Here is a 41,739-nt window from a genome sequence, read left to right as displayed (position 1 = left end):
GTCTGGGGTGGTAGAGCACATGTTCCTTCTACTCTCTATAGGAGTACCTTGGCAGCGCTTCGTTTCAATCCGGTGATCAAGGCTTTCTATCAAAGGCTGCTGGTAGCGGGAAAAGCTAAAAAGGTGGCCCTTACCGCTTGTATGAGAAAATTGTTGGTCATTCTGAATGCTATGTTGAAACATGGAACCCCGTGGAAAACTAATTTTATAATCTCCCCTTGACTTTTAAGACAGTTGCTTACAAATGAGGGGAGCATAAAAGGTTGGAGGTTAGAGGGGAGTCTTTTTAAAGCATGTGAAAGGTAAGGGGTAAAGGGTTAGGGAAAATAGATAAACCTGGATTCCCGCTTCCACGGGAATGACGGGTTTTAGAGGATCATACCTGCCTTATTGGCTGTTCACCAAGAAAGGGAAGGGATGGAAGGGTTATTTCATTTCTCAAAGCGCCCACCTAAATGTTTGGCCAAGAACTTTTCCGCATGGGCGTAAAACTTAATCCGGTTTTCGGGTTTCGCAAAACCATGGCCTTCATCGGGAAAGAGCATATATTCGTGATCGATTCCTTTTTCCTTCATGGCTTGAACAATCTGCTCCGATTCGGCCTGCTTCACTCTGGGGTCATTGGCCCCCTGGCCTATGAGGATGGGGATTTTGATCTGGTCCACTTTAAACAAGGGGGAACGGGATTTTAAAAACACTTCCTCGGTATCGGGATTTCCCACCCGTTTATGCTCGATGGCCAATAAGGTGGACCAGTAGGGAGGGATGGATTTAATCATCGTTATCAAATTGCTGGGCCCCACAATATCCACCGCACAGGAAAACAGGTCCGGCGTAAACGTTGCCCCCACCAAAGCCGCATACCCGCCGTAGGATCCTCCATAGATCGCAATCCTTTTCGGATCCGCATACCCTTTTTTAATGGCCCAGTGGACCGCATCCACCAGGTCATCATGCATTTTGCCGCCCCATTCTTTAATACTGGCATTGAGGAACTCTTTACCGTAGCCGGTGGAACCGCGGAAGTTCACCTGAAGACAGATGTAGCCGCGGTTGGCAAACCATTGGGCCTCGCCGTCATACCCCCAAGTATCCCGGCTCCATGGCCCTCCATGAACATTCAATACCATGGGCAGCTGTTTTTTCTGATCACCAGGGGGAAAGGTGATATACCCATGGACCGTCAACCCATCCCTCGTTTTAAAAGAAACGGGTTCCATCGGCGCCAGCTCATACTGTTTTAAATCCGGTTTATTGTCGAATAGAAAGGTGGCTTTTTTTGTGGTTCGGTCATAAGCGTAATAAGGAACCGGACCATTGTCCCGGGTAAAACCAATCACCCATTTTTGATCCTCATTGTCCCGGCTCAGGATAAAAAAGTCCCCATGATCCACGGCTTTAATTTTCTCAAAGTCTTCCTTGATCGATTGATCAAAGATCACCCATTCCGTTCGCTCTTTGACAAAGGACACGGCCTGGATTTCATAGGTATCGGGATGAACCATCACCCCTCCCACATCAAAATGGGGGTCCTCCGCCATCACCTCCTGATCTCCAGTTTTTATGTTGAGTTTGATTAAACGGCTGGCATTCACCCCCCTTGAATCCTCCAAATATAAAATATTTCCATCTTTTGAAAGACCCACCGGGCCGCTGCTTAAACTGTCTTCCGAATCCCATGAAATTAATTTGTTCCACTCGTCCTCTTCATGATCACGAAACAATAAATCAAACCCCCCATCCGGTGTGGCCGCCAAAGCACCTCTGACTTTAAAGTGGGGATCGGTCAACCATCCGGCGACATTTCCGGGATTCTTCGCAATCATTTTCAGTTCACCGGTCACTAAATCCAAATGATAAACATCATGGACCTGAGGATCATCTTTATTCATTGCGATCAATAACTCATTGGGGAAATGCTTGTCCCGATCGATGACACGCACCTGGACATCTTTATACGGAGTAAGTTCCCGGATATCGTCCTTTTCAAAATCCACCGCGAAAAGATTCCAGTTTTCATTTCCCCCAACATCTTTGAGATACATGATGTGCTTATTATCATCGGCCCAAAAAAACAGTTGAATCCCACGGTCACGGTCCTTGGTCACCGCCTTAAATTCATCCCCGCCGATGGCCCCCACCCACACATTCAAAACGTCCTCCACCGGGGCCAGGAATGCAATTCTTTTCCCATCAGGAGAAATCTTGGGGCTGGTCTTCACCGGATTTCCAAACAAGACTTTTCTGGGAATCAATTTAGAGGGGGAAGGCTTTTTTTGTGGCATCGTTTAGATCTCCTCTGAATTTCAAATTTAAAAGTGTTTAACTCAAAATTCTACCCCAAATGATAACCCCTGTCTACCATCAATTCACTCCTAATTTCTCCGAAGGCCTCTTTTTGCAAGGGGTTCCACCCCATTTGATTTCACCTTCTTCCCCCTTTCAAAAAAGAATTCCAGGATTGGAGATCAGGATTCAATGTGATATAGTGACGGGGGGAAAAAAAATTTTTTTTGTGTAATCGATTGTGAAAGTGGAAGGGATTTCCCCTTACGCGGGTTTTTTAGATGGGTTCAAAATAAGCCTGGATTCCCGCTTCCGCGGGAATGACCAATTTAACCCCAACACTTTCACTTTGAGTAGAAAAAACTTATCTCACTTTTAAAGCTCCCTTTAATAAGGTGGATTTAAAGGCAGAATGTCTAAAAAACAACCCAAAATAGTCACTGTTTTTGCTCCCGCTTCGGTGGGAAACATTGGGCCGGGTTTTGATGTCCTGGGTTGCGCCGTGACCGGAATCGGAGATTGGGTTACAGCAAGTTTATCTTCCGATTCCGGAATCAGGATCCACTCGATCTCGGGAACCCAAACCCAAATCCCAAAAGATGCGAGAAAAAATACGGTTGGAATTGCCGCCCAAGAAGTACGGAAAAGATTAGGAATAAAAAAGGGAGTGGATCTCTGGCTGCACAAGAACATTCCCGGGAACGGCCTCGGAAGCAGCGCTGCCAGTGCAGTTGCAGGAGGCTTCGCCACGAATATTCTTTTCGGGGAACCTTTAAAAAAAGAAGAGCTCCTCATTCCCTGTGCAAAGGCGGAAAGCCGGGTCAGCGGTGGCTATTTTTTGGATAATATCTCTGCCTCTCTTTTCGGAGGGGTGGTCATCAGCAATCCAAAAACAAAAAAAACTGTCCCTTTAGGGGTTATTCCCAATCTGGTGGTGGTACTGGTGACCCCCCACTTTCCTTTACTGACCAAACGCGCAAGAAAAGTTCTTCCTCTAAAAATCCCCATGGCCCATTTTATTCAAAATATGGCGTTCAGCTGCGCCTTGGTTGCAGCGGTGGGCCAAAAAAATGTCCGCGCTTTTGGAGAAGCCATTGAAGATGTGATTGTCGAACCTAAACGGTCGGTACTAATCCCTGGTTTTTCTGAGGTAAAAAAAGCGGCATTAAAAAATGGGGCTTTTGGATGTTCCATCAGCGGGGCAGGGTCTACCCTCTTCGCGATCACAGACCACCCGACAAAGGGGGAAAAGATTGGAAGGGCCATGCAGCAGGCGTTTCAGCGTAAAGGTTTAAAGGCCACCGTAACCGTGTCAAGTATGGATCGTCATGGCGTTAGAATGGTTAAGGGGAAGATCCTTTGAAAAAAGAGAAAAAAACCGTTCAGGTGGCCATCGGGATTATTATCAAAAATGGTCAGTTTTTAATTGCGCGCAGGATGGAAAATGTCCACCTGGGGGGGGTCTGGGAATTTCCAGGAGGGAAACGTCTTGACCATGAAAAATTAAAGGAATGTCTCCAGAGAGAGATTAAAGAAGAGGTCGGTGTCGAGGTCAAGGTCCACCGAAAAATAAAATGCTTTACCCATCAGTATTCAATTGGAAAGATCTCCCTGCACCCTTATCTTTGTTCCATCAAAACGGGAATTCCAAAACCCATGGGCTGCAAAGAAATTCGATGGGTCACCCCCTCACATTTTAAATCCTTCACTTTCCCTCCTGCCAATGACCTTTTAATTAAGGAATTAGAAAAAAATTCCCTCCGGATCAATTAAAGCTGCTGGTTTTTCTTCCCAATTTTTTGAAACTTTCAATATCATTCCATCCCGTTCTAAAATGAGTCTGTTCCCCAAAAGTTGATTTGAATAGAGGGTCTTACTATAATCGGGGAAATGGGAAATAGCCGGAAAAATCAAGATCTTGAGGAAAAAGCCCCTACCGAACGGTCAGTGGTTGCCTTTGATCCGCTCCGGGCTTACCTGACTGAAATTCGTCGTTTTCCTTTTCTCAGCCGAGAGGAGGAGTATCAGTTAGCCGTTCGGTACATAGAAAAAGGGGATTTAGATGCGGTTGCCCAACTGGTGATGGCCAATCTTCAATTTGTAGTAAATATTGCAAGGGAATACAAACGTGTTTCCATTCCCTTGCTGGATATTATTCAGGAGGGGAATATTGGTCTAATGCACGCCGTAAAACGATTTGACCCCTACCGCGGAACACGCCTGTCCACCTATGCGACGTGGTGGATCAGAGCGTTCATTCTTCGCTACATTATGAAAAATTGGAGATTGGTCAAGATTGGAACCACAGAGGAAGAACGTAGGCTGTTTTTCCAGCTTCGAAAAGAAAAAGAACTCCTGGAAGCACAGGGCCAGGAAAGTGGGCCCAGGTTGTTGGCCAGTCGCCTGAAGGTCGATGAAATGAAGTTAATTGAAATGGAACAACGTCTGGCAGACCCTGAACTCTCGCTCAGTGAACCCCATGGGGAATCGGAGACGGGATTGGAAGCCATCCTTCCCGCATCCATCAAAGGGGCGGATGAGGAGATCGAAGAAAAAGAACTGAAAGACCTTCTAACCCAAAAAATCGAACAATACAAGAAAAAATTAAAAGACAGAGACTGCGAAATATTGGAGAAAAGAATACTCTCTGAAACTCCGGAAACCCTACAACATCTAGCAGACCGATTCCACATTTCAAAAGAGCGCGTTCGGCAATTAGAATCCAATATCTCCAAGCGCCTGAAATCGTTTTTGAAAAAGGAATTTCATCAACAGGAAGAGAAATAGAAAAACTAAAACATTTCCGTTGTGCCATCCCATGATTGTTTTGATTTTTTTCCGGATGCCCGCTCCCCGCTTTGAGCATACGGGGACAAGCTCCGCGGGAATGACGGCCTTTATTAATTCAAGGGATTTCGGGAGCAAAAAACCAAAGTGTTAAATAAATTTTTTTAGTTAGGAAAGAATGAGCCAGGCAAAAAAGTGATTTAAAAAATTTGGTAGGGGGCTAATAAAATTCTTTTTCAATTTTTTGGCGGCCTTTAAAACCATCTTGAACCTCATGCCACCATTTAATCTCAGACTCTCCTAATTTCCAACAAAGATAAATGACCCGTCCTTGATAAAAACATGGAAAGTCACAAAGTCCTCGCTCCATGTCTTTCACCAAAACCCCTAAATCTTGTATTTTCTCTATGTTTTTTAAAATACGTTCAAAGGTAAGGATAAAACGGGGACCGCAGGGACTTCCTCCGTTTGCCAAGGCATTGTCACCGGCTTTTTTGATTTCCTCTTTCATCCCCCCTAGGCACAGTTGGCTTTTCTGAATATCTTTCAGGAGGACTTCTAAATCAGGAATCATCTGGTTGGCTTCCTTCAGTGTAAATGTTTGGTCCTCCTCTTCCATAATCTTTAAAACAATACTCCTTTCATTGATTAGAACCCCATGATGAACTGATAAGTTTACACTATCTTTTGGCTGATGGAAAGCCCATCTCGAATGGGAAGAATAGTGGTCAATAGGCCTTTTTCATTATAAATCATTTGGTTATATTTTTGAATGGCTTGGACATCGGGTTTTTCACTTTTTGAGATGACCGATCCAAACCATAACACATTATCTGAAACCAGCAACCCGCCTTTTTTCAGTTTTGGAAGTACGACCTGAATCACATCGGGATAGGCTTCCTTATCAATATCATTAAAAATAATATCAAAAGGACCTGGGTATCGCCCTAAAATGTCAATAGCCTCCCCCACTTCCCCGATAAATTTTCGATCCGGAAATGTAGGGGGTAAATTCTTCATTGCCTCCTTTATATTTTCAGAAGACCCGTCGGTTAAAATAACGGTGCCATCCCTTCGTAGCCCCTTGGCAAACCAGTAGGCAGAATACCCAAATCCGGACCCCATTTCAAATACACGGGCGGCCCCCGTCATTCGGGTCAACTGCTCAAGAATCCTTCCTACCAAAGGACCGACTATGGGAAAACGGCGACGCTCCGCCTCTGCTTCCAACGTTGACAGGACGGAATCCTCTTTCGGTAACAGCGATAATAGATATCCCTCTATTTGGGGATGAATGATATCCAATTGCGGATCTCCTTGATCAAAAAAACTTTTCTGGATGTCCTTTTTATTCATTTTATCAGGTTCATCATCATACTGGGATTCAGCCCTGTATTCAATAGTCAACGAAGGATGGTGGGGTCAAAAGGTGGCCCGAAGACCGATGGTCCCTTGGGCGCTTTCAAAATCTCCCCCGATGGCGTTGGTATTTTTCTTGATCCAAACATACCGAAGGGATAGATCGATGGGAGAAAAGAGTTTTTTGTAGACCGAGGCCTCAAAAATCAAAAAGTTCTCCTTGAGCTTTGCCCGGGCGGGCAGGATCTGCCCGCTGTTTGGATCCACAAACACATTGGAAGCCCGGGTCCGGTAATCTCGAATACGATAGGCCATCGAAGAATTCACGGAAATATTCCAAAAGATTTTGACCTTAACCTGGCCTACACCCTCATATTGGTCATAGCTTAAATCCTGCTGATAGGGATCTTCGTTATAGCGAAACTTTCCAATGCCGATGGCTTGGATTTTTTCAAACTCCCTTATATAAACTTTAAATTTGATATCGTGCCGTTTAAAGGCAAGACCTGGACTGACCTCACTGGGAATGCCGGTGGGGGCGGTTCCTGCCTTTAACCGGTCGTAATCGAAGTAACTTCCGACATATTTGAGCCGAATCAAACTCGAGCGTGTAAAATAATAACGAAGCGCCGCATCCCCAAAAAAAGCATTTAGGTCCAACGAAATCAACCCTTCGGATTCTTCCACATCTTTTCTACGAAAACCCCCACCTAATTCTCCCACCCAATCATCGCCCGGGAACAGGAGAACGTAAAATCTCGACTGGTAATTGACAGACCCAATTTTTGACCCGGGGAGAGGTTCTCCCTCGGTATCCAAAAGCTTTAAATCGTTGTAAGAAAAGATTTGGGAAAATCCAACGTCCCAAAAGGAGTTTATTTTATGTTGGAGGTCTATTGCGGTATCAATAAAAAACTGGTTTGAATTTTTCAGCCGTTGGAAAGCTTGGTAGGAGCCTAGAATATCAACATAAATGGTGTCCCGCGAGGAAGGACGAATAAGAAAATGAGTGGATCCCTCAACCAGGATATAAAAATCATCCCTTGGGTTTTCTTGGCTTTGAAACACGTTGGTCTCAAAACCATAGCTGATTTGGCCAATCAGCCGATGTTCAAGTTTTAAATCGCCTCCATAGACGTTATGGGTCAAAAAAAAATTACATGCCGTAAAAAGGATCGCAACCAGGAGCTTTTGAATTAGCGCGAAAAGGAAAAGTCGAATTCTCCACATAACTCAAAGGAAATTCTCCTCTTTAACGTGTCTACGGAAGTAGAGAGGGTAAATCTAAGATAGTGCTATCGAGGGTCTCCGGCAAGCCGGATGTGGTGTCCTCAACAGTGCCCGTTACACCCGTAATCGTATTATCGAGGGTTCCCGTTACACCGGTGATGGTATTATCCACGGTTCCTGTCAGACCGGTGACGGTATTATCGACGGATCCCGTCAGGCCCGTGATCGTGCTGTCCACGTTCACGATTGAACCGGTATCTGTACCGAGCGTACGATCCGCAGATGATAATATAGTTTGAACGGCCTCTTCTACTTTTTCAACGGTCAAAGAAGGATACCGGATGGCGCCGGTTTGAACCTCTCTTCTAAAATCATTGCTGTTTTCAAGCAAATCTCCCAACCGTTCGTTTCGACGGTCTGCAATCCTTTGCGCAAACATTTCCTCGGTTTCATTCAACCCCTTTTCCGCCGATTCAAACGACATATCCCCATTGTCTAAAGTTTCCTGGTTTCTCTCCGGAATGGAATTTAAAGGTGCTCCTCCCGCGGTTTCTTGAACGGGAAAGGACTGCCATTCATTCCAGCCCTGATCTCTTGGATCCACAGGAAGGGGCCCCATCAAAGATCCATCGGTCAATCGTGCCATCTGTTTTTCCACCAATTCCACGGTTTCTCCGGTTTTTCCGCTCCTGGAAACCTGAACCACTCCTTCGAAAACCGAAACCGTTTGTTCTTCAGGTTCTTCCACCACCCTAAACACGGTTCCCTTGACCCCTGCGATCAAACTGGGTGTGACCACTTCAAATGAATTTGCAAATGACCGCTTTACGATATTAAAGATCGCTTTACCGTACGTTAAGAAAGCCTGCTGAGATTTGATCGAAGATTCATCGGAAACCTCCATCCCAATTTTGGGAAGCCTTAGAAGGGTGTTTTCATACATTCGTATGATTCCCCCGTTAAAACCAACTTCGGCCTGCGAACGTACCCCCGTTCTTAGGATATCACCCGGATTCAGCGTGACCGTAGAGGCAACCCTTTCCCAAGTGGACTTTCCTGAGGTTTGAATTTCAACATTTCCTGAGAAGTTGAGGAGCCGAATGGGCTCTTTTCCATTTGCACTTGGAACCGTCAACACAAAAAACACCGGGAAAACCAATCCAACTCCGATCAACCTTGCCCAGAAATATTTTTTGGCCTTTTTCATATTATTCCTCCTGAAATCAAGCATTGATTTAAGTATAAATCCCCATTGAGCAAAGTCAAGGTCCTGTAAAAAATAATCGTCCCATAGGGTGAACACCGATAGCCAAACCCTGACAAATTTACCGGAAAAGGAGGGTATGTCGGGAAGAACGTTGCATTAATTTTTTTACATCCTCCCGGATGGAAAACATTCGTTCCTTGGGCAAACGCATAAATGCCTCGACCACCTTAGGGTCAAATTGGGACCCTGAACATCTTAAAATCTCCTCTCTGGCCTCCTCATCCGACATTCCCTTTCGGTAAACTCGATCGGATGTCATCGCGTCATAGGTATCGGCCACGGAAAATATTCGGGCTCCGATTACAATTTCTTCTCCCCGCAACCCTTGGGGGTATCCTCTTCCATCAAATCGCTCTTGATGGTGATAAACGATTTGCGAGGCTTCCCGTAATTGTTTAATATTTTTTAGCATTCCAAAACCGTATTCAGCATGTTGCTTCATGACCGTATATTCTTCCTCGGTTAAAGGACCAGGTTTATTCAAGATGGAATCGGGAATTCCAATCTTTCCGATATCATGAAGCAAACCCCCTTGTTTGACCACTTCTAAATCTGGGGGAGAAAGGCCCAGTTCTTCCCCAATTTCCATACAATAGGCAGTAACCCTTTGGGAATGACCCGCGGTATCATTGTCTCTAAAATCCAAAGCTGAAGAGAATGCCTCCAGGGTGTTCAGGAAAAGCTCCTTCATCTCCCCAAGCAAATGTTCATATTCAATGACCAGTGCCAATTGACTGGCAATGGTAAAAAGCATTTTCAAATCATCTTCTTGGAATTTTCGTTTTCCCAGATGGTGAACATGCAAAACGCCAAAAGTTTTACCATGGGTTAAAATCGGGGAAAAAAGGCTTGAGATCGGAGGTTTTTTCCTTTTCCCTTTTTCGGAACCAAATATCACCCCGCCATTAACGCTGTAGCTTTTCTTTTCTGCGAAAACCCTTTCTACCCAACCTTTACAATAAGGGGCCATCCCATCAACATTACCGGGAGGTTTCCCTTTTGTGATGACGCTGCGGTTTTCCTTTTCGCCCAGTATTTCCGCCACACTGTAGTCGACTTTCATGGTTTCCTGAAGCATGGAAAGAATAAAATTGATTGAATCCTCCAAGGACCTGTTCTCATGTGAAAGACTTCCCACGGATTGAAGGGTGGTGAGACTCAGGCCCTTCTCATCGACTTCTTGGGCGGATTTGATCATCAACATAATAGCTGAAACCATAAACATTCCAAATAGTTGGCTTATAATCGGTGATGTATCTAAAATCAATTGATGATGGGAAAAAAGTCTAAGTGAGACAACCATTGAAAGAGAAAAAAGAATAAAAACAGGGGCAAAACAGGAAAAAATGGGCGATTTCCATCGCCCATATTTCCAGACATAAAAAGAAGAAAAACTAACCCAAATCAGAGTAAATCCCAGCAGTATTAAAATGGACCCAAAAGAAGGAATGCGATAAAGAGAACTTCCCGTTAATAATGAATTGACCACATTGGCTTGGATTTCCACCCCCGGCATTAAACCTTGAAAAGGAGTGTTCCATAAATCCTGTAACTCTACGGATGAAGCGCCAACCAAAATAATTTTATCGCGGAAAACCGCTGGATCAATTCTTTTTTTTAAAACATCCGAATAAGAATAAGTCGGAAAGGTTTCCGCAGGTCCCGCATAGTGAACGTAAAAAATATGGTGGGAATCAGAAGGGAGTTCTAAATTTCCCATCTGAAGTGTGCGGGGGGTTAACCATTTAATGTCATTCCTTGAAAGTCCTTTATAGGCCCGGTAAATTTCAGCTCCAAAACCCAAAAAATGTTCCCCATTTAATTCACTATCAAGAAAGCCCCGCCGAACCCCTCCATCCAAATCGGAAGGAAAGGACAGCGTTCCCACACCGGTAGAGACTTTTGATAAGGTTTCGATTGGGAAACTGGAGGATTGGATTTTTAAGTCTGCCACCAGACGGATTTCGGAAAAACCCCCTAAAACCACATTTCCTGCTTTTTGGATTTCCCTGGAAAAGGCCATATCCTCTTCGAAAATCCGGTGGGCGCTAAAATCCATATCAAAACCAATAACCCGAGCCCCACTCTCCCTCAGTTGATTCACCACCCCCCCGTGGAAGGTCCGGGGCCAAGGCCACTGGGGAAGCTCTTTTAGGCTTGATTTGTCAATGGCGACAATGGCAATAGAAGGGTCCTTTGGGGCTGGAAAAATTCGATAACGGGAATCAATGAGGATGAGTTCAAATCGTTCAAAAAAACCCAATCCATAAAGGGAGGATACGGCTAAAAAAAGAACAAAAATAAATAATATTTCAAATCCGCGGATATGCTTTTTTATGACATTTTTATCCATTTGGCCTCTATGGCTAAATCTAATCTCAAACCAAAAATCTGTAAAGCCGCCAAAAATTTGCCCAAAACCCTTTTCTACCCGACGTTATAAGGGCAAAAAAACCTTAAATTCCTTGATTCACCTGTCAATTAATTGGTAAGATTTAAATTGCGAAATGTTCTGGAAGGATTTTTGATGAAATTAAAATTAAAGGTAATTCTCCCATTTTTGATTTTAAGCGTTTTCCACGGTTTTGCAGTTTCAGAGATTGTAGAAGGGGCAGAAATTAAAGTAGGCCCTCAGGAAACGTTTAAAACCATTGCGAATGCTTTAACCCAGGCGGAGAATAACACCTCGCCCAATGACACGATCCTCCTTCAGAAGGGAACCTTTCGAGAAAATGTGGTTTTAATATCCGGAGTCACCTTAAAAGGAGATAAAGGGGCCAATGCTGTGGTTAAAGGGAGCGGGACGGGAACGGTGATAACCGCCGCTGATGGGAGTAGTATTCAAAACCTAACTGTTACCGATGGGGATGTAGGGGTTTTAATACCCATCGACACCAACGTTACATTAAATAATGTAATAATAACCCAACAAAGAACCTTTGGAATCCAATGTGAAAATGCAAATTCCGCAATAATAACAAATAATACTTTGCATCAGAACGGAATAGCAATTAGTTGTACCAACTCCAGTGGGGTAACCATCAAAGATAATCTCATAACCAATAATACCAATGATTTCATCCTGAATAATTCAACCAACCCTAATGTTGGCTACAATCTTTTTTTCGGAAATTCTTTGACCTCCTATGCAGATGCCAACATCCGGACCCAAGACACGAATGATATCACTGATATCTTGGATCAGGATCCCCTTTATGTCGATTCCTCGGCAAAAGATTTCCACCTAAAGGTTAATTCCGCGGCCATAGGAAAAAATAGTAATGGGGGAGAAATAGGCGCCTTTGGTGGAAATACAGCCGACCTCACCTTATTTCCGGTTTTAAATCTTAGGGTAACCAATGAAGATACAAATTCAATTTCCATTGCCTGGGATCCAAATTTGGCCCATACCGTAAAAGGGTACAAGATCCTCTATGACTCCGATGTAAACGGGCCTCCCTATTCAAATTCGGTATGTAAAATCACCAACCCTTCATATCAAATAACAAATTTGAGTGGAACAGTGGCCACTCCCCCACCTCCGTCAAATTTTTCAGCCGGGATTGGAAATCAAGAAATTACGTTAAATTGGACCCCCTTTTCGAGGATTTTAAGTGTGGCAGAATATACGGTGTATTATAGGAAATCATCAGAATCCACCAATCAACAAATAACCGTCCCAGGAAGGGGAAACGCGTCATCCACCGTCACCAACCTTGAAAATTTTACCACTTACATTTTCCAAATCTCAACCGTAGCAAAACCCCCCTTTTTTGTAACGGTAACCGCTCTCAGCAATGAACCCACGGACACTGAATGCCCTAATACACAACCCAATGAAAGTCAATTTGCTACCGAGGTGGAGGGGTTTCTGACTACCCCGGCTTCAGAAAGCTCTTTATCCCCAGAAATCAGCGCGACCCCGGAGCCCGCCGTTCGATTTCCCGCTCTTGATGATGAGGGAGGATGCTTTATTGCCAGCCTGGCCTTCGGATCACCCCTGGAAACCTATTTAAAAACCCTTAGGAATTTTAGAGATCAATTCCTTTTAAAAAATAGTGGAGGGAGAAAACTGACCAAACTGTATTACCAGGTTAGCCCCTCCGCCCATCAGTGGTTGGAACAAAACCAAGTATTTAAACCCTATTTTAGGATTCTTCTTTATCCCATGGTATGGATCATTTCAATTTGGATGTCCGGTCCAATTATTTGGACATTGACCTTGGGAACCCTAATGTTGTTTTTTCTGCAGAAATTTTTTATAAGGCCAAAGGTATTTTTAAAACTTGGAGCGTCAAATTAAACCAACCCTTGTTTTTATCATATTGACCATCGGTATGCTGACGCTTTCGCCAGTATCAGCTGAGGAAGATACCCGCTGGTTCCTAGGATTCAAAGCGGGTTATTTTAGTCCACAGGAAGATGGCTGGGATGACATTTACGGGGATGGAAACGTTGAATTTGTCGGACAGGGGGGGCTCAAAATATCCCCGAAATGGGACATTGGGATTGAGGGAGGTTATTTTACCGAAAAAGGATCTTCTCGAACCCCCTCTGGAGGAATAAGCACCCTTAGACAGAAAATCCAGCTATTCCCATTAAAAGTTTTTTTCATTTTTAATGCCATTTTCGAAAAAAGCCAACTTCTTGTACCTTTTGCCGGGGGAGGATACAGTCATGTCATTTTCCTGCAATCTTTGGATGGTCAAAGTACCATTTCCGGAGATCGTAGCGGTTTTCATGGCCGTGGGGGTCTTAAGATCCTTTTAGATATAATTGATCCCGTAGGGGCAGACGCTTTTAACATAGGATGGGGGGTTAAAAACACCTATTTTATTATGGAGGCCCAATATAGTCGCGCAGACGATTTCGGAAGTGATTCGATCAATCTGGGGGGATGGAGTTATCTGGGGGGAATCGTTGTTGAGTTTTAACTTCTTTTTTTACCCTTCCTTGCCAGATCTGCAGCAAGAGAAACCGCATGGAAAAGACTGGAGGGATCTGCCTTCCCACATCCGGCAATGTCATAGGCGGTCCCATGGTCTACCGAAGTTCGAATGATGGGTAGTCCTAATGTCACATTCACCGCCCTTCCGAAGGCCACCATCTTCAAGGGTATCAATCCCTGATCATGATACATCACCACCACGGCATCAAATTTATCGTCCTTCGCTTTATAAAAAAGCGTATCCGGTGGCAATGGACCCAAAACGTTTAACCCCAACCCTTTGGCCTTGTCAATAGCGGGTCGAATGAACTGCTTCTCTTCCTTCCCTAAAAGTCCCTCTTCTCCCCCATGGGGGTTTAAACTGGCAACAGCAATTCTTGGATTTCTAATTCGAAATTTTTCGCGAAGGGCTCTATCCGTTAACTGGATCGAATCAAAAATTTTTTCCTTGGAAAGGGATTTTGGAACATTTTCAATCGAGAGATGTGTCGTAACCAATGTAATTCGAAAAGGCCCACCCACCAACATCATTGCCACTTTTCGGGCACCGGTTACATCAGCCAATAATTCCGTGTGCCCCGGGTAGGAAAACCCAGCCCCATTGATTAATGTTTTGTTAATGGGCCCCGTCGTCATTGCATGAACATATCCCTTTTGGATTAATTCCACCGCTTTGAGAATATATTCCACCATGGACCGACCTAAGGATGGAATGGGGCGACCAAACTTAAACCCGCCTTTGATATTCCCAAGATCAAAAAGGTCTAAAGTACCAAAACGAAAAACCCCTTCATTTACTTTTGTTATCGTATTAAATTTTATTCTTAAAGGGCATAGCTTCTTTACCCTTTGCATGACGGAAAGATCTCCAATTACCAGGGGACAGCAAAACCGGAAAACTTTTGGGTTTGAAAAAATTTTGAGAACAATTTCCGGTCCAATTCCAGAGGGATCTCCCATTGTTATCGCAATAAACGGTTTTGTCCCCTTCATCGTCCTCATCAATCGTTTTCTAAGTTGGGAATATGGGGTTCAACATGGACCACAATATCCACAACCTCTGGAAATTGGTCCTTAATGGTGGCTTCTACCCGATGGGCCACTTCGTGGGCCTTGAGGGTTGTCATTTCCGGGGGGACATGAATATGGAGGTCAATGTAAATGTGGTTGCTGGATCCTCGAGTTCGAATTTGGTGGCATTCTTCAACCCCATCTACCTTCATGGCTAATTCTCGAAGGATTTTTGGTTCCAGAACCGAGTAATCGCTTAAAACTTTAGAGCTTTCTAAAAGAATCTGAATTCCAACCCGCCCGATTAACACTGCAATAAAAAGGGCGGCAATAGGATCTAAAACGGGATAATTCAATTTGACCGCAATCAGGCTAATTAAAACAGAACAGGAAGCTAAAATATCGCTTCGGGTGTGTTCAGAATCTGCAAGGAGCAAATTATTTTCATATTCGCGGCCTTTTCTCTGCTCGTACCGCATTACAAAATAGTTAACTGCTAATGTAAGACCCATAATTATAAAACTGATGGGGGTAACCTCTGGAGGGGTAGGATCGGAAAGGCGCGTAAAGCTACTGCGCAGAATATTGTAACAAGTAACAAAAAGAAGAATGGCAATTCCGACCGCAGCAAAGGTTTCAAACTTTCGATGTCCGTAATGATGGGTATCATCTGGCGGATGGGAAGCCGCCCAAATCCCGATCAGGGCAACCAGATTGGATGTCCCGTCAAAAAGAGAGTGGAATCCGTCGGCTGCCATACTCAGGGAGGAAGTCATGTAACCATAGGTAATCTTGGCAACGGCAACCAGGAGATTCCAGCCCAACGTGATCCAGAGCACCCGCCGGACCTTATAATAATGAGAGTAGACCTCGGACATGATTAGGCAAGATTATAGGGGGGGAAAAAATAAAAAACAATTGGTCGTTTTGAGAAATAGAAAAAACTGAGCCTTCTTTTATCCATGAAAGGGCCTTAACCCTAATGTTCAACCTCAAATTCTTTAATGGAACTGAAGATAAAGTCCAAAAACAAGATAAAAAAGGGCCCCTGCTATTAGAAAAACAGGTTTCCAATGGCCACGAAATTTTAAAAACAAATAAAAGATAAGGGCGGAAAGGAGAGCCAAACTGGCACTGGTAATGGCAAAATGATTGAGCTGCCAGGAAGTACCAATTAGGCCGATGGAAACAGGAAAGGTTCCCTGAAAAACCATTGCCCCGGTGATATTCCCTACAGCCAGTGTATCTTTTTTTTGATAAATCCATATGAGGCTATTGAGCTTTTCAGGCAGTTCCGTTGCCACCGGTGTTATGAGCAGAGACAAAATGAGAGGAGAAACCCCCAAAATCTTCGAGATATCGGTAACCCCATGGACAAAAAAATGGGCCGCTCCGATAATTACCCCTAGACTCAATAAGATTTGAAGGGAAATGGCCCAGTAGGGAGGAGGATTGTGTCCACTGTAAAAATACAGAGCCCCGATTTCCCCACCGCTGTGTTCTCCTTTTCCCAAAATTCCTTTGAGATACTGGACATAAATCAAAATCAAAAAAACCGCCAAACCTATTCGTAAGATGGGATGGGGGGAAAGAGTTACAAGAATGGCCAAACCAAAGGGAACCAAAAAATATCGAAGATCTCGTTTTACATGATCATAATCCAAAGAAAATGAGGGGGACCGCTTTTGAAGAGATGCGAAGATTAACAAACCCGCACCCAATAAAGGAAGGGTAAGCGTTGTCAACATAAAAGGGGCGCCGATAATCGCCCCCACCCCCACATCCAACTCCTCTTGGGTGGTCCCAAACAGTATGGCAACAATTGGAATCACCGTCTCCGGTAGGGCGGTTCCCACTCCTGCAAAAATAGATCCAACCGCACCCTCGGAAGCATTAACTCTTTTTCCAAACCATTCTATTCCATTGGTAAAAAGAGTTGCCCCAAGCAGCATGACGGCGATGGAAGAGATTAAGATAATCCCCATCAGAATCATGCTTTATTTTCCTTTTTTCCGGTAGGGAAGAGACTGGGAGATTGCCAGGATATCCCTTAAAGGAAAACCGGTTTCCTTAGCCATACGCTTGCACGCTTCATATTCCGGTGTTATTCGATCTGTTGTTCCATCCTGAAAAATTTTTTTCCCCTTCATTTTACCAAATGGGGTTTGAAGAGAACTTTTGCGGCGTTTTAATTTAACGCGAGAGATTTCTTGGACCCGTACGCCAAGTGTTGTGGTCTCATGAAAAATTATTTTTAAAAGAGAAGATATTTTTTTTGCATCGGAGAGAACACTCAAGAGGGTTGCGGGCCTCCCTTTTTTCATAATGATAGGCGTTAAATAAACATCCAAAGCCCCTTGATGAAATAGGCGTTCCATTAAATATTCATAAATTTGAGGATTCAGATCATCAATATTGGTGTGAAGAAGAGACAATTTTTCTTCCTGAGATTCATTTTTTCTCTGTCTTTGCCCTATGAAAAACCGGAGGAGATTCGGATGGGAGGGCGGGTTCCAATCTCCCGCTCCATAACCAATTGAGGAAATGGAAAATACCGGAAGGGAAGAAGCGGGTGCCCCTAGGGTAGTCAGTAGAGCCACTCCGGTTGGGGTGGCTAATTCAAAGTTAACATGGGTTGAAAAACAGGGAACACCCTTTAATAGTTCCGCGGTAGCGGGGGCGGGGCTGGAAGAAAATCCTTCTGTTGACCCTTCGGCCTTGGACGGGGTCTTTTTTTGAAATCCAAGCCCGGTATTAATGGGTGAAAAAAAAACTTTCTCAATTTCCAACTGCTCTAACCCAACAACAGTTCCAACCACATCTACCAGGGTATCCACCGCTCCGACCTCGTGAAAATGCACACGGGAAACGGTTTTCCCATGGACCCTGGCTTCAGCCTCAGCCAGTCTTTTAAAAACCTTTAGGCTTTTTTCAATGACCGAATGAGAAAGACGGCTGGACTGGATCAGGGCTTGGATTTCTTTTAAACCCCGATACCGTTGGGGAGTTTTTAAAGGGATCACATGAACTTTAACCCCTCGAAAATCCCCCCGTTTCACCGTTTGACAACGAAGTCGAAACCCTCTGGGATTTAATTGGGCCACCTGTTTTTTGAGGAGGGGAAAAGGCAGGCCTGCATCCACCAGTGCCCCCAACACCATATCTCCGCTAACACCGGAAGAGCAGTCAAAATAACCTATGGTCATCAAAACGATTTCTCAAGGGTGCGGTAAAATTCCACAAAAAAGAACCTATTTGTGTTCTTGTTCAATATTCAAACTCTTTATCTTCCGGTGAAGATTGCTCCGCTCTATTTGGAGTTCTTCCGCCGTTTTTGAAATATTCCAATTATTGGCGCAAAGCTTTTTATGAATAAAACGCCGTTCAAATTCTGCCCGGGCCTCTCGAAGGGATGAAACATGCTCCGGGGAGCTCGTCTCTGGACCGGGTTTGGATAGTGAGGCCCCTTTGAAAACATTGGAAACCGCCTCACCTGAAATGACGGAACTGGGGACCATGATCAGAAGCCTTTCCACTACATTCCGCAATTCCCTTACATTTCCAGGCCAGGAATATTCCTGGAGTAATTTCATCCCGTCAGGGGAAATGGTTTTGACCTTTATCCCTTGTTCTCCTGACAACTGTTTTAAAAAGTAGTCAGTCAGGAGGGGAATATCCGCTCCCCGCTCTCTCAACGGAGGAACGGAAAGGGGAATGACATTTAATCGGTAAAAAAGATCTTCTCGGAAATTCCCTTTCTCAATTTCTTCCATAAGATCCTTGTTAGAAGCCGCAATCACCCTGACATCTGCTTGGATTAGGCGACCGCCACCCACCCGGTTAAATTGCTGTTCTTGCAAAACCCGTAAAACCTTAGCTTGGGTAGGTAAGCTCATATCCGCAATTTCATCCAAAAACAGGGTTCCTTGATGTGCCAGCTCGAAGCGCCCTTTCCGAGTCCCTTGGGCTCCGGTAAACGCTCCTTTTTCATACCCAAATAATTCACTTTCAATGAGGGTTTCGGGGATGGCTGCACAATTGACCTCTACGAACGGTTGATCTCTTCTAAGACCACAGTCATGGAGGTTGCGGGCTACCAGTTCTTTTCCCGTTCCGTTTTCCCCTGAAATCAGAACTCGACTATTGGTGGGTCCGGAAATTCGAATTTGTTCTTTTAATTCTTCCATCACCGGACTTTTCCCTATCATTTCAAACCGTTGGTGCATCCGTTCTCGTAGTCTAAAATTTTCTTCTTCCAACCGCTGTTGATGCAGAGCATTCCTGATCATAAGGGTAACTTTTTCTAAAGAAAGCGGTTTTTCGATATAATCATAGGCCCCTAGTTTGATGGCCCGGACGGCCGTTTCAATGGATCCGTGTCCTGACATCATGATCACTATTAATTTCGGAACAACTTCTTTAAGTCGTTTGAGGGTCTCCAACCCATCCCACTCCTCCATCCAAATATCCAGAAGGACCAGGGCAGGGGGATCTTGTTTTGCAATTTTTAGAGCTTCCATGCCATTTTCACATACCGTAATATCGTATCCTTCATCTTTCAAAACTGCTGAAAGGGTTGTTAAAATATTCCGTTCGTCATCAACAATTAATATATTTTCTGCCATAACAACATCCGCATAATCTAATAGAATTCCCTAGGACATAACAGGAAGATCTATAACAAAGTTGGTCCCCTTGGGAATATTTCGTGTGGCATGAATATGACCGTTATGGTCAGAAACAATCCGGTGAACAATTGCCAGGCCTAAACCGGTTCCTGCTTTTTTCTTTGAAAAATAAGGAATAAAAAGTTTATCAAAATCCTCTTGATGGATACCACCTCCTTCATCCGCCACTTCTACCCTTACCTTTTGCTCTTTTTCTTCCAATGAAGCGGTAATCCACAGTCTCCCCTGATTCCTCATAGCGTGAATGGCGTTTTCAAATAAATTAATAAATACCCTTTTAATCTGCTCTCGGTCCAGATGAATCAATGGAAATTGGTTTGGGCCATGATAAATGACCTTCACGTTTCGATGAATCCCTTGGTACAAATTTATAACCTCTTGAATAATCTCAAACAGATTGCATGGGAGAAGGGTGGGGGCAGGCATCCGGGCAAAATTGGAAAACTCGTCTAGCAGGGTTTTTAAACCGCTGACTTCTTTAATAATGATTTGAGTGGATTCATCCATAACTGCTGGAAAATCAGGTGCTCCCTCCAAAAATTTTTTCCTTAAGCGCTGAGCGGAAAGCTGTATCGGGGTTAATGGATTTTTAATTTCATGGGCCATTCGGCGAGCCACTTCCTGCCAAGTAGCCACTTTTTGGGCTTTAATCAGTTCCGTGAGATCATCAAAGGTTACGACAATTCCTTGGGGTTGACCCAAATCATCTACCAAATTTGAAATCTTTACCCGGAGTGTGAGGGCCTTTTGAAGGTAATCAATCTGAACTTCTTGTTGAATCAGTTTGCCTTTCTGAGATTTAGCCTGATGAATCAAATCATTGATGAGGGATAATTGCAGAGAGCGTAATGTTTCCTCATAGGGTTGGTTCTTCAAATCATCTGCTTTGATCTCTAGAATTTTTTCAGCTGATCGATTGAATGTAGTAATCCGTCCCTCATTATTTATTGAAATAACCCCCGTGGCAACATTTTCCAGGATGGTCTCGGTATAGGCGCGTCTTTGGTCAAGCTCCAAATTTGAGTTTTTTAATGATTGATTCGCGCTTTCTAAACCCGTTTTACTGACCCTTAAATCCTCTGTCATTTGGTTAAATGAATTAACCAAGTGTCCAATCTCATCGCTGGTTTTGGCATCGATTCGAAAATCCAGATCCCCTTGGGCCACCGCTTGGGTTCCTTCCACCAGTTTTTGTATGGGTACGGTAATTCCTTTTGCCAAATAGAAGCCAAACCAGGTGGCAGAAAAAATGATAAGAAGGGTCATGATCAAAAAAGACAAAAGATAACTCCATCGGATTGGATTTTTAAAGGTTTGGAGGAGCTTATAATCTTCAAACGCCTTGGTTACATTGCCCATTTTATCTACCAAAAGCCGTGGAATTAACCGATTAACGACTAAAACCCCTAGGGGCTTCTGATCATCAAGTGACAAAATGGGAACCGCGACTTGAACCAAATCCCCTCTCCCTTTTGAAAGGATATGGGTCCCTTGCTCCCCCTTGAGTGCCCCCGTTAACAGATGCTCGGGTGGGGGGACCAGAGCTGACCCTTCCCCATTGGGGTTGTCGGAAAAGTTTTTCAAACTAAAATCGGTCGAATAATATCCGATGGCATCAACCTTATATTCCAGGCGCTTTTCCTCAAGAAACCGGTTCACACCCTTTCCGCTCTTTACCGAAAGGCTTTTATTTTGGACTAAACCTTTTTGAATATTTCTTGCCAGTTCCAAAGTGGACTGTTGGGTTTCCTGGTAGTAGGTCTGGGCAACCTCTAAAGAAGTGCCCAGGGATTTTTCGATCTGCCCACTAAACCAGTTTTCGATAGAATCATTGATTAACTTACTGGCGACAATAAACAATAAAACTGATGGGATCAGGGAAAGACCTACAAAAGCGGAAATGAGCTTAATCCGGAATGTAGCCCCCAATAATTTATGGCGGCGCTCAAAGTAAAGTTTAATTAAATTTCTAGACAAAAGAAGAAGGAGAAGAACAACAAGGATCAGATTGACATTGACCAATGTTAGGACAAGAATATTGCTTGGAAAAAGAGAAGGGTCCTGAATTCCTTCAAAATAGACAGTGGTTAAACCAATGGTGAGAATCAGAGCAGCTAAAGTGAGTAAAATAGGTAAAAAGCGCCTTGGTTTTTTTTCCTTAAAATCCATATCTGAACCTTTGGTTGCCTTTCATTTTCACCTCATTGGCCCCAATAACCCATCGGGTATTACCCAAAACATCCCTTTAAGAAATCCTATCAGTCATCCTTACACGATAAAAAGTTTTGGAAAAACGAGATGAAAAAGATATTCAATGGCCATAGAAGGGAGAGGAATCGGCCCACGGAGTATCCAGCTCTAAAAATGGGATAAAGAAAAGCAGATATTCTAAGTAAAACGGAAGTTTGGTTGCACGCATTTCCGCTTTGACACTGATGTAATAGGTCTCACGAGGATCCAAAAATGAAATGGGAGTTATTTTAACATTATTAATTTCGGAGATCAAACGAAGTAACTCCTCGTAATTCTCAATTTTTTGCTCTTGAGGGGTTTGTTCAGTACGCGTAATCAGCAGATACTGTTTTTTAAGAATATCATATTTAATGGTATGTTTAATCGTCCTTGAAAGAACTTCTTCATCCATCCAAAAGGTCTGGCGCCGTTTTAGTAAAACATAATAGAACAGATCTTTTTGAATTCCATTATGAATATCCCTTTCGAAGTTTTGATGAAATCCTCGTTCCAATCGAGCAGAAACCAAAATATCTTCCTGGCTATCAACGACCGAAAGTTCCGCAATCCGGCCATCCTCCCCAAAAACTTTTAAAGGAAGGAACAAAACCAGAAATAAAAAACTAAACCCAGCCTTGAAGAAAAAATTCTTCATTTCGCCCTGTTTTAATTCTTAAATACCCGGTTCCTTGGGACCCTTAAAAAATTTGACCCAGGGTGAAATGGATTTCGTAGGGATCTTCCCCGCCCTCTGGATCCAGTTTATAACCGATATCCAACCGAAGAGGACCAATGGGGGTAAAGTACCGGACTCCCCACCCGGCTGAATAATTGAGTTCCAAAAAGTTAATTTCCCTGGGTTCGTTCCAAACCATTCCACTGTCCACAAAGCCTACAAGCCCGAATTTAAAGGGAAGGAAAAAACGCACCTCATAATTGAGGTTGACCATCACATCCCCGCCCGTTAAGGTTCCATCCTGAGCCCTGGGTCCAAGAGAGTCTTGTTTGTAGCCTCGAACGGTTTCTCGACCTCCTAGAAAAAACCGCTCTGTAATCGGGACCTGTTTAGAATTCCCAAACTCATTCGCCATCCCACCGGATCCAGACACTGCAAAAACGGTCCAGGAAACCAAGGGAAAATACCACAAGCTCCGCAGGGTAATCTTGCTAAACTGTTCCTCTGAACCCAAAATCCGAGCGGCCTGCCGAAACTGTATTCCATTAAGGGACCCCGATGTGGGATTAAACAAATCGTTACGTGTACTCCTAACCAGCCCCGGATTGATGGTTGCAATATTAAAACGATCTTCATCATCAGGAACCAAAGTCGGTGAAATCACATCTGTCTTATTGCGCTCAAACTGGTAGGAAAGTGTTCCTTTAATATGATCACCAAAATCCTTTTCAAGACCGATGGTGGTTCCATACGTGTTTAATTTATAAGAGGTACGCTCTTGTATCTGATAGGTCAAACCAACCCGTGCATCCAGATCATAGTTAAAAAGCCAGGGTTCTAGAAAACTAAGTGTATATTCAGAGTTCTCAAAACTCGCCTGCGCCCGAAGAACAGCTTTGCGTCCCGTGCCATACAGATTATTTTGGGAAATTTGGACAAAACCAACGACACCCTCCGCTTCCCCATACCCCCCCCCAAACTCCAGGGAACCCGTAAATTTTTCTTTAATCCTCAAATCCATAGCGCGAAAATAATTTTTCCCTTCAGATTGTATTGGTTCAAATCGGACCTCTTTAAAATAACCTAAACGGTAAAGGCGACGTGTGCTTTTAAGAACTTTTTCATAGTTATAAACATCCCCTTTTTTCACCAATAGTTCTCGTAAAATAACATGATCTTGAGTATAGTCATTCCCCTTGAGTTGAATGTCACTCACATACGCTATTTGATCCTCAGATATCCGATAAATGATGTCCACTTGTTGGCGGTCATCTCGAAAATTCACTTCTTGGTCGATCTTAGCATAGATATAACCTCGTTTGGAATAGAACGAAAGAACAGACCTAAGGTCTTCCCGGAGAAGGCTAGAATTTAAAGGAAGACCTTTTTTTAATTGAATGTTTTTTCTAAGAAGATCGGGGGAAAAACTCAAATTTCCTTCAAAATGGATTCCGCGGATAAAGGTTCGAACACCTTCTTCTATGTTAAATTGAAGAGAAAGCGATGTTTTCTCTTTGGGGTAAACCATTTCCCACTTCACCTGTGTCTGCAAAAAACCGCTTTTCCGGTAAAAATTTTGGATGGCCACAATATCTTCTTTTAAAACTGCTTCAAGAAAAATACCTCTTGAAAAGATCCCCCCGGTTTTGGTTTTCATCAGTTTTTTGAGATTCTTGGAATTTAAAAATATGTTTCCTGCAAAAGTGATTTCTTCCAGAAGCGCATGGGGACCTTCCAAAACTTGAAAAATGACCCGAACCAACCCCGGTTCAGGCTCTTCTTTCTGATAAGTAATCGATGAAAACGGGTACCCTGATTGGCGATAAAATTCGATTAACCGTTCCACACTGTCCCTCAAGACAGCCTCATCTTGGCTACGGTCTGCAAACACCAAAATTTGCTCCAAAAGTTTTTTGTTTGATTTTTTCTCGTTCCCTTGAAACAAAACTTCCACTTTTGGACCTGGCCGGATGGAGAGGAACAATTCAACCTGATTATTTTTTATATTATAAATCAAAAAGGGATCTTCAATAGCCACTTCGATATAACCATGGTCAACATACCAACTTTTTAGGTTTTGGATATCTTTTTCAAACTGAACAGCGCGATAAATTTTTCCTTTTTTCGTTTTAAAACGCTTTCTTATTTTTTCTTCAGAAAAAGACAACTCCCCCCTGAATTGCAATTCGGAAACCCTTGCAGGAGTTCCTTCATGAAGGGAAACAAACAAAACCGCTTTTTGAGCCTGAACATCTACTTTCTCCATAACTTCAATGGACGCTTGAAAAAAACCTTCCTTTTGATAAAGGACACTCACTGCTTCAATTAATTTTGAAAGATCTTCTGAAAACCATTCTTCACCGACCTTAAACGTAACATGGGTTCTTAAAAAGGAAGTGGCAAGGGTTTGGTTTCCCTCAAAAAATATCCCCTCCAAAAAAATTTTAGGATACAGGAAAAATATAACCGTTAGGCCCTCTTCGCCCTTCTGAACTTCCACACGAACATTCTGGAATTTCTGGAGACGGTATAGGTTGGCCACGCTTTCCCGAATCCGATTAAAATTGAGAGGTTCCCCTGGTTGAATGAGAAGTGCTTGATTAAATTCTTGTATAGGAATGGGCAAAGGAAATTGTAATGAAATTTGGTCTATTATCTTTCCTTCCCATTGGGAATAATCCTGAGCGAAACTATCTTTTTGCGGAAAAGGAAGAATTCCGGCGAGTAGAGGAACCAAAACCCAATAAAAAATTTTTTTAAGGTTGAAGAGATTCACCCACAGAGTTGTAAAGTTCCGGGACATCACCGATATTCAAAGCGAAATCTAATGTTCCCACTGACATTCCCCAATTCATCACGTCGCCCAACCAAATAAATGTTTCGGTGGAGTAGGTACTCAATGAGAACGGTTTGCTGTTCAGAGACGTCCATTGGGGTAACCGAATAGGTCACTGTTAAATCATCATCTAAAAGTTTCTCCGATACAGTGATGAGCACACCTCCGGCCGCTTTTGAACCTGAATAATACGGATCCACTTGAATTCGGTCAAAACCAGTAATCTCCTCAAATTGGTGTTCAACCTCCTCCTGAACTCCTCCTGTCGCAATGGAGACCAACTCGGTGGTCCCGATGCCCCCCTGGGCTTCGGCAACTTCTTCCGCTGTTTTTCCAGTCAATAGCAGGGAGAGAATATCCGTATCACTCAGGGATGGATTGGAGGTGAACACTATATTAAAAGAATCCAAACTCCCTGTTAAATTTAAATCAATTTTATAGTCCCGAATCTTTGTTTCGGCCTGAACATCAAATATCGGGTTAGTTTTTTCTGGATTGATAAAATCGATGGCCCCGCTTTTGATATCAAATGTATTTCTTCTGAAAAAAAAGGTGCCCCCTCCGGTTTCCATTCTGCCCAGCACCAGGGGTTGATTCAAGGTTCCACGAATAAAAAGGTCCACGGTCAGGGGAAATTTAGAAAGGTTATTATCCACTCGGATATTGTTCTTCCCAAGGACATGAAGGTTTAGGCGGGTATTTCCGATTAAGGGAATGGTGGATTGTTCCTTTTGGATTTTTCCGGTCACCACTTCGGTTACCCAGGTTTTCCATTCCACTTTTTTGGAATACGTAGCACGCTGAATTAAAATCTCACCTTTTAAATCTCGAGTCTCCGGATTTCCCTGAAAAAAAAGAGTCCCATTTACGATACTCGATAACCCATCGGGCACTTTAAAACGAACGTCATTTAACTCCAATAAAAGCCCAAAATCCACAAAGGAGAAATTGTGTAGTTTTAATTTTCCGGACCCACTTAAGGTTCCTCCCCCGACCTCCCCTTCAAAAGATTCCAGTAAAACCTGCCTTTCATTAAAAAGAAGACCAAGGGATTTCAGGTTAACCGTTTGGGAAAGGGTTTCGCTTCGGATAGTACCCCCTGAAGAGGATAATCCTCCACGGATTTTTGGATCATTCCATTCATTAAAAATCCGGATCGCCAGATAGGCCTTTCCTTTGGCCTGCTTAATTTCACGGGTAAAGAGTGACAAAACACTGAGATCGGTTTCCCCCCGAACAAAAAGGTTATAGAAATAGAAAGGTTTTAAACTTCCGTCAATAGATAGAATCGTTTCTTCACTTTTAAGCTTTAATTCCCCAATTTCAAAAACACCAGTTTGAAATTTAAAATGAATATCTCCATCATTTTTAACAAGGTGGTCTCCTAATTGAAGGCTGAGATCCGATAACGCAATTTGAAAAGAGGCTCCATCGAGGGCTTTTAAATTTCCACCCCCGGAAATTCTTCCCGATGAGCGAATGGGAAGGGAACTAAACAGTTTTGGCATAAATAAACCTAAAACGGGATCAATTCTCGCCTGAATAAGCGACAGGTCTATCTGAAAGGGAAAAAGGGACTCCAATCCTAACTGGGCATTAAGATGCAATGTATGATCAAAAAACTCGGAATCAATTTTAAATTCTTTGCCTTCAATCACCCCCTGAATCCGGCCTTGACCCAGATCTTTTTCCTGGTAGGCGATTCGGGTCACCCCCGCAGCCAGTGAAAACCGCGGATCATTAAAGGGTCCATGTCCCTGAATGACCCCGGCAATTTTCCCCTCAAAATAGGGGAGACGATCATAAATAAAATCAATTTCTTCTAATTCCAAACTTTCTGTAGATATCTCAACCGAAAAAGATTTATCAAAAGAAAGGGTTCCCTTGCCCGTCAACAAACTTTCATTTCTCCACACTTCAACCTGCTCAAAGGTAATCCCATCCCTTTTTACGATAAGAGAAACCAAACCGCTATCAAAAGCCTGGCCGTAGGCAGACCCCGCCCCAACATCAAAAGAACCTCTCAGTTCAAAATCCCGAGGGGTGCCGAGAAACTTCAAATCCCCATCGGCAACACCCATCACCGGTAATTCCTTATAAAAAAGGGAAACCACATCCCGGGGAACCCCTTGGTCGATTTTTAAAGATAAATCAAAAAAAGGGTTGGATAAGCCCGAAAAGGAAAAGTCGTCGTCAGGGGAAATCCTCATGATTCCACCCACTTCATACCTTGAATTCCCGGCCCTGAGGACGGTAGGATAAATTTCAAGAACTCCCTCCTTGAATAAAAGGCGGGAGGTTAAAAATCCAACGGGATTTCCGCGATAGGTTATGTCCTGGAGTTCAAGATGGGCGTGGGAGCGGGGGTTGCTCGGATTCCCAACCAAAAGGCCCGATAGTTTACCCTTCCCATCTAGACCATGTACCCCAAAAAGGGGAAGAAGCTCTCCCAAGTCTGCCGGTTGGGTCTGATAAGCCAAAGCCATCTCCAATTTGCGATCAATGGTTCCCGAAAACACCAGTTGAGAATGGGGACTAGAAAAACGGCCAGAAGAGATCCAAAGGGTTTGGTTAGAAAATTGAAAGGCGATTTCGACTTGGCCTGAGAGCAAAATAAGATCTTTAACCCATTCCGACTTTTTTTGGGTAGGGGAAGGGATAGGGAAAGGAACCGTGGAAGGGGACCTGGCCGTTAGGGTTCCCTCACCTTGATATGAAAAAAGATCAAGGCCTTTTCCCTGTATGGAAAGATTAACCCCAACCGCCTTTCCGAAGGAACGAATTTCAGGATAAAAATAGGCTAAGATGGGCAAAGGATCTATTTGGGTCAGATTAAAATCCAATTCCATACCAGATAGACCCTGATCCCAGGGAAAAACCCAATGGCCCGTAAGGTTTCCCCCCATTCCTTGTCCTTCAATCCCGGTTATGGAAAGGGTACGCTCGCTAACCTGATAGGCGAATTGAATGGATAAGGGGTCGACTGGATGCTCATCCAGAAATAATGGATCCAATGTAAAATGACCCTTCCCCTTTGCGTCCTTAAGATAACCTTTAAAACCGGTGTTGAATTCAAGCACCCCTGAGACCGGTAAAGCCAAAGGAAGGAAAGGCGACACCTTTTCAAGGTCAACCTGACTTTCAATTTGAATCTCCATTTGAGGATCTTGGAAATTATTCACGGTCCCTTGGAGGGTAATTTGGGTTTTTTCCTGTTCAATTTTAAAATGGGAAATGGTGAGATGACTTGACGTAACCAGAAACCTCCCCTCCATGCGGTCAAAAGGGACTGTTTTTTCCTTCCATAGGAAAGAGCCATTGGTGGTCTGAATCCGACCATTGAACCTTCTCATTAAAAAACCGGACTGTAAACTAACATCGATCCCAGAAAGGTTGATGGAAAATTTTTCGATCTGGCAATTTATTCTCCCTCGGTGAATGAGTAATTTTTTAATGTTAAATTTCGGGATCTTAACTTCCGGGGAAGAAGATTCTGTTGAAAAAAGATTTTCAAGGATATCTTCAATTTGGGAACGCCCCCCCTCCTCTTTGGAACAATAAAGATGGGGTTCGCTTAATTCCAGTCGGTCAATGACCAATAGCTTTGTAAAGTAAGACCACGGGCTAAAGCGAAGGTGGGCCTTTTTCACGGTAAACAGATCCCTTCTATTTATTGACCCGCTTCCAGAAATGTCTAATTCACCCAGGGTTAATGACGGAGGGAAAAGCGAAAAATCGATTTTCTGAATCACGGCCTCTTGACCTGTTGCTTTTTCAAGCTCACCAAGAAGCCGTTTTTCTATGGCAGATGACAGGAAACCTTTTGATAAAAACCAAATGACGACAAGGAGAATGACCAGAAACAAGCCTCCTCCAAGGACCCACCGTTTAACCAAAGGGACTCCTTTCACCCTTTAGATTGGTCTTTTTTGCGAGCCATTTCCACATATTTTATCCGGACACTATAAAGAAGGTTACTCAAAAGACCCTCCTCCTCTTGGGTAAGATTTCCACGGGTCTTTTCTTGTAGGATGCTCAAGAGGTCAATGGTTTCTTGGGCTTGAGAAAGGTTGATGGATTTTTCTCGTGTAATCGGATTGGGCTCCTCGCCAAGGGCAATAAAAACAGAGCTGGCTAAAGAAAAAAGAAATGTCGAAAAATTAATTTCGACCGGCCCATACTGTTCAGAAGACTTTTCGGTTGGGGAACGGTTGGGCTCCTCTTTTGAACGGGGGGGTTCCACTTTTTCATGATCCTTTCCTTCATCCTTAAAACGCCGGTCTCGAACCGTAAAACTTTTTTCCTCATCCGACATATTCACCTGTTCCTTTCATGAAAATGTTTGTCACCTTTTCGGACTCCCTCTTCTGCATGGTTTTACCTGAGCATCCATAACCCAGCGAAAAAAATGCAAGGGTAAAAAGATCCCCTCCAACGGTTCTCATGGTAAAAACACAAAACCCTTTTATGGGTTAAAAAAGAGTTTAAAAGACAGAATTCTCCCTTAAAAACAAAAGTTTATCACAAAATGTTTTTTTGTTTCAAGAGAAAAGGAAGCCTCTCAGAGGGCCAATTGGCAAGCTAGGGCAACTTCATCTCGGTAGGACAACCAAAGCCGAAGAGATTTTGACAGTACTTGATAGATTTCTTTTTGAATGCGGGCATCTTTTGCGTGGTCCAAAACCATTCGCCAAGCCGCTAAGCGATGACTCCCTTCTATATGGTGGTGAGCTCTCACCAAATCCATACGGGAGGGGTTTAACCCATGAAATGCGACTAGGGGATGTTTTTTGATTTTCTCTTCTATGTCCATAGGGTCAGCACGCCAGGAAGGTTCGCACTCTTTGCGATCTTTAATACTTCCTTCAACAAAAATGGTCACTACACTGGCAGCCAGTAACCAGGAAGGGCCGGTCGTAACTTGATCTAACCATTTTCGGTAACGTCGGCTACTGGGAAGCATCCGAATATTGGAAAATTCCGAAAGAGGATACCCCAGTCCTTCCATCATGACCAAAAAAAGCTCAGGATGGGGTCGACCCAGGCTTAACCCCCCTGTTTCCTCTTCGTAAAGGTTGGAAACCAGGTCTTGACGGACTTCCATGGGGGGATTTTTACAGTGAATTCGGCTTAAAAAAATTGGAAAATCTCTTACATAAACCTCATATTCCTGCTGAAAATGAATTTTTAACTGTTTTTTGGAAATGTGATTTCCAGAGAAGTGATTCCATGCCCAGTGGTCTTTTTGGTCCATGACCTGAAGAAGCAGTTCTTTAAAATCTCCAGGAGGAAGAGGCCCTTTGTAATTTTTCCAGAGATCGTTTTTTATCAACGGTTCACGGGGAAGTGATTTTTGTCCCGGCATATTTTAAGGGTACCAAAAAATTGGCAGACGTCAACTCAATTCACAAACCGTTTTTTGTAAAACCCCTAAGCAAACAGGAAAATTAACCTAAGGGAAACCCATTTTCAAAATTCAAGACGGGGTAACCCCTTACCTTCTTTGCCAAAAGGTTTCAGAAATTTCTTTAAGGGTCACCTACCACCCGGGGAAACATATTTTCATAACTCTCCACTTATGATAGATTATCTCATTCCAATTTAATGTATTTCAACAAAAAGATAAGCAAATGAAATTCAAAAGAACGCTAATCCTATTGGTTCTTCTTTTGGCAGGCATTGGATTTCGAATAGATTCGGTGTCCTTTCCTGAATACCATCCAAAACACAAAAGACTCCCTCATGGTTTTTTTGATTACCGGGGTTTGATTCACCTGCACACCACTTATTCCGATGGTGAAGGTACCGTAGAAGAAGTGGCAAAAGCAGGTAACGCCGTAGGAATGGATTTTCTAATTTCAACCGACCATAACACACTAAAACCTCTTTTGGCCCAAAAAGAGGGGTGGTATAACCGCCTTCTATTTTTAGTGGGAGAAGAGGTCAGCATGGAGGGGGGCTATATTTTAGCGATTAATATTACCCAAGCCGTGGAGGAGGGAAGGAAAAAGGAACCCCAGGCAGTGGTAAATGAGGTCATAGACCAGGGGGGGATGGCGTTCATCTCCCATCCATTGAACGATCGATTCAAATGGAAAAATTGGGATGTAGACGGAACCATTGGAATGGAAATTATTGACCTTGATGATCAATGGAGAAAAACAAATCCCTTATATCTTTTTTGGGGCATGATGACTTTTCCATTGAATCCCTCCTATGCCTTACTCCAAATTCTAAGCAAGCCCCATGATGTGATGAGCCTATGGGATGGGTTGACTTCAAAAAAACCAGTGGTAGGCATTTATTCCCCGGACCTCCACGATCAGGTTCGTATAACAAAGGGTTATTACCTCAAATTCCCTCCCCGGGAAAAAACAATGCCCCTCGTCAGCAATCACCTCCTGCTCTCCCAACCTTTCACCGGAGATTTGTCACAGGATAAAAAAAACCTCTACGGGGCGCTTAAAAAAGGTCACCTTTATCTGGCGTTGGATTTATTGGGGGACCCCAGGGGATTCATGTTTCGGGGGTTGACCCAAACCGGGAAACAGGTGATTATGGGTGATCAAATTGTTTCCCATAACCCTGTGAGATTGGAGGCCTCCACCGGACCTGATTCCCCCTTTCAAACCTACCGAATCAAGCTCATTCATAATGGAATGGTCATCAAGGAAAAGGAGAATGGCCCCCTTGATTTCGAAACAACCGAGCCGGGGATCTACCGTGTAGAAGTGGAGGTTGAATGGATATCCCCTTTCTTTATTCCCCATCGGTACACATGGATTTATTCCAATCCCATTTATATCCTTAAAAACAGCCCGGTCGAAATACGGTGAACAAAACTCCCAAGTGAATGTGCCCTGCCGGGCGCACAAAAAAAGGGGCGCGTCATACTATACGCGCCCCCGAAGACATCAAGGGGTTAAAACCCTCTTATGCCTCCCTATTCGATCAACTTTCCTTCAGAGTATCTGACTCCTGTTGTAGAAGGCATCGCTCCCATTCCGTGATCCACAAAGGAAGGAATCGCCGAAAGGTCCAACGCATTGGCCAAGGTCAGATCCGGTGGATCGGAGGGATTCGACACCGCTGCCAAGAAAAGGCTGGTTTCAAGAGGTTTGATCAAATAACTCTGACCGGAGACATCAGCATCGTCAACTTGAGTCCCCGCGGGAATGTTAATGATTTTGTCAGAGATGGTTGAGCTCATGACAAAATCATTTTTACGGAGTTCCTCGTACAAGTTGGGCATTCCGTGCATCCACCCATCATACTGTAGAGCCAAGTTCTTTTGTTGACCTCCTCCGTTGGTCAGGGTAATGGTCGAAAAACGGATCGGATCCGAAACCAACACATAGTCCCCATTGGAATCAATCAGGTATTTCAACGTTCCCCAGGTCTCCCCCTCCCTCGGGTAATCCCAGTTAAATTGGGTCCCGGTGGCGGTATTATTCACATAGGCCTCAATTCCCCATAACCCTCTGGTTACAACCGCCCCGACCGCAACCCCTTGGTTGGGATTTCCCTGGTTATCTTTATCATTCTCTCCAACGGTCAGATATTTCAGCTTCATGAAGGTTGAGCTGTTCGAATCCGTATCGAACGTAAACGTCGAATCGTTGTCCGGATTCCAGGGGGATTTAAAAACCGTCCCCGATGAAACAAATGTTGAAGCATTCACCGGATTGGCAACCGTCTGGATTTCAAGCTTCACGTCATAGGTACTGCTTCCGGTCCTCTTAACGATGTAATTGGTCCCCTTGCTGTTGATATAAAGCTCCTCATTCAACGGCAAGGTATACGTTTTATCGTTGGTCCCAAATTCCGGTGTCCAGGTCCGGTTATCGAAAGAGACCAGCTCCTTTTCAACCCAGGCGGGACCATTGTATTCGATGTAGATCGATCCGCCGACGTTTGCCCAAATTTGCTCTTGGTGATTGGGGGAATAAAGGGTTCCCGTAGATGTGTATTTTCCGGTTTGTTGATCGAAAGTGGCCACATAGAAACCTGCCCCTGACGGTCCGGATGAAAGGTAGACATATTCCACATTGGTTTGGGAATTGTTATCCCATCGGTTGATATTCACAAATTTCCGGTTATCGTTTGCACCCACTTCAAGGGTGGCCAGCATGATGGAAGGAAAATCGTCGAGACTTCCGCAGGTCATTCCGTTCTGATCCCAGGTGGGATTCACACAGTTAAACCACTTGGAAACGTTACCGTCATACATTAAATTGTAAAATTTCCCGATCCAGGTCTCCACCGGAATTCCCTGAATGTCTGCCAATGAGCCGGTAACGGTGGAACGCTTCACCAAGGTTCCGGTAAAAGGTGCCGATACCGTGTAGGTCTCGGCGGTTTGATCCGGTCCACGGTCTTGACGCGTCACCACGGTACCTTCTGGGATCGTTCCCTCGGGACCCCAGATCTCATGTCTCCCCTGCCAAGCGCCATAGTAACCAAACTGGTTGATGTTGTTGAGGGAATACGTAATGGGAAAACCAAACGTTTTGCTTTTATTGACATTTTGACCGGTGGCACCATCAAATAATCCATAGCGATGGGTCATTTCAGTGGAACTGTTTCGATCAAAAGACAGGACCGAATCGCTGCCCTTCTGTACCGCTAAAAAATCAGCATTGTAGGCATAAATGGCATCCGTGGTAATGGGAATACAATTGTTACCGCAGTTTCCCCAATCCACAGCTTCCCAATCCGGAAATTCAACCTTCCCGTAACCGGTGGTATCCGTTCGGTAAATGATTCCTTTGTGAGAGAAAGTGGTTCCATTTTCCGGAAATACATCCTGAAGTTTAATGACGGAAACCCCATTTTCTATAGTCGCGGAGGCCACAAAGAAATCGGTTAAAGAATCTCCAAATTTTACATCCATGTTCCAAACGCCGTAATCCGCAAAGGAGCCATCGCTATTTTGTGTGGCAGATTGATAGGCTTTAAATTGGGCCTTAATGAGCTCTACCCCATCAGGGCCTGCCTCCTCAATCCACACCAGGACCCGGTTCACATCCTGCCCATTCTCTACGATCATCCTGGAATCAACCACCCAAGGCTGGAGCTGCTTGACATCGATCCCGTTGGACTCCTCTTCCCAGGCCACCATCGCCTTATACGGCCCCAGATTAATATTCGCCGGATCCGAATAATGGGTCTGGTTCAAGGCATTGAGCACTTCTTCGATGATTTCGAACTGCTCCAACGTCCGATCTTCCACAAACCGTTTGGTTTTCGCATTGGAATAATCGGTCCCGGCATCGGTCGCTGCCATTCGAAGCGCTTTGAATTTCGCTCCGAATCCGCTTCCTGAGTTCGATGCATCATTCGTAGGTTTGTTGCTCGAGCTGTTATTTGTCGAAACAGCAGAGATTTCGGTTGGAACATCATAACCTGTGGTTTTACTGGAAAGGACCTCCCCATCTGAATTGGTAAGAGAGTTGGATCCTCCCCCCCCTGAACAGGAGATGGAGAAGACAATGGTTGCCACCATGCAACTTCCGGTGGCGATTCTTTTTAATTGCCATGGGCTATGCATTGTACAAATCCTCCTTTATTTTGCGGTCCCTTTGTCATCAACAGCTCCACCACCTGAAAAAAAAAGCCTACACCCCGTTTAAGAGATGCAGGCCTAATTGGATAGGATAAAAAACCTACCACTTCGGCGGACCTTCAAACCCTATTCCAAACCAACGGGCTTGGAACGTAGGTCAAGGACTTTGCGACCCCCGCTTTCGCCAGGGTGTGCCCTTATCGGTGGTGATGCTATATACTTTTTTCCTTTTAATTCCTGAATGACTGCTTGTTTCACAATTACTAGAGGTAAGATTAGCAGCCAAATTCATTTTGTCAAGTCTCCCCAGGTTTTCCTTTTCTTAGATTTTCAGGTCCAATTCATCCTAATTTTTCAAGACTTGCACCCCTATTCGATGGAATGTTAGAATGCCTATAGTAAAAAAAATTTTGGCAAATGAGGAATTTTCTTTTAAAAATGCCCTTGCTGATCCCCCCCTTAATGAAACGCCTCAAAAAACTCACTTTTTATCTTATGTTAGGAACCCTCCTGCTTTTATCCTTTCAGGGCCAGGGATGTGAGGGTTCTTCCTCTACACAAAACGGAAACCAGGAAAAAACACCCCCCCCTTCTTTATCCTTAGACTCCCAAAGCCCTCTTTCCCCAGAAACCGTTGCGATTGTAAACACTGCAAAAATCAGCAGTAAAGAATTTGATCTTCTTGCCAGTCAATACGAATCCATGAATCCTGAGGGCTTTGGGAAAATGTCAGAAATTGAAAAAAAGGAGTTTTTCTCAAAAATACTCAACGACTTGGTAACCAAAAAACTTCTTCTCCAAAAAGCTCAGGAGGCAGGAATTGAAATCCCAGACGAATTGGTCGATCATGAGTATCTTGCATTACAATCTTCATTTCCATCCGAGGAGGCTTTTCTGGAAGTTCTTAAAAAAGGAAAAACAAACCCACTCTTATGGAAAAAAGGGGCACGGGAAACCTTTATCATTCAGAAATTGGAAGAATCCATTTCAAAGGATATTGAAGTCCCGGAAAATGAAATTCAGAACTATTGGGAGTCCTATCAGGTTTCTTTTAGAAAAGACCAGGTACACGCCCGGCATATTCTCACCCGAACGGAAGCTGAGGCAAAACAGGTTTTGGCCTCCCTGAAGAGGGGAACACCTTTTGAATCAACAGTCAAACAATTCTCTGTGGATCCCATGAGTCGGAATATTGGAGGGGATCTGGGGTGGATACTTCGGGGAAGTTCTTTTGAAGATTTTGAAAAAGTTGTTTTTTCCCTGGAACCGCAATCCATCAGCCCTCCGGTCAAGGGAAGGTATGGGTATCACATTGTCCAAGTTTTAGGCAAAAAATCAGCCCAAGAAATTTCCTTAAAGGATGTTCGGGAGAAAATTTCCCAAATCATCCGTCAGCAAAAATGGTATGCTCAACGGGAAAGCTGGATTAACGGGTTAAAAGAGAAAGCTTCCATTCAGATTGACCCTGATTATCTAACTCATCATACGTCCCTTCAAAATGTCCTCAAAACCCGCAATTCCCAAAAAGGGCCAAAAGACCATATTGAGTCATAATAAGATACTAAAAAAAGGACAAAAGGAAACGGATCTCTTCTCCCCAATTGAACGGGGGGGAACGGTCCAGGCTCAGTTGGATAGACTGACGGGGAGAAAAGCCTTTGAAAAGGAAATTTTAAAGGTCATTTCATAAACAAAGGAATCCTATGCCAAAAACCCCAGGAAAACCCATTCGTGATTCTGCAACCGAAATGGTCCAAGTGGTCCTCCCGAATGATACCAATATATTTGGAAATATCTTAGGAGGACGCGTCATGCATTGGATTGACTTGGTTGGGGCCATGGTGGCTCTTCGGCACAGCCGTAAACCCGTGGTTACCGCTTCCATGGAGCGGTTGGATTTTCATTCCCCCATTCGATTGGGGGACCTGGTGATCTTAAAAGCCTGCTTAACGTATGTGGGAAGAACTTCCATGGAGGTTCAGGTGGAGGTATTTTCCGAAGAGCCATTGACGGGCTCCCGGCGCCATACCAGCAGCGCCCACCTCACCTATGTGGCCGTGGACGCTTCGGGAACCCCCATCCAGATTCCCCCGCTCGTTCTAAATACCGATGATGAAAAGGAGCGGTACCAAGAGGCGGAACGGCGAAGAGAACGAAGAAATGCTTTAAAAGCGGGGCGGGAAAAGCGAAAACAATAAAAAAGATTAAACCTCGTCTTGCTTCAACCTTCAGGGTTACACCAAAGTTCACAATGGATTGTCATTCCCGCCTGCCTGCCCCTGACTGTCCGGCAGGGTGCCCGATAATAATATTTGGGAATGACAGCCATGGAGATTTTCAATATCTTCAACCTCTCAACCTCGAGTCTTTAACAGATTAAGTTGTCATTCCGAGCGAAGCGAGGAATCTATACTCTACTGCATTAGCAATCGATACGGCACTTCCCGGCCCGATTCGGTGACGAGATAAATCGAAGAATCCCCTCCGTACACCGCCGCCACTTTGATTTTCTCCACCTTCTCCCCTTCCACAAAGACAGGGAAAGGATTGGAGGCCATTTGGGGAAGCGTGAAGCTGCCAAACGCATTGAGCACACTGATCTGCCCTTGAGGAAAATTGATGTTGGCCGTGGCTGTGGCGCTTGAAAAAGTCCCCGTGGATGCCGAGCTGTTTACGGACGTTGGATTGGCAAAGGGCGGAATCAGTTTGACCGTGAACACGGTGCCGACCGGAATATTGTTGGCCGTTAATGTTACCGGCACGGGGTTTGTCGTTCCGTTCGGCAAAGAGACATCGGCTGATGTAAAAGAGCCGCCTGGGTTCGGAGGTGAAGTCTCCCCGCCCACCGAACTGATCGTGAGGATCGGCAAGTCAATCAACGACGGGGTGCTGTTGGCGGTTATCGGTCCGGGGGTATCCACAAGGGATGCCGGCGGGTTGGTTGCCAGGATGCTCCCTGTCACAAACGCTTCAATGCGTATTCGGCCATCGGTCCCGCCACCGCTACACAAAGCCGATCCGCCTGACTTAAGCGCTCGAATGTTTCCGGTATTCGTGATTTCCGGAGCCACCAAACGGATGGCCCCACCACTTCCTCCTCCTGCTACACCGTCGCAGCCGCTTTGCTGAAATTGTAGGGATTCCGCACCCCCATTGGCGGTGATCGTGCCCGTTACGGTTATCTTGGTGGTGGAGGCAATGACAATGGCACCGCCACCGCCTCCCCCGGAGGCACCTGCATTATTGGAATCTCCGCTCGTTCCCCCACCCCCGGAGCCTCCAAACAGAGGAATAAGGGATTCAAAAGAGGAGGGCGCGCCGTAATTTCCTCCCCCGGAGGTCCTCAACGCAGGATTTCCTCCCCCCGGCCCCTGGCCCGCGGATCCGGAATTATTGGCCAATCCGCGAGAGCCTCCCTGCCCTCCAACAAATCCGCCGGGACCGGGAGCCCCGCCTGGATTAATCAGGTTTACAGTGGAAAAGTTGGACCCTTTGGATCCGTTGACACTGGTGGTCCCCGCGATCGTCACATCCCCCGTGGCTAATATCGTCACCGGGGTATTGGCGGCATTTGGTTGAAAGGTCACGGTTCTTCCCGATGCAATGTTGACGGTCGTGTAATTGAGGATTCCATCGGGGGGAAGCGTGACCGTTACGTTGGAGGACGGGTTGAAAGCCCCATCCGCCCCGGTGCTCCCGCTGCTGAAGGTTTGAGCGGAGACCTGGCTTGCCCAAAGCAGAAGCAGTAGGACGCCTACTTCGCTGATCCCTTGAATGATTTTCTTTGATTTCATCTTTCACTCCTTTCGAAAATAATTATTCAGGCATAAAGACACTTTCAGGCGGTGCAACGCTCATGGTGCTCCCCGATGGCGCGCTGGTGGCTGGAACCGTACCAGTGATCGGCATCTCCACACTCGTGGGACCGTGGGAAACATAACCCTGCCCTGAGGGCGCAACAGCCGCCGGGACCTCTGAGATCACCGGTAATCGAACGCTGACCGGAGGTGCGGCCGATTGTGTGGGCCCGGAAGGTGAAACGGTTCCGGGGACATCGGTGATCAGCGGCATAAAGACACTCAGCCTTGCGTTATAAAAAGAGCCCATGGCAGGGGCAACGGTAACCGTGATTGGATCGCTCTGGGCCTCGCCTCCCGAAGTGGTGATCGTAAACGTATAGTCTCCCACCGGAGCGTTGGAGCCCACCGTGAGTTGGATCGGAAGGCTGTCGGATGTTGCACCGGGGAGGATCTCCGCTAAAATCCCTCCCCCGGAAAAAGTAACCGCCTGGGAATCGGACAGGTTATCCCCATATATCACAGCTGTGATGGTCGTTCCCTGTCCCACCCGATCGGGATCAATTCCGGAAATGGTGGGAGCAGCAACAACGGTAAAAGGTTCCGGGCTTGTGGCAGTGCCGTTGGAATTGGTGACCGTCACGGGGCCCGTTGTCGCACCGGACGGAACGGCGGCAATAATGATATTGGGGGTGGATGATGAAACCGTCGCCGCGGTTCCGTTAAAAGCCACCTGATTGTCGGCGGGGGTTGGACTGAACCCGTAGCCCTGGATCTCCACATCGATGCCGACCTCTCCCTTTGAAGGGGAAAGGGCCAGGATCCCGATATCGGTCCCGCTTGAGGCAAAACGCTCGATCGAAAGGAGGTTTCCCACTGCATCGTAGTTGTAAACCGCAACATCCCCCTGCCCGTCCACCACACCGATCAATCGCCCCAAATCATCGTAAAAATACCGCGCTTCATCGGTCTTCACTACGGATGGAAACAATAAAATAAAGAGAATCAGGCCCATTCCCCATCCGATGGCTGATTTACGATAATTTAAAATACTTTTTCCGGGCGTATTCATTGGTCCTTTAATTCCCTGCCGAAACGGACTCGACATAGACTTTTTTCGTCACCGCTTGGCGAATTAGCTGCATCTCTTCTCGATTGAACGGCCTTGCCGACTCCAACGAGGTCTCCTGAGCGGGGTTTCCCCTTTCATCCACAATCCGGTCCCAAAGGAATTCCTCCGGCATGAAGCCGGTCAATTTAGGATAGTTTTTCGTGGGAGAGGCCCCAAGACCCAGCGCCTTTTCGCTTTCATGACAGCTTGCACAGCTTCGTGTCTCTTTCCTGACGGTGTGGGGGATCGTCGGGTTATGGGCGAAGCCGAGTTTATCTTCTCCCGTCCTTTGGGGACGTCGTTTATAGACCACTTTCCCCGATTCATCGATGAGGGTATAGACGACGGAGCTTCTCTGCGCAAAGGGGGCCGCCTTTCCCCGGTGGTTGATCCCCAACAGGTAGTCCTTCTCTGCCTCCCGGACCCCGTCGATGAGGGTATATAGACCGAATTCACTCTGTTTTTTCTCCAGATGATCGTAGGAGACATGAATCGGTTTGGCCTGCTGTGTGAGGTCCATCTGGATATGGCATCCCATGCATTTCGGGACCCATGCCGAATGGCAGGCGTAGCATTCCATCTTCTCTATGTGGCCTTGAATCTGATGGGCCTTCACAGACACCTCTCCGGACCCCTCTTTAATCTGAGGAACCGGGTGCTCTTTTCCATCCAGCTTGGAGGTCAGCGTGAGCTTCGCCAGTCCCTTTTCATTACCGGGGGACTTCTCAATCTTTAAATTCGGCAGTCTGTTTCCCATGGCGGTGATGCCCGTGCCAAAGCTTTGGGCCGTTCCGTGGCAGGTCTCGCACCGAATCTCCAACTGATAGACCTTTTTCAAATAGATATTCCCATCCCCGTGGATTTCGTTGATCGTGTGGCAATCGATACAGACCATCCCTTTTTCATAATGTATGTCCGGAACCTGATCGGAATAGGTATGGCCATGCTCCAGGTCCTGAAACAGCACATCATAGCGCCCCGGCTGTTCCATTTTTCCCATAAAGGCCATGGCGATTCGGTTTCCCCCCGCATGGCAGGTGGCACAGGTGGAGATGGGAACTTTTGTCGTCAGTTGATGTTTGACGGGATGGCCGTGCTTGTTTTTGGGAATGGTAGGATCGGCGCTTTGGCTCAATCCCTCGGTATCATAGGTCATGTGGCAGGCGGAACAGCCCGTTCCCCGGTAGTCCGCCTTTCGCTGGACCCCTTCCGTCCAGAGATGGCATTGCATACAGGCTTTTCGGGTGAGATCAAAGAAAACATTCTTCGTCGTGGCATAGGTCGGAAAGGGCAAGAGCCGGTCGGTCGTCCCCGGTCGATCCGGTTCATATCCGGGAAGCGCAGAAATCTCATACTTTGAAAAGGCATATTGGGCTTCCTCTTTTTTCTCCTGAAATCCGTTCAAATAAAGAAATCCGCTCATCGTTCCGGACCGGGTGGCCATCAATGAGCGTTTGACCCGATCGACGATCTCTTTATGGCAGGTCCCGCAAGTCTGATCGGCCACGGTTAAATCTCCAGGATTTTCGATCATCCCCTGGTGGGCTGCGCTTTTTTCGCTTGAGTCTTTATTTCCCAGATGGCAGGCCGTGCAGTGAAGCGGGGCCTTGGGGTGGGCCTCCTCGCTTCCCTCATGGCAGCTCAAACAGGCCTCCGTCTTCCCGCTTGCAAACAGAAGCCGATCATCTTCTTTCTGTTTTTTTATTTCATCCAATATCATTTTTCCGCCAATCGCTACACCGATCATTAAGAAAACCGCTCCAATTAAAATTCCTTTTTTCATTTCTTTTCCTCGACCCTTTTACCCTCTCCCCCTTGTGGGAGAGGGTTAGGGTGAGGGGGTATTTCTTTTAATGCTAAGAAGAATCGTTTCGGTCATACCCAAATTCATATTTATTCCTGCTCCTGCCCCTTGAACTTCCAGCCCACCCTGTGCTTATGGCAAT

Annotated in this window: 30 protein-coding genes and 1 riboswitch; of the genes, 9 read left to right on the top strand and 21 right to left on the bottom strand. The window is 45.0% G+C overall.

Going from position 1 to position 41,739, the window contains the following annotated elements:
- A partial coding sequence (locus VGB26_08700) for an IS110 family transposase (GenBank protein ID HEX9757865.1) occupies positions 1-222 on the top strand: 222 nt, incomplete at its 5' end.
- A gap of 209 nt (positions 223-431) precedes the next feature.
- Here the strand turns inward: VGB26_08700 and VGB26_08695 are convergent.
- Entirely contained in the window at positions 432-2,285 is a 1,854-nt protein-coding gene (locus VGB26_08695; protein ID HEX9757864.1) for a S9 family peptidase, read from the bottom strand.
- A gap of 413 nt (positions 2,286-2,698) precedes the next feature.
- On the opposite strand from VGB26_08695, the gene VGB26_08690 reads away from it, so the two are divergent.
- The 3 genes from VGB26_08690 (at position 2,699) to VGB26_08680 (ending at position 5,073) form a co-directional block, all read left to right on the top strand.
- Positions 2,699-3,649 carry a homoserine kinase gene (locus VGB26_08690; protein ID HEX9757863.1) on the top strand — a complete coding sequence of 317 codons (951 nt, stop codon included), beginning with the start codon at positions 2,699-2,701 and terminating at the stop codon, positions 3,647-3,649.
- On the top strand, positions 3,646-4,059 hold the full coding sequence (locus tag VGB26_08685) for a (deoxy)nucleoside triphosphate pyrophosphohydrolase (GenBank protein ID HEX9757862.1): 414 nt from the start codon (positions 3,646-3,648) through the stop codon (positions 4,057-4,059). The genes VGB26_08690 and VGB26_08685 overlap by 4 nt, the downstream gene beginning before the upstream one ends.
- A 117-nt stretch (positions 4,060-4,176) precedes the next feature.
- Entirely contained in the window at positions 4,177-5,073 is an 897-nt protein-coding gene (locus VGB26_08680) for an RNA polymerase factor sigma-32 (protein ID HEX9757861.1), read from the top strand.
- Between the two features lie 220 nt (positions 5,074-5,293).
- On the opposite strand, the gene VGB26_08675 is transcribed toward VGB26_08680, so the two are convergent.
- The 5 genes from VGB26_08675 to VGB26_08655 form a co-directional block, all read right to left on the bottom strand.
- On the bottom strand, positions 5,294-5,692 hold the full coding sequence (locus VGB26_08675) for a DUF2203 domain-containing protein (protein ID HEX9757860.1): 399 nt from the start codon (positions 5,690-5,692) through the stop codon (positions 5,294-5,296).
- A 56-nt stretch (positions 5,693-5,748) separates the two neighbouring features.
- The gene (locus VGB26_08670; GenBank protein HEX9757859.1) at positions 5,749-6,429 is read right to left on the bottom strand and encodes an O-methyltransferase; all 681 of its coding nucleotides are present in this window, start codon (positions 6,427-6,429) and stop codon (positions 5,749-5,751) included.
- Positions 6,430-6,495: 66 nt separating this feature from the next.
- Entirely contained in the window at positions 6,496-7,662 is a 1,167-nt protein-coding gene (locus VGB26_08665; protein ID HEX9757858.1) for a hypothetical protein, read from the bottom strand.
- A gap of 31 nt (positions 7,663-7,693) precedes the next feature.
- The gene (locus tag VGB26_08660) at positions 7,694-8,869 is read right to left on the bottom strand and encodes a FecR domain-containing protein (protein ID HEX9757857.1); all 1,176 of its coding nucleotides are present in this window, start codon (positions 8,867-8,869) and stop codon (positions 7,694-7,696) included.
- Positions 8,870-8,987: 118 nt separating this feature from the next.
- Positions 8,988-11,282 (bottom strand): CHASE2 domain-containing protein, encoded by a 2,295-nt coding sequence (locus tag VGB26_08655; GenBank protein HEX9757856.1) that lies wholly within the window; start codon positions 11,280-11,282, stop codon positions 8,988-8,990.
- 174 nt (positions 11,283-11,456) lie between these two features.
- Here VGB26_08655 and VGB26_08650 point away from each other — a divergent pair, with 174 nt between their 5' ends.
- Both VGB26_08650 and VGB26_08645 read left to right on the top strand, forming a co-directional pair.
- Positions 11,457-13,232: a CFI-box-CTERM domain-containing protein gene (locus VGB26_08650; GenBank protein HEX9757855.1), complete on the top strand. Its 1,776-nt coding sequence runs from the start codon at positions 11,457-11,459 to the stop codon at positions 13,230-13,232.
- On the top strand, positions 13,216-13,863 hold the full coding sequence (locus VGB26_08645) for an outer membrane beta-barrel protein (GenBank protein HEX9757854.1): 648 nt from the start codon (positions 13,216-13,218) through the stop codon (positions 13,861-13,863). Before VGB26_08650 ends, VGB26_08645 begins: the two co-directional genes overlap by 17 nt.
- On the opposite strand, the gene pdxA is transcribed toward VGB26_08645, so the two are convergent.
- From pdxA to VGB26_08590, 11 genes are all read right to left on the bottom strand, one after another.
- Entirely contained in the window at positions 13,860-14,879 is a 1,020-nt protein-coding gene (gene pdxA, locus VGB26_08640; GenBank protein ID HEX9757853.1) for a 4-hydroxythreonine-4-phosphate dehydrogenase PdxA, read from the bottom strand. The genes VGB26_08645 and pdxA overlap by 4 nt on opposite strands.
- A complete protein-coding gene (locus VGB26_08635; protein HEX9757852.1) occupies positions 14,879-15,766 on the bottom strand; it encodes a cation diffusion facilitator family transporter in 888 nt (295 codons plus the stop codon). Before VGB26_08635 ends, pdxA begins: the two co-directional genes overlap by 1 nt.
- Before the next feature lie 123 nt (positions 15,767-15,889).
- Positions 15,890-16,882, bottom strand: a complete 993-nt coding sequence (locus tag VGB26_08630; GenBank protein ID HEX9757851.1) for a sodium:calcium antiporter — start codon at positions 16,880-16,882, stop codon at positions 15,890-15,892.
- 3 nt (positions 16,883-16,885) lie between these two features.
- A complete protein-coding gene (gene larC, locus VGB26_08625) occupies positions 16,886-18,094 on the bottom strand; it encodes a nickel pincer cofactor biosynthesis protein LarC (protein ID HEX9757850.1) in 1,209 nt (402 codons plus the stop codon).
- A gap of 45 nt (positions 18,095-18,139) precedes the next feature.
- Entirely contained in the window at positions 18,140-19,513 is a 1,374-nt protein-coding gene (locus VGB26_08620) for a sigma-54 dependent transcriptional regulator (GenBank protein HEX9757849.1), read from the bottom strand.
- A 30-nt stretch (positions 19,514-19,543) separates the two neighbouring features.
- A complete protein-coding gene (locus tag VGB26_08615) occupies positions 19,544-21,745 on the bottom strand; it encodes an ATP-binding protein (protein HEX9757848.1) in 2,202 nt (733 codons plus the stop codon).
- 142 nt (positions 21,746-21,887) lie between these two features.
- Complete coding sequence (locus tag VGB26_08610) at positions 21,888-22,463, bottom strand: DUF4390 domain-containing protein (GenBank protein HEX9757847.1); 576 nt, start codon at positions 22,461-22,463, stop codon at positions 21,888-21,890.
- Between the two features lie 43 nt (positions 22,464-22,506).
- A complete protein-coding gene (gene bamA / locus VGB26_08605; GenBank protein HEX9757846.1) occupies positions 22,507-25,287 on the bottom strand; it encodes an outer membrane protein assembly factor BamA in 2,781 nt (926 codons plus the stop codon).
- Positions 25,287-29,216, bottom strand: coding sequence for a translocation/assembly module TamB domain-containing protein (locus tag VGB26_08600; GenBank protein ID HEX9757845.1), 3,930 nt, complete (start codon positions 29,214-29,216; stop codon positions 25,287-25,289). The genes bamA and VGB26_08600 overlap by 1 nt, the downstream gene beginning before the upstream one ends.
- A gap of 11 nt (positions 29,217-29,227) precedes the next feature.
- Complete coding sequence (locus tag VGB26_08595; GenBank protein ID HEX9757844.1) at positions 29,228-29,635, bottom strand: DUF1844 domain-containing protein; 408 nt, start codon at positions 29,633-29,635, stop codon at positions 29,228-29,230.
- Between the two features lie 246 nt (positions 29,636-29,881).
- A complete protein-coding gene (locus VGB26_08590) occupies positions 29,882-30,685 on the bottom strand; it encodes an iron-containing redox enzyme family protein (GenBank protein HEX9757843.1) in 804 nt (267 codons plus the stop codon).
- 265 nt (positions 30,686-30,950) lie between these two features.
- Here VGB26_08590 and VGB26_08585 point away from each other — a divergent pair, with 265 nt between their 5' ends.
- Positions 30,951-32,156 (top strand): hypothetical protein, encoded by a 1,206-nt coding sequence (locus VGB26_08585; GenBank protein HEX9757842.1) that lies wholly within the window; start codon positions 30,951-30,953, stop codon positions 32,154-32,156.
- Positions 32,157-32,263: 107 nt separating this feature from the next.
- On the opposite strand, the gene VGB26_08580 is transcribed toward VGB26_08585, so the two are convergent.
- Positions 32,264-34,870: a hypothetical protein gene (locus VGB26_08580; protein ID HEX9757841.1), complete on the bottom strand. Its 2,607-nt coding sequence runs from the start codon at positions 34,868-34,870 to the stop codon at positions 32,264-32,266.
- A gap of 122 nt (positions 34,871-34,992) precedes the next feature.
- Positions 34,993-35,091: riboswitch (cyclic di-GMP riboswitch) on the bottom strand.
- Between the two features lie 232 nt (positions 35,092-35,323).
- Here VGB26_08580 and VGB26_08575 point away from each other — a divergent pair.
- Together VGB26_08575 and VGB26_08570 are read left to right on the top strand one after the other, a co-directional pair.
- Positions 35,324-36,439, top strand: coding sequence for a peptidylprolyl isomerase (locus VGB26_08575; GenBank protein ID HEX9757840.1), 1,116 nt, complete (start codon positions 35,324-35,326; stop codon positions 36,437-36,439).
- 149 nt (positions 36,440-36,588) lie between these two features.
- Complete coding sequence (locus VGB26_08570) at positions 36,589-37,083, top strand: acyl-CoA thioesterase (protein HEX9757839.1); 495 nt, start codon at positions 36,589-36,591, stop codon at positions 37,081-37,083.
- Between the two features lie 216 nt (positions 37,084-37,299).
- Here the strand turns inward: VGB26_08570 and VGB26_08565 are convergent, their stop codons facing one another.
- The 3 genes from VGB26_08565 to VGB26_08555 are packed head-to-tail and all read right to left on the bottom strand — an operon-like array spanning position 37,300 to position 41,576.
- Complete coding sequence (locus VGB26_08565; protein ID HEX9757838.1) at positions 37,300-38,679, bottom strand: hypothetical protein; 1,380 nt, start codon at positions 38,677-38,679, stop codon at positions 37,300-37,302.
- 22 nt (positions 38,680-38,701) lie between these two features.
- On the bottom strand, positions 38,702-39,754 hold the full coding sequence (locus VGB26_08560) for an IPT/TIG domain-containing protein (protein HEX9757837.1): 1,053 nt from the start codon (positions 39,752-39,754) through the stop codon (positions 38,702-38,704).
- 7 nt (positions 39,755-39,761) lie between these two features.
- On the bottom strand, positions 39,762-41,576 hold the full coding sequence (locus VGB26_08555) for a hypothetical protein (GenBank protein HEX9757836.1): 1,815 nt from the start codon (positions 41,574-41,576) through the stop codon (positions 39,762-39,764).
- Positions 41,577-41,739 lie beyond the last annotated feature (163 nt).

It is taken from the genome of Nitrospiria bacterium, from assembly GCA_036397255.1.
In the GTDB taxonomy this organism is placed as follows: Bacteria; Nitrospirota; Nitrospiria; order DASWJH01; family DASWJH01; genus DASWJH01.
Note: the sequence above shows the minus strand (reverse complement) of the source record. Positions and strands in the feature narration are given on the sequence as shown.

Bases quoted from the DNA above. Each gene is read 5' to 3' on its own strand.
- VGB26_08695 (HEX9757864.1), bottom strand. From the start codon at position 2,285: ATGCCACAAAAAAAGCCTTCCCCCTCTAAATTGATTCCCAGAAAAGTC.
- VGB26_08690 (HEX9757863.1), top strand. From the start codon at position 2,699: ATGTCTAAAAAACAACCCAAAATAGTCACTGTTTTTGCTCCCGCTTCG.
- VGB26_08680 (HEX9757861.1), top strand. From the start codon at position 4,177: ATGGGAAATAGCCGGAAAAATCAAGATCTTGAGGAAAAAGCCCCTACC.
- VGB26_08675 (HEX9757860.1), bottom strand. From the start codon at position 5,692: ATGGAAGAGGAGGACCAAACATTTACACTGAAGGAAGCCAACCAGATG.
- VGB26_08670 (HEX9757859.1), bottom strand. From the start codon at position 6,429: ATGAATAAAAAGGACATCCAGAAAAGTTTTTTTGATCAAGGAGATCCG.
- VGB26_08665 (HEX9757858.1), bottom strand. From the start codon at position 7,662: ATGTGGAGAATTCGACTTTTCCTTTTCGCGCTAATTCAAAAGCTCCTG.
- VGB26_08660 (HEX9757857.1), bottom strand. From the start codon at position 8,869: ATGAAAAAGGCCAAAAAATATTTCTGGGCAAGGTTGATCGGAGTTGGA.
- VGB26_08655 (HEX9757856.1), bottom strand. From the start codon at position 11,282: ATGGATAAAAATGTCATAAAAAAGCATATCCGCGGATTTGAAATATTA.
- VGB26_08650 (HEX9757855.1), top strand. From the start codon at position 11,457: ATGAAATTAAAATTAAAGGTAATTCTCCCATTTTTGATTTTAAGCGTT.
- pdxA (HEX9757853.1), bottom strand. From the start codon at position 14,879: ATGAGGACGATGAAGGGGACAAAACCGTTTATTGCGATAACAATGGGA.
- VGB26_08635 (HEX9757852.1), bottom strand. From the start codon at position 15,766: ATGTCCGAGGTCTACTCTCATTATTATAAGGTCCGGCGGGTGCTCTGG.
- VGB26_08630 (HEX9757851.1), bottom strand. From the start codon at position 16,882: ATGATTCTGATGGGGATTATCTTAATCTCTTCCATCGCCGTCATGCTG.
- larC (HEX9757850.1), bottom strand. From the start codon at position 18,094: ATGACCATAGGTTATTTTGACTGCTCTTCCGGTGTTAGCGGAGATATG.
- VGB26_08620 (HEX9757849.1), bottom strand. From the start codon at position 19,513: ATGGCAGAAAATATATTAATTGTTGATGACGAACGGAATATTTTAACA.
- VGB26_08615 (HEX9757848.1), bottom strand. From the start codon at position 21,745: ATGGATTTTAAGGAAAAAAAACCAAGGCGCTTTTTACCTATTTTACTC.
- VGB26_08610 (HEX9757847.1), bottom strand. From the start codon at position 22,463: ATGAAGAATTTTTTCTTCAAGGCTGGGTTTAGTTTTTTATTTCTGGTT.
- bamA (HEX9757846.1), bottom strand. From the start codon at position 25,287: ATGTCCCGGAACTTTACAACTCTGTGGGTGAATCTCTTCAACCTTAAA.
- VGB26_08595 (HEX9757844.1), bottom strand. From the start codon at position 29,635: ATGTCGGATGAGGAAAAAAGTTTTACGGTTCGAGACCGGCGTTTTAAG.
- VGB26_08590 (HEX9757843.1), bottom strand. From the start codon at position 30,685: ATGCCGGGACAAAAATCACTTCCCCGTGAACCGTTGATAAAAAACGAT.
- VGB26_08585 (HEX9757842.1), top strand. From the start codon at position 30,951: ATGAAATTCAAAAGAACGCTAATCCTATTGGTTCTTCTTTTGGCAGGC.
- VGB26_08580 (HEX9757841.1), bottom strand. From the start codon at position 34,870: ATGCATAGCCCATGGCAATTAAAAAGAATCGCCACCGGAAGTTGCATG.
- VGB26_08575 (HEX9757840.1), top strand. From the start codon at position 35,324: ATGCCCTTGCTGATCCCCCCCTTAATGAAACGCCTCAAAAAACTCACT.
- VGB26_08570 (HEX9757839.1), top strand. From the start codon at position 36,589: ATGCCAAAAACCCCAGGAAAACCCATTCGTGATTCTGCAACCGAAATG.
- VGB26_08565 (HEX9757838.1), bottom strand. From the start codon at position 38,679: ATGAAATCAAAGAAAATCATTCAAGGGATCAGCGAAGTAGGCGTCCTA.
- VGB26_08560 (HEX9757837.1), bottom strand. From the start codon at position 39,754: ATGAATACGCCCGGAAAAAGTATTTTAAATTATCGTAAATCAGCCATC.
- VGB26_08555 (HEX9757836.1), bottom strand. From the start codon at position 41,576: ATGAAAAAAGGAATTTTAATTGGAGCGGTTTTCTTAATGATCGGTGTA.